The organism is Delftia sp. RIT313 (genome assembly GCF_000632165.1).
Lineage (GTDB): Bacteria > Pseudomonadota > Gammaproteobacteria > Burkholderiales > Burkholderiaceae_C > Comamonas > Comamonas acidovorans.
Genome location: NZ_JFYT01000066.1, coordinates 1 through 53,427 on the forward strand (window position 1 = coordinate 1; position 53,427 = coordinate 53,427).

General features: G+C 67.3%; 50 protein-coding genes. 29 read left to right on the forward strand and 21 right to left on the reverse strand.

From position 1 onward, the window contains the following. From BW39_RS19980 to BW39_RS19990, 3 genes are all read right to left on the reverse strand, one after another. On the reverse strand, positions 1-2,088 hold a 2,088-nt coding region (locus BW39_RS19980; protein ID WP_043823851.1), incomplete at its 3' end, for a transglutaminase family protein. Beyond that, on the reverse strand, positions 2,085-3,119 hold the full coding sequence (locus tag BW39_RS19985; RefSeq protein WP_043823852.1) for a DUF58 domain-containing protein: 1,035 nt from the start codon (positions 3,117-3,119) through the stop codon (positions 2,085-2,087). The genes BW39_RS19985 and BW39_RS19980, both read right to left, overlap by 4 nt. Continuing rightward, positions 3,119-4,039 carry an AAA family ATPase gene (locus BW39_RS19990; RefSeq protein WP_013803463.1) on the reverse strand — a complete coding sequence of 307 codons (921 nt, stop codon included), beginning with the start codon at positions 4,037-4,039 and terminating at the stop codon, positions 3,119-3,121. Before BW39_RS19990 ends, BW39_RS19985 begins: the two co-directional genes overlap by 1 nt. Positions 4,040-4,081: 42 nt before the next feature. On the opposite strand from BW39_RS19990, the gene BW39_RS19995 reads away from it, so the two are divergent. The 13 genes from BW39_RS19995 to cydX all read left to right on the forward strand — a co-directional run bounded on the left by BW39_RS19995 (position 4,082) and on the right by cydX (position 19,941). Continuing rightward, a complete protein-coding gene (locus BW39_RS19995) occupies positions 4,082-5,035 on the forward strand; it encodes a histone deacetylase family protein (RefSeq protein ID WP_012204307.1) in 954 nt (317 codons plus the stop codon). 17 nt (positions 5,036-5,052) lie between these two features. Next, positions 5,053-5,862 carry an enoyl-CoA hydratase gene (locus BW39_RS20000; protein ID WP_043823853.1) on the forward strand — a complete coding sequence of 270 codons (810 nt, stop codon included), beginning with the start codon at positions 5,053-5,055 and terminating at the stop codon, positions 5,860-5,862. A gap of 92 nt (positions 5,863-5,954) precedes the next feature. Beyond that, a complete protein-coding gene (locus tag BW39_RS20005; protein WP_013803461.1) occupies positions 5,955-7,244 on the forward strand; it encodes a mechanosensitive ion channel family protein in 1,290 nt (429 codons plus the stop codon). A 209-nt stretch (positions 7,245-7,453) separates the two neighbouring features. Continuing rightward, complete coding sequence (locus tag BW39_RS20010) at positions 7,454-8,203, forward strand: electron transfer flavoprotein subunit beta/FixA family protein (protein WP_012204310.1); 750 nt, start codon at positions 7,454-7,456, stop codon at positions 8,201-8,203. A 13-nt stretch (positions 8,204-8,216) separates the two neighbouring features. Further along, positions 8,217-9,149 (forward strand): electron transfer flavoprotein subunit alpha/FixB family protein, encoded by a 933-nt coding sequence (locus BW39_RS20015; RefSeq protein ID WP_013803459.1) that lies wholly within the window; start codon positions 8,217-8,219, stop codon positions 9,147-9,149. A 154-nt stretch (positions 9,150-9,303) separates the two neighbouring features. Beyond that, complete coding sequence (locus BW39_RS20020; RefSeq protein WP_013803458.1) at positions 9,304-10,446, forward strand: ABC transporter substrate-binding protein; 1,143 nt, start codon at positions 9,304-9,306, stop codon at positions 10,444-10,446. A gap of 97 nt (positions 10,447-10,543) precedes the next feature. After that, complete coding sequence (locus BW39_RS20025) at positions 10,544-12,334, forward strand: acyl-CoA dehydrogenase (RefSeq protein ID WP_034391468.1); 1,791 nt, start codon at positions 10,544-10,546, stop codon at positions 12,332-12,334. 60 nt (positions 12,335-12,394) lie between these two features. Next, positions 12,395-13,354 (forward strand): NAD(P)H-dependent flavin oxidoreductase, encoded by a 960-nt coding sequence (locus tag BW39_RS20030; RefSeq protein WP_012204314.1) that lies wholly within the window; start codon positions 12,395-12,397, stop codon positions 13,352-13,354. A gap of 291 nt (positions 13,355-13,645) precedes the next feature. Further along, complete coding sequence (cydD, locus tag BW39_RS20035; RefSeq protein ID WP_043823854.1) at positions 13,646-15,286, forward strand: thiol reductant ABC exporter subunit CydD; 1,641 nt, start codon at positions 13,646-13,648, stop codon at positions 15,284-15,286. Next, entirely contained in the window at positions 15,283-16,968 is a 1,686-nt protein-coding gene (locus tag BW39_RS20040) for an amino acid ABC transporter ATP-binding/permease protein (RefSeq protein ID WP_043823855.1), read from the forward strand. The genes cydD and BW39_RS20040 overlap by 4 nt, the downstream gene beginning before the upstream one ends. Before the next feature lie 41 nt (positions 16,969-17,009). After that, on the forward strand, positions 17,010-18,596 hold the full coding sequence (locus BW39_RS20045; RefSeq protein WP_034391473.1) for a cytochrome ubiquinol oxidase subunit I: 1,587 nt from the start codon (positions 17,010-17,012) through the stop codon (positions 18,594-18,596). An 18-nt stretch (positions 18,597-18,614) separates the two neighbouring features. Beyond that, on the forward strand, positions 18,615-19,766 hold the full coding sequence (gene cydB / locus BW39_RS20050) for a cytochrome d ubiquinol oxidase subunit II (RefSeq protein WP_012204318.1): 1,152 nt from the start codon (positions 18,615-18,617) through the stop codon (positions 19,764-19,766). 49 nt (positions 19,767-19,815) lie between these two features. Then, the gene (cydX, locus tag BW39_RS20055; protein WP_012204319.1) at positions 19,816-19,941 is read left to right on the forward strand and encodes a cytochrome bd-I oxidase subunit CydX; all 126 of its coding nucleotides are present in this window, start codon (positions 19,816-19,818) and stop codon (positions 19,939-19,941) included. Between the two features lie 199 nt (positions 19,942-20,140). Here the strand turns inward: cydX and BW39_RS20060 are convergent, their stop codons facing one another. After that, complete coding sequence (locus tag BW39_RS20060; protein ID WP_012204320.1) at positions 20,141-20,737, reverse strand: GbsR/MarR family transcriptional regulator; 597 nt, start codon at positions 20,735-20,737, stop codon at positions 20,141-20,143. Positions 20,738-20,898: 161 nt separating this feature from the next. Between BW39_RS20060 and BW39_RS20065 the strand changes: the two genes are divergently transcribed. Further along, on the forward strand, positions 20,899-22,056 hold the full coding sequence (locus BW39_RS20065) for an acyltransferase family protein (protein WP_013803452.1): 1,158 nt from the start codon (positions 20,899-20,901) through the stop codon (positions 22,054-22,056). 73 nt (positions 22,057-22,129) lie between these two features. Here the strand turns inward: BW39_RS20065 and rnk are convergent, their stop codons facing one another. Together rnk and BW39_RS20075 are read right to left on the reverse strand one after the other, a co-directional pair. Then, positions 22,130-22,534, reverse strand: coding sequence for a nucleoside diphosphate kinase regulator (gene rnk / locus BW39_RS20070; RefSeq protein ID WP_013803451.1), 405 nt, complete (start codon positions 22,532-22,534; stop codon positions 22,130-22,132). Between the two features lie 229 nt (positions 22,535-22,763). Further along, positions 22,764-23,201, reverse strand: a complete 438-nt coding sequence (locus BW39_RS20075; protein WP_052155399.1) for a GNAT family N-acetyltransferase — start codon at positions 23,199-23,201, stop codon at positions 22,764-22,766. A 110-nt stretch (positions 23,202-23,311) separates the two neighbouring features. Here BW39_RS20075 and BW39_RS20080 point away from each other — a divergent pair, with 110 nt between their 5' ends. Then, positions 23,312-24,451 (forward strand): PA0069 family radical SAM protein, encoded by a 1,140-nt coding sequence (locus BW39_RS20080; protein ID WP_043823857.1) that lies wholly within the window; start codon positions 23,312-23,314, stop codon positions 24,449-24,451. 37 nt (positions 24,452-24,488) lie between these two features. Here BW39_RS20080 and BW39_RS20085 read toward each other — a convergent pair whose 3' ends face one another. Further along, positions 24,489-25,355, reverse strand: coding sequence for a LysR family transcriptional regulator (locus tag BW39_RS20085; RefSeq protein WP_043823858.1), 867 nt, complete (start codon positions 25,353-25,355; stop codon positions 24,489-24,491). Between the two features lie 106 nt (positions 25,356-25,461). Here BW39_RS20085 and BW39_RS20090 point away from each other — a divergent pair, with 106 nt between their 5' ends. Together BW39_RS20090 and BW39_RS20095 are read left to right on the forward strand one after the other, a co-directional pair. Then, positions 25,462-26,586 carry a mandelate racemase/muconate lactonizing enzyme family protein gene (locus BW39_RS20090; protein WP_043823859.1) on the forward strand — a complete coding sequence of 375 codons (1,125 nt, stop codon included), beginning with the start codon at positions 25,462-25,464 and terminating at the stop codon, positions 26,584-26,586. A 35-nt stretch (positions 26,587-26,621) separates the two neighbouring features. After that, the gene (locus BW39_RS20095; protein WP_043823860.1) at positions 26,622-27,596 is read left to right on the forward strand and encodes a Bug family tripartite tricarboxylate transporter substrate binding protein; all 975 of its coding nucleotides are present in this window, start codon (positions 26,622-26,624) and stop codon (positions 27,594-27,596) included. A 30-nt stretch (positions 27,597-27,626) separates the two neighbouring features. Here the strand turns inward: BW39_RS20095 and BW39_RS20100 are convergent, their stop codons facing one another. Further along, on the reverse strand, positions 27,627-28,478 hold the full coding sequence (locus tag BW39_RS20100; protein ID WP_043823861.1) for a LysR substrate-binding domain-containing protein: 852 nt from the start codon (positions 28,476-28,478) through the stop codon (positions 27,627-27,629). A 181-nt stretch (positions 28,479-28,659) separates the two neighbouring features. On the opposite strand from BW39_RS20100, the gene phnD reads away from it, so the two are divergent. The 5 genes from phnD to phnX are packed head-to-tail and all read left to right on the forward strand — an operon-like array spanning position 28,660 to position 33,312. Continuing rightward, positions 28,660-29,547 (forward strand): phosphonate ABC transporter substrate-binding protein, encoded by an 888-nt coding sequence (phnD, locus tag BW39_RS20105; protein ID WP_013803445.1) that lies wholly within the window; start codon positions 28,660-28,662, stop codon positions 29,545-29,547. Then, positions 29,544-30,434, forward strand: coding sequence for a phosphonate ABC transporter ATP-binding protein (phnC, locus tag BW39_RS20110; RefSeq protein ID WP_043823862.1), 891 nt, complete (start codon positions 29,544-29,546; stop codon positions 30,432-30,434). The genes phnD and phnC overlap by 4 nt, the downstream gene beginning before the upstream one ends. Next, a complete protein-coding gene (gene phnE / locus BW39_RS20115) occupies positions 30,434-31,279 on the forward strand; it encodes a phosphonate ABC transporter, permease protein PhnE (RefSeq protein ID WP_013803443.1) in 846 nt (281 codons plus the stop codon). Before phnC ends, phnE begins: the two co-directional genes overlap by 1 nt. 47 nt (positions 31,280-31,326) lie before the next feature. Beyond that, a complete protein-coding gene (gene psrA / locus BW39_RS20120; protein ID WP_012204331.1) occupies positions 31,327-32,415 on the forward strand; it encodes an iron-containing alcohol dehydrogenase PsrA in 1,089 nt (362 codons plus the stop codon). Between the two features lie 54 nt (positions 32,416-32,469). Then, positions 32,470-33,312 carry a phosphonoacetaldehyde hydrolase gene (phnX, locus tag BW39_RS20125; protein WP_043823863.1) on the forward strand — a complete coding sequence of 281 codons (843 nt, stop codon included), beginning with the start codon at positions 32,470-32,472 and terminating at the stop codon, positions 33,310-33,312. Between the two features lie 127 nt (positions 33,313-33,439). Here the strand turns inward: phnX and fghA are convergent, their stop codons facing one another. After that, positions 33,440-34,312 carry an S-formylglutathione hydrolase gene (fghA, locus tag BW39_RS20130; RefSeq protein WP_043823870.1) on the reverse strand — a complete coding sequence of 291 codons (873 nt, stop codon included), beginning with the start codon at positions 34,310-34,312 and terminating at the stop codon, positions 33,440-33,442. Positions 34,313-34,454: 142 nt separating this feature from the next. After that, positions 34,455-35,564 (reverse strand): S-(hydroxymethyl)glutathione dehydrogenase/class III alcohol dehydrogenase, encoded by a 1,110-nt coding sequence (locus tag BW39_RS20135; RefSeq protein ID WP_012204334.1) that lies wholly within the window; start codon positions 35,562-35,564, stop codon positions 34,455-34,457. A 238-nt stretch (positions 35,565-35,802) separates the two neighbouring features. Between BW39_RS20135 and BW39_RS20140 the strand changes: the two genes are divergently transcribed. Continuing rightward, on the forward strand, positions 35,803-36,840 hold the full coding sequence (locus tag BW39_RS20140; protein WP_012204335.1) for a GlxA family transcriptional regulator: 1,038 nt from the start codon (positions 35,803-35,805) through the stop codon (positions 36,838-36,840). A gap of 19 nt (positions 36,841-36,859) precedes the next feature. On the opposite strand, the gene BW39_RS20145 is transcribed toward BW39_RS20140, so the two are convergent. From BW39_RS20145 to BW39_RS20190, 10 genes are all read right to left on the reverse strand, one after another. Next, complete coding sequence (locus tag BW39_RS20145; protein WP_442854790.1) at positions 36,860-38,332, reverse strand: DEAD/DEAH box helicase; 1,473 nt, start codon at positions 38,330-38,332, stop codon at positions 36,860-36,862. 96 nt (positions 38,333-38,428) lie between these two features. Continuing rightward, the gene (locus BW39_RS20150; protein WP_043823865.1) at positions 38,429-38,944 is read right to left on the reverse strand and encodes a hypothetical protein; all 516 of its coding nucleotides are present in this window, start codon (positions 38,942-38,944) and stop codon (positions 38,429-38,431) included. Beyond that, positions 38,941-39,594 carry a peptidoglycan recognition protein family protein gene (locus BW39_RS20155; RefSeq protein WP_235264249.1) on the reverse strand — a complete coding sequence of 218 codons (654 nt, stop codon included), beginning with the start codon at positions 39,592-39,594 and terminating at the stop codon, positions 38,941-38,943. The genes BW39_RS20150 and BW39_RS20155 overlap by 4 nt, the downstream gene beginning before the upstream one ends. 227 nt (positions 39,595-39,821) lie before the next feature. Beyond that, complete coding sequence (locus tag BW39_RS20160; protein WP_012204342.1) at positions 39,822-41,132, reverse strand: citrate synthase; 1,311 nt, start codon at positions 41,130-41,132, stop codon at positions 39,822-39,824. Positions 41,133-41,157: 25 nt separating this feature from the next. Continuing rightward, positions 41,158-41,457 (reverse strand): FAD assembly factor SdhE, encoded by a 300-nt coding sequence (locus BW39_RS20165; RefSeq protein WP_012204343.1) that lies wholly within the window; start codon positions 41,455-41,457, stop codon positions 41,158-41,160. After that, the gene (locus BW39_RS20170) at positions 41,457-42,161 is read right to left on the reverse strand and encodes a succinate dehydrogenase iron-sulfur subunit (RefSeq protein WP_012204344.1); all 705 of its coding nucleotides are present in this window, start codon (positions 42,159-42,161) and stop codon (positions 41,457-41,459) included. The genes BW39_RS20165 and BW39_RS20170 overlap by 1 nt, the downstream gene beginning before the upstream one ends. A gap of 27 nt (positions 42,162-42,188) precedes the next feature. Then, positions 42,189-43,994, reverse strand: coding sequence for a succinate dehydrogenase flavoprotein subunit (gene sdhA, locus BW39_RS20175; protein WP_012204345.1), 1,806 nt, complete (start codon positions 43,992-43,994; stop codon positions 42,189-42,191). A gap of 33 nt (positions 43,995-44,027) precedes the next feature. Then, positions 44,028-44,393 (reverse strand): succinate dehydrogenase, hydrophobic membrane anchor protein, encoded by a 366-nt coding sequence (gene sdhD, locus BW39_RS20180; RefSeq protein WP_012204346.1) that lies wholly within the window; start codon positions 44,391-44,393, stop codon positions 44,028-44,030. Between the two features lie 36 nt (positions 44,394-44,429). Continuing rightward, positions 44,430-44,852, reverse strand: coding sequence for a succinate dehydrogenase, cytochrome b556 subunit (sdhC, locus tag BW39_RS20185; protein ID WP_012204347.1), 423 nt, complete (start codon positions 44,850-44,852; stop codon positions 44,430-44,432). A 134-nt stretch (positions 44,853-44,986) separates the two neighbouring features. Next, on the reverse strand, positions 44,987-45,775 hold the full coding sequence (locus BW39_RS20190; RefSeq protein ID WP_012204348.1) for a GntR family transcriptional regulator: 789 nt from the start codon (positions 45,773-45,775) through the stop codon (positions 44,987-44,989). Between the two features lie 218 nt (positions 45,776-45,993). On the opposite strand from BW39_RS20190, the gene BW39_RS20195 reads away from it, so the two are divergent. The 5 genes from BW39_RS20195 to acnB all read left to right on the forward strand — a co-directional run bounded on the left by BW39_RS20195 (position 45,994) and on the right by acnB (position 52,091). Then, on the forward strand, positions 45,994-46,980 hold the full coding sequence (locus BW39_RS20195; protein WP_013803435.1) for a malate dehydrogenase: 987 nt from the start codon (positions 45,994-45,996) through the stop codon (positions 46,978-46,980). 14 nt (positions 46,981-46,994) lie between these two features. Continuing rightward, the gene (tam, locus tag BW39_RS20200; RefSeq protein WP_013803434.1) at positions 46,995-47,801 is read left to right on the forward strand and encodes a trans-aconitate 2-methyltransferase; all 807 of its coding nucleotides are present in this window, start codon (positions 46,995-46,997) and stop codon (positions 47,799-47,801) included. Further along, a complete protein-coding gene (locus BW39_RS20205) occupies positions 47,798-48,817 on the forward strand; it encodes an HpcH/HpaI aldolase/citrate lyase family protein (RefSeq protein WP_043823867.1) in 1,020 nt (339 codons plus the stop codon). Before tam ends, BW39_RS20205 begins: the two co-directional genes overlap by 4 nt. Before the next feature lie 31 nt (positions 48,818-48,848). Beyond that, on the forward strand, positions 48,849-49,436 hold the full coding sequence (locus tag BW39_RS20210; protein ID WP_013803433.1) for a hypothetical protein: 588 nt from the start codon (positions 48,849-48,851) through the stop codon (positions 49,434-49,436). 63 nt (positions 49,437-49,499) lie between these two features. Continuing rightward, positions 49,500-52,091, forward strand: a complete 2,592-nt coding sequence (gene acnB, locus BW39_RS20215) for a bifunctional aconitate hydratase 2/2-methylisocitrate dehydratase (protein ID WP_012204353.1) — start codon at positions 49,500-49,502, stop codon at positions 52,089-52,091. Positions 52,092-52,167: 76 nt separating this feature from the next. Here the strand turns inward: acnB and BW39_RS20220 are convergent, their stop codons facing one another. Further along, positions 52,168-52,986, reverse strand: coding sequence for a helix-turn-helix domain-containing protein (locus BW39_RS20220; RefSeq protein WP_043823868.1), 819 nt, complete (start codon positions 52,984-52,986; stop codon positions 52,168-52,170). 131 nt (positions 52,987-53,117) lie between these two features. On the opposite strand from BW39_RS20220, the gene BW39_RS20225 reads away from it, so the two are divergent. Then, positions 53,118-53,427, forward strand: a 310-nt coding sequence (locus BW39_RS20225; protein WP_043823869.1) for a hypothetical protein, incomplete at its 3' end; no start/stop codon positions are given.

Here is a 53,427-nt window from a genome sequence, read left to right on the forward strand (position 1 = left end):
GGCGGGCAGGCCGGGGGTATCGGGTGCGGAATTGGGTGCGGACTGGGGTGCGGATCGGGGGACGGATTGGGGGGCGCGTGCGTAGCGCTGGCGCTCCATGTCCAAAAGCCAGTCGTGCAGGGCCTTGGCGGCCGTGGCGTCGTCCTGGCCCCAGCGGTCCATGACCTGGGCTGCCAGCGCGCGCGGGGGCAGGCTGGCATCGGCATCCAGGCCGATGCGGCGCAGCCGGGCGCGGGTCTTGTCCATCAGGCGCAGCCATTCATCGCGGCTGTTGCGCTGGGCGCGGGCCATCCAGGCCAGCCAGGCCAGAGCGGCCACGCCGGCCAGCGCGCCCAGCAGGCGCAGCATGTCCACCCACGATGGCGACTGCACGCCCAGGTTCTTGAGCAGGTCCAGTTGGCGGCTTTGCGTGTAGTTGAGCACCCACTGGTTCCAGCCGTTGTTGACGGCCTCCCACACGGCGCGCATCTGCTGCAGCATGCCCACGCCCACGAAGTTGCCCACGGCGCCCGCAATGGCACCCTGGGGCGCGCGCAGGCGCTGGAACTCGCCCACGCGCGACGGGGCCACGGCGCCGGTGGGGTCGATGCGCACCCAGCCCTCGTCCTCCAGCCAGACCTCGGTCCAGGCGTGGGCGTCGGCGTTGCGCACGGTCCAGTAGCCATCGACAGGGTTGCGCTCGCCGCCCTGGTAGCCGGTGACGATGCGGGCAGGCACGCCCATGCCGCGCATCAGCACGGCGAAGGCCGAGGCGATGTGCTCGCAGAATCCCTCTTTGCTGTCGAACCAGAAATCATCGGCCGTGTGCACGCTGTCCACCACGCCGGGCTCCAGCGTGTAGGTGTAGCCGCCCGTGCGCAGGCGCGCCAGCGCGGCCTGTACCCAGGCGCGGGGCGGGGCGTCGGCCAGTTGCGGGTCGGCGCGCATCTGGCGGGCCAGCTCCAGCGTGCGCGGGTTGCTGCCTTCGGGCAGCTGGGTGTAGCGGCGCAGGGCGCGCGTGGGCTGCCGCGGCCCGTAGCTGAACTGCACATGGCTTTGGGCGCTGATGCGCACCACGTCGGTGATGGGGCGCCAGGTCAGCCATTGCAGCTGGGGCGTCATGCGGGCGCTGCCCATGCCCGGGGGCAACTCGGGAGCCCTGGCCGCGGCGTCCAGCAGGGGCAGCCAGGGGCGGCGGCTGGGCTCGATGGTCATCTGGTAGCTCACGCCCTCGCCGGAGACGCGCAACTGCGCGTCCTCCAGAACGGCCTCCGTGTCCATCTGCCATTCCTGCCCGTCAAAGCGCGACAGAACGGGCCCCCGGAAATACAGGGTGTTGGCAGGCGGAGGAGCACCATCGGGCGTATCGAAACGCAGGCGCAGGGCCACGTTTTCGTCCAGCACCAGCGAGGCCATGGAGCCCACGCGCATGTTTTCCGACAGGCCGCTGCGGCCGGCCAGGTCGTTGCTGGGCACACCCCACAGCGGCGCCATGCGCGGGAAGAACAGGAACAGCGCCACCATGACCGGCGTACCCCACAGCGCCAGCAGGGCTGCCGTGCGCAGCGCCTGCGTCAGCGGCGGGCGGCCGGCGGTCATGTGGGCATTGACCAGGGCCGTGAGCAGGCCCAGCAGGCCCAGCACCATGGCCAGGGCCAGCAGCAGGGATTGCGAGTAGAAGAAGTTGGCCAGCAGCGCGAAGAAGCCCAGGAAGAACACCACCATGGCATCGCGCCGGGCGCGCAGCTCCAGCGTCTTGAGCGCCAGCAGCAGCACGATCAGGGTCACGCCCGCATCGCGCCCGATAAAGGTGCCGTGCGAGACCCAGGTGGCGCCCACGGCCAGCAGCAGCAGTCCACCCAGCACCCAGCGGCCGGGCAGGGGCTGGCCGCGCCAGGCCAGCAGGCCGCGCCACAGCAGCAGGCCGGCCACGAAGACCATGGTCCACCAGGGCGTGTGGGCGGCCTGGGGCATCAGCACCCAGGCGACCACGGCCAGCAGGAACAGGGTGTCGCGCGCATCGCGCGGCAGGGCGGCCAGGCGCTGGCGCCAGGGGGCCGCGGGCTGCGCAATGGCTTGGAAGGAGGAGGGCATGGACGTGCGATTCATGGGCAGGCCGCCAGGGCTTCCAGGCAGAGCGTGGCGTGGGCCGCGCCCTGGTCGGGTGCGATCTCGCGGCCGTCGGGCAGGCGCAGGCCCCAGGTCAGGTCCTGCTGGCGCGCGACCAGCACCCAGGCGGTCAGGCGGCTGAGGCGGGCCTCGGGGTCGGCCAGGCCGGTGGCCTTGGCGTCCAGCCACAGGCGGTGCTGCTGGGACAGCGGGCGGTCGCGGCTCACCAGCTGGTCACTGCCCGTGGCAAAGGCCTGGGCAGCCTTTTTCCAGACCACCAGCTTGAGCGCATCACCGCGCCGGTAGGCACGCACACCATCGAACTCGTCGCCGTGGCGCGTGGAGGCCGCGCTGCGTCCGCCGGCATCGGCACTGGCCGCAGGCAGGGGCGGGGGATTGTGTTCGGGCGCCGGGTAGATCCAGGCCTGGGTCTGCGCGCGCCACAGCGCCCAGACGCGGAAGGTGCCCAGCGGGTAGCGTGTGGCCGCCGTGATCGTGGGCAGCGATTGCAGGCCCCGGCGCAGTGGCGTGAAAGCCAGTTGCGCCGTGGTGCTGCCCTGTGCCGGGACATCGATCCAGGTCCAGTCGGTGGCCGCTGCATCGCCCTGCACGGCCAGGCCTATGCCCCAACGCGTGCTGCGGCGCGTGTTGTGCAGCACCACGTCGAAGCGGCAGGGCCGGCCGGCAAAGCTGCCGGCCGGCGGCTGCAGGTGCAGCGCCAGGCCGCGCAGATTGCCGTGGCCGACCACCATGCCCGCTGCCGCGCTGCCGGCCAGCAGGAACGTCAGCAGATAACCCAGGTTGAGCTGGTAGTTGATGGCGGCCACCAGCAGCACGCACAGCGTCAGCGCCAGGGCCCAGCCTGCACGCGACGGCATGATGTAGACATTGCGCTGTGTCAGCTTCAGGCTGTCCGTGCGTGGCAGGCGGGCATGCCACCACTGGCGCACGCGCCGCGCGGGAGACCAGCGCTGGCGCAGCGATGCCCCCGGCTGGGGGGCGCCGGGCGAAGACGCGGGGGCGGCCGGCATCAGCGCAGCGCCACGGCGTCCAGCATGGCGCGCACCTGCTCCACGGCGCCCCGGCCGGAGGAGCCTATGGGCACCAGGCGGTGGGCCGCCGTCTGCGGCAGGATGGCCTGCACATCGTCGGGCGCCACGTAGTCGCGCCCTTCCATCAGAGCCACGGCCCGGGCCGCGCGCAGCAGCGCAATGCCCGCGCGAGGCGACAGGCCCTGCACGAACCACTGGCCCGAGCGCGTGGCTTCCAGCAGGTCCTGCACATAGTCGAGCAGGGCATCGCTGGCATGCACCTGGAGCACGGCAGCCTGCAGGTCCTGCAGCTCCTGCGTGGTCAGCAGCGGTGCCAGCGCGTCGGCCTGGGCGCGCCGGCCATTGCCGGACAGCAGGGATCGCTCGGCCGCGCGGTCGGGATAGCCCAGGCTGATGCGCATCAGAAAGCGGTCCAGCTGGCTTTCGGGCAGCGGGAAGGTGCCCAGCTGTTCCTGCGGGTTCTGGGTAGCGATCACGAAGAAGGGCTCGGGCAGGCGGTGCGTGCGGCCCTCGGCCGAGACCTGTCGTTCCTCCATGGCTTCGAGCAGTGCGCTCTGCGTCTTGGGGCTGGCGCGGTTGATCTCGTCGGCCAGCAGCACCTGGGCGAAAACGGGGCCCGGGTGGAAGACAAAGGTCTCGCTGGCGCGCTCGTAGATGGACACGCCGGTGAGGTCGCTGGGCATGAGGTCGGCCGTGAACTGCACGCGCGAGAACTGCAGCCCGAAGCTGTGTGCCAGCGCATGCGCCAGCGTGGTCTTGCCCACGCCGGGAACGTCTTCCAGCAGCAGGTGTCCCCCGGCCAGCAGGCAGGCCACACTGTCGCGGACCTGAGCCGGTTTCCCTACAACCACCGTGTTAAGCTGATCCAGAAGCGCCTTGATCTTGTGTGTTGCTTGCATGGCGCGACGTTATCCTAAAAAAAACATCGCGGAGACATCACTGTGGGCAAGACGGGTTATTTCACCCATAGGGAGTGCTGGCGGCATGAGATGGGGCCGGGGCACCCGGAATGCCCGGCCCGGCTCGACGCCATCGAGGACCGGCTGCTGGTGACCGGCGTGGCCGATGCGCTGGAGCGGCACGAGGCCCCCCAGGCCTCGCTGGCCGATATCGAACTGGCCCATGACCGCATGCATGTGGCCGCGCTGCAGGGCTTGACACAGCGCCTGGTCGAGGAGCAGCAGGCCGGCGGCCCCGAGTACTCCCAGATCGATACCGACACCTCCATCAACAGCCATACCTTCTCGGCCGCCCTGCATGCGGCCGGCGCCGCGCTGGCGGCCACCGATGCGGTGATGGCCGGCGAGCTGGAGAACGCCTTTTGCGCCGTGCGCCCGCCGGGCCACCATGCCACGCGCCACCAGGCCATGGGCTTTTGCTTCTTCAACAACGTGGCCGTGGGCGTGAAGTACGCGCTCAGCCGCCACCACCTCAAGCGCGTGGCCGTGATCGATTTCGACGTGCACCACGGCAACGGCACGGAGGACATCCTCTCCGGCGACGACCGCGTGCTCATGTGCGGCATCTTCCAGCACCCGTTCTACCCCTTCAGCGGCGACCAGCATCCGGCCGCCAACATGGTCAACGTGCCGGTGGCCGCCTATACCAAGGGCATGGACATCCGCGAGATCGTCGAGATGATGTGGATCCCGCGCCTGGAGGCCTTCAAGCCCGAGCTGATCTTCATCAGCGCCGGCTTCGACGCCCACCGCGAGGACGACATGGGCCAGCTGGGCATGACCGAGCAGGACTTCACCTGGATCACCTCGCGCATCAAGGACATCGCGCGGCGCTTTTCCAAGGGGCGCATCGTCTCCTGCCTGGAAGGCGGCTATGTGATGGGGCCGCTTGCGCGCAGCGTGGAAGCGCACGTGCGCGTGCTGGCCGACCTCTGAACCGGATCTGGAGCACCATGAACGCGAGCACCCATCCTTCTGAAGCCAGCCCCCTGCTCGACATGCAGCGCGACGCGCGCGGCGTCGTGCGGCTCACGCTCAACGACCCGCAGCGCTTCAATGCCCTGGGCGAGCAGATGCTCACGCAGCTGCAGCAGGCGCTGGACGACGTGGCGCGCGACGAGTCCGTGCGCGTGGTCGTGCTGGCTGCGGCCGGAAAGGCTTATTGCGCCGGACACAACCTCAAGGACATGGCGGCCCATCCGCAGCTGGACTACTACCAGAAGCTGTTTGCCCAGTGCAGCCGCATGATGCTGTCCATCCACCGGCTGCCCGTTCCCGTGATTGCGCGCGTGCACGGCATTGCCACGGCGGCGGGCTGCCAGCTCGTGGCCCAGTGCGATCTGGCCGTTGCTGCGCAGGCGGCACGCTTTGCCACCAGCGGCATCCACTATGGCCTGTTCTGCGCCACCCCCAGCGTGCCGCTGGTGCGCAACGTGCCGGCCAAGCAGGCCATGGAGATGCTGCTCACGGGCGACTTCATCGACGCGCAGCAGGCGCTGGACCAAGGCCTGGTCAACCGCGTGGTGGCCGAGGAGGCGCTGGACGATGCCGTCGAGCACTTCGTGCAGTCCATCGTCAGCAAGCCCCGTGCGGCCGTGGCCATGGGCAAGGCGCTGGTCTACCGGCAGCGCGAGATGGGCATCGAGGCGGCCTACCAATTGGCCGGCCAGACCATGGCCGCCAACATGATGGATGCCGACGCCCAGGAGGGCGCCCAGGCCTTCGCCGCCAAGCGCGAACCGGCCTGGAAGACGGGCCGCTGACCGACCTGCATGTAGGTCCCGGTCCGGTCGGCCTGTCCTGGATCTGCGCGATGATGGCGGCCTGCGCCCTTGCGGCGGAACGGCCCTGACCCATGGACATCTTCGACAAGCTCATCAACGACTTCCAAAGCTCCAGCGCCTGGCTGGAGTTCTCCGTGCTCATCGCCTGCCTGCTGCTGGCCTACGGCGCCATGCGCGGCCTGCATGCGCGCTACGGCCATCTGAACGATGGAAAGCCCTCCGTATGGATAGGCCGCCATGCGCTCGATGGCGCCCTGTTCCCGCTGCTGGCGCTGGTGCTGGTCTTCACCAGCCAGGAGATCCTGGCGCGGTTTTCCACGGTGTTCTGGCTGCGCGTGGCCGTGTCGCTGCTGGTGTCCCTGTCGGTGATCCGCTTCGTGGCGCGGGTGCTCAGCCGGACCTTCCCCCACTCCACCGTGGTGCGCCTGATCGAGCGCATCTTCTCCTGGCTGGCCTGGGGCGCGGCCGTGCTGCACAGCATCGGCCTGCTGCCACAGGTCATGGAGGAGCTGGAGGCCCTGCAGTTCAACATCGGCAAGACGCCGGTCAGCCTGCTCAACCTGATCGAGGGCACGCTGTCGGCGGGCCTGATGATGGTGGCCGTGCTGTGGGTGGCAACGCTGTTCGAGCAGAAGGTCATCAACCAGTGGGTCAGCGACCTGTCCATGCGCAAGGTGGCCATGAACATCACGCGCAGCGTGCTGATCCTGGTGGGCCTGCTGGTGTCGCTGTCCATGGTGGGCGTGGACCTGACGGCGCTGTCCGTCATGGGCGGCGCCATCGGCGTGGGCCTGGGTTTCGGCATGCAGAAGATCGCCTCCAACTATGTGAGCGGCTTTCTGGTGCTGATCGAGCGCGCGCTGCGCATCGGCGACAACGTGCGCGTGGATGGCTTCGAGGGCCGCATCACCGACATCCGCACGCGCTACACCATCATCCGCGCGCTCAACGGCCGCGAATCCATCGTGCCCAACGAGACGCTGATCACCCAGCGTGTGGAGAACCTCACCGGATTCGACGTCAAGTTCGGCCTGTCCACCAATATCGTCGTGGGCATGGACAGCGATGTGGAGCAGGTGCGCGGCATCCTGCTCGATGCCGCAGCCGCGCAGCCGCGCGTGCTCAAGACGCCCGCGCCTTCGGTGGCACTGGTCGACTTCGTCGAGCAGGGGCTGCAGTTCAGTCTCAGCTACTACATCAACGACCCGCAAAATGGCCAGGGCAATGTGCGCTCCGAGGTGAACCTCGCCGTGCTGCGCGGCCTGCGTGCCGCGGGCGTGAGCCTGCCGGTCCCCAAGCAGGTGGTACAGATCACCGAACGCGGGGGCGTGGTGGCTCAGGCAGCAGAGAAAAGCAGCTAGGATTATTCCTAGGTGCATACCCTGAGTTCAGGCTGTTCCCCCGCAGTAAATCTCAAGGGTCGTGCTTAAAATGGCACGATCGTTCTTTTTTGTGAGCGCGCATGCGGCCCTCGGTCGTCAGGGAAACCTGCCGCAGCTGCTGCAGCGCCGCATACAATGATTTCGGTTTACGTAAACGTCAATCTATCAATCAATCAGGAGCCGCTGCAATGAAGGTTTTGGTCCCGGTCAAGCGCGTGGTGGACTACAACGTGAAGGTCCGCGTGAAGTCGGACGGCACGGGCGTGGACATCGCCAACGTCAAGATGAGCATGAACCCCTTTGACGAAATCGCCGTCGAAGAAGCCGTTCGCCTCAAGGAAAAGGGCGTGGCCACCGAAGTCATCGCCGTCTCCTGCGGCGTGGCCCAGTGCCAGGAAACCCTGCGCACGGCCATGGCCATCGGTGCCGACCGCGGCATCCTGGTGGAGACCACCGAGGAGCTGCAGCCCCTGGCCGTCGCCAAGCTGCTCAAGGCGCTGGTGGACAAGGAACAACCCGGCCTGATCATCCTGGGCAAGCAGGCCATCGACGACGACGCCAACCAGACCGGCCAGATGCTGGCGGCCCTGGCCGACCTGCCGCAAGCCACCTTCGCCTCCAAGGTCGAAGTCGCTGGCGACAAGGTGAATGTCACGCGTGAAGTGGACGGCGGCCTGGAAACCCTGGCCCTGAGCCTGCCGGCCGTCATCACCACCGACCTGCGCCTGAACGAGCCGCGCTACGTCACGCTGCCCAACATCATGAAGGCCAAGAAAAAGCAGCTGGACACCGTCAAGCCTGAAGAGCTGGGCGTCGATGTGGCCCCGCGCCTGAAGACGCTCAAGGTGGCCGAGCCCGCCAAGCGCGGCGCTGGCGTGAAGGTGCCGGACGTTGCCACGCTGGTGTCCAAGCTCAAGAACGAAGCCAAAGTGATCTAAGGAAGACAGCGACATGACATCCCTCGTTATTGCAGAACACGACAACGCTTCCATCAAGAGCGCCACGCTCAACACCGTCACTGCAGCCCTGGCCTGCGGCGGCGACGTGCATGTGCTGGTGGCGGGCGAGAATGCCGGCGCCGCTGCGCAGGCCGCTGCCCAGATCGCTGGCGTGTCCAAGGTCATCCACGCCGACGGCGCCAGCCTGAAGGACGGCCTGGCCGAGAACATCGCGGCGCAAGTGCTGGCGATTGCTTCGAACTACAGCCACATCCTGTTCCCCGCCACCGCCAGCGGCAAGAACGCCGCGCCGCGCGTGGCCGCCAAGCTGGACGTGGCCCAGATCAGCGACATCACCAAGGTGGACAGCGCCGACACCTTCGAGCGCCCCATCTACGCAGGCAACGCCATTGCCACGGTGCAAAGCAGCGACAAGATCAAGGTCATCACCGTGCGCGGCACGGGCTTTGACGCAGCGGCCACCACGGGCGGCAGCGCCCAGGTGGAGCAGCTGGCAGCCGCTGGCGACAACGGCAAGAGCAGCTTCGTGGGCCGCGAGGTCACCAAGAACGACCGCCCGGAACTGACGGCTGCCAAGATCATCGTCTCCGGCGGCCGCGCGCTGGGCAGCAGCGAGAAGTTCCAGGAAGTCATCACCCCGCTGGCCGACAAGCTGGGTGCCGCCATCGGTGCTTCGCGCGCCGCGGTGGACGCAGGCTATGCGCCCAATGACCTGCAGGTCGGCCAGACCGGCAAGATCGTCGCGCCCCAGCTGTACATCGCCCTGGGCATCTCGGGCGCCATCCAGCATTTGGCCGGCATGAAGGACTCCAAGGTGATCGTGGCGATCAACAAGGACCCCGAGGCACCGATCTTCTCGGTGGCCGACTACGGCCTGGAGGCCGACCTGTTCCAGGCCGTGCCGGAACTGGTGCAGGCGCTGTAAGCGGCTGAAGCTGAAAAATGAGGGGCACAGGCCCCTCTTTTTCCGTCATGGATTCCGGGATGGTCCGCTGGTCACGGCGCGCACCACCGACTACAACAACGGACTTGGCCGCCAGCCGGTGCTGGCGATGGCATGAACCGAGAGGGAGATTGAAATGAAGATGATGCGCTTGCGCCTGGCCCGCACGGCCGTGGCCTTTGTCTGTGGCGCCATGGCGCTGGCCGCCGAGGCCAATGCCTGGGTGGTGGGGCAGGTGGCACCCATGTCGGGAGCCGGTGCGACGCAGGGCCGTGCCTATGCCCAGGGCATGCGCCTGTACTTCGACCAGATCAACAAGGCCGGCGGCGTGCAGGGTCAGCCCGTGCAACTGGTCACCGTGGACGATGTGGGCCACCCCGAGGAAACCGTGGACAAGACCCGCAAGCTGCTGGACGAGTCCAAGCCCGTGGTGCTGGCCGGCTACTTCGGCAACCGCAACATGGCGGCGCTGCTGGACAGCAAGCTGCTCGACCAGTCGCAGATCTCCCTCGTGGGCTACCAGAGCACGGACACGCGGGTGCTGAGCAATCCCCAGATCTTCAGCACGCGCGCCAACCTGCCCGAGGAAATGGCCAAGATCGCCTCGCACCTAGCCACCGTGGGCATTACGCGCCTGGCCCTGCTGCATGACGAACGCCCGGATGCCAAGGCCGTGGCGGAACTCGTGGACAAGGCGATTGCACCTTCCAAGGCCAAGCTGGTGGTCAGCGCCTCGCTGAGCACGGGCAAGGGTGCCATGGACAAGGCCGTGTCCCAGTTGCAAAAGGCCCAGCCTTCGGCGCAGGCCGTGATGGTGGTGGCCTCCAGCCCCGTGACCTCGGCCTTTGTCGAGGCGTACCGCATGGCGGGTGGCACGGCCCAGATCTACGCCACGTCCGAAGCCGATATCGAGCAACTGGCCAAGCGCCTGCCCGTGGAGTTCATGAGCGGCCTGTCCATTGCCCAGGTCGTGCCCAGTCCCTACAAGGTGACCATGCGCCTGAACAAGGAGTTCAGGGACGCGGCTACCGCTGCCGGCAAGTCGCTGACCGTGCCGGTCAGCTACGCCATGATGGAAGGCTATGTGAACGCCCGCGTCATCGTAGAGGCCATGCGCCGCACCCAGCCGCTGACGCGCGACAAGCTGGCCGCTTCGCTGCGCGGCCTGGACGCCTTCGATCTGGGCGGCTACTGGGTTACCTATCGTCCGGGCTCGCAGGCGGGCTCGAAATTCGTGGATTTGTCCATCGTCAACGCATCGGGCCGCGTCACGCAATAACGCAGCAATGCAGTAGTGCCGTAGCGGCGTGCCCGCTGTCCCAGGTCGCCGCGCGCTGCGCGCCGGCGGTCCAGGCTCTGTTCAGGAAGGTTCAACAATGACTTACTCGGCTCCCCTCAAAGACATGCTGTTCGCCATGGAGCATCTGGCGCAGATCGACCAGGTGGCGCAGTTGCCCGGTTTCGAGGAGGCTGGCCTGGAGACGGCCCAGGCCGTGCTGGAGGAATGCGCCAAGCTGTGCGAAGGCGTGGTGGCGCCGCTGAACCTGCCGGGCGACGTGGCGCCTTCCAGCCTCAAGGACGGCGTGGTCACCACCACGGCGGGCTTCAAGCAGGCCTTTCGCCAGTACGCCGAAGGCGGCTGGCAGGGGCTGCAGCATCCGCAGGATTTTGGCGGCCAGGGCCTGCCCAAGACGATTGGCGCGGCCTGTGTGGAGATGCTCAACAGCGCCAACCTGAGCTTTGCGCTGTGCCCGCTGCTGACCGATGGCGCCATCGAGGCCCTGCTCACGGCCGGCAGCGATGAGCTCAAGGCCACCTATCTCGAGAAGCTGGTGACCGGCGAGTGGACCGGCACCATGAACCTGACCGAGCCCCAGGCCGGCTCCGACCTGGCCCTGGTGCGCACCAAGGCCGATCCGCAGCCCGATGGCAGCTACAAGGTCTTCGGCACCAAGATCTTCATCACCTATGGCGAGCACGACATGGCCGAGAACATCGTCCATCTGGTGCTGGCCCGCGTGGCCGGGGCGCCCGAGGGCGTCAAGGGCATCAGCCTGTTCGTGGTGCCCAAGTTCCTGGTCAACAAGGATGGCTCGCTGGGCGCGCGCAACGATGTGCACTGCGTGAGCATCGAGCACAAGATGGGGATCAAGGCCTCGCCCACGGCCGTGCTGCAGTACGGCGACAACGGCGGGGCCATCGGTTACCTGGTGGGCGAGGAAAACCGCGGCCTCGAATACATGTTCATCATGATGAACGCGGCCCGCTACGCCGTGGGCGTGCAGGGCATTGCCGTGGCCGAGCGCGCCTACCAGCATGCCGTGGCCTATGCCCGCGAGCGTGTGCAAAGCCGCCCCGTGGACGGCAGCGTCAAGGCCAGCGCCACCATCATCCACCACCCCGATGTGCGCCGCATGCTCATGACCATGCGTGCCTACACCGAGGGCTGCCGCGCCATGGCGGCCACGGCTGCCGCGGCCTACGACGCATCCCACCACCATGCCGACGCCCAGGTGCGCGAGGCCAATGCGGCCTTCTATGAATTCATGGTGCCCCTGGTCAAGGGCTACAGCACCGAGATGAGCCTGGAGGTCACCAGCCTGGGCGTGCAGGTGCACGGCGGCATGGGCTTCATCGAGGAGACGGGCGCCGCCCAGTACTACCGCGACGCCAAGATCCTGACCATCTACGAAGGCACGACCGCCATCCAGGCCAATGACCTGGTGGGCCGCAAGACGGCGCGCGATGGCGGCCAGACCGCGCTGGCCATTGCGGGCCAGATCGAGAAGACCGAGGCCGAGCTGGCCGCCAGCGGCACGCCCGAGGCACTGGCCGTGGCCCGCCAACTGGCCGCTGCGCGCCAGGCCTTCGTGGAGGCGGTGCACTTCGTCTCGGGCCAGGCCAAGGCCGAGCCCAATGCCGTGTACGCCGGCAGCGTTCCCTATCTGATGCTGGCGGGCAACCTCGTCGCAGGCTGGCAGATGGGCCGCGCCCTGCTGGTGGCCGAGCAGCTGTTGCACAAGGGACAGGACGCGGCCTTCATGCGCGCGAAGATTGCGACGGCGCGCTTTTATGCCGAGCACATCCTCGTCAAGGCGGCGGGCCTGCGCGATGCCATCGTGCACGGCGGCGACAGCGTGATGGCACTGCCCATGGACGCCTTCTGACCCGGCGCTTGCGCACGGCACAACGCAGACAAAGACACCGAGAACCAACGGAGACAACGCATGTCCAAGCTTCCCCCGGCGCTGAAGAAACTGGCCCTGCCAGTGATCGGCTCGCCGCTGTTCATCATCAGCAACCCCAAGCTCGTGATCGCCCAGTGCCAGGCCGGCATCGTGGGCTCCATGCCCGCGCTCAACGCGCGCCCGGCCGAGCAGCTCGAAGACTGGCTGGCCGAGATCACCGAGACCCTGGCCGCCTGGGACAAGGCCCATCCAGACCGGCCCTCGGCGCCGTTCGCCATCAACCAGATCGTGCACAAGAGCAATGACCGGCTCGAGCACGACATGCAGATGTGCGCCAAGTACAAGGTGCCCATCGTCATCACCAGCCTGGGTGCGCGCGAGGACGTGAACCAGGCCGTGCACAGCTGGGGCGGCGTGGTGCTGCACGACATCATCAACAACAAGTTCGCGCACAAGGCCATCGAAAAGGGGGCCGACGGCCTGATCGCCGTGGCGGCGGGCGCGGGCGGCCATGCGGGTGTCAAGAGCCCGTTCGCGCTGATCCAGGAAATCCGCGAATGGTTCGACGGCCCCGTGGCGCTGTCGGGCTCCATCGCCTCGGGCGGTGCCATCCTGGCGGCCCAGGCCATGGGTGCGGACTTCGCCTATATCGGCTCGGCCTTCATTGCCACGCATGAGGCGCGTGCGCACGACGCCTACAAGCAGGCCATCGTGGACGGCACCTCCGACGACATCGTCTACAGCAACCTGTTCACGGGCGTGCACGGCAACTACCTGGCGCCGTCCATCCGTGCGGCAGGCCTGGACCCCGACAACCTGCCCGAGTCGGACCCCAGCAAGATGAACTTCGGCGGCGACGCCAAGAAGGCCTGGAAGGACATCTGGGGCTGCGGCCAGGGCATTGGCGCCATCCGCGAAGTCACGGGTGCGGGCGAGCTGGTGGAGCGTCTCAAGCGCGAATACAACCAGGCGCGCGACCGCCTGCTGTCCACCCCGTAAGGTCGGGGAGCCCAGGACGGGCTCTTCTCCTACCCTGCCAGACGGCGCCTTCGGGCGCCGTTTTCTTTGGGTATTACCCACGCTGTGCGGGTCCGGTTCTCGAAGTTGTTTGCGCAAAACCCCTTGCGCACGCTTGACTGCTTCACTCGGCTTCCCCCTACGAGCGACTTGCCTGGAGCAAGTTTGTTTAGAATTCTTTGCGTAATTTCAGTAAATACTGAAATTACAGAATAAATGAACAAACCTTGTACCCCGTCATTGCCTGAGTTCCACCAGCTGGCGCGTCGTCCGATGGCGGGTACGGGGCGCCTGGTGCTGGCCTCGCTGCTGTGGCTGCCCCAGGCGCTGCTGCTGGCGCTGGCCGTGCAGTCCATGGCCGAGGGCGCGGGCAGGGAGCCGCTGTGGCCACTGTGGCAGCTTGCGGCCGGCGTGGCACTGCTGGGCGGATTGCGCGCCTGGTGCGATGCCAGCGGCACACGCCGCGCCAATCTGCAGGCGCGCAGTCTGGTGAGTGCGCTGCGAATGCAGGTGCTGCGCACGCTGGCGGGCACCTCGCCGCTGGACCGCCAGCGCGCGGCCTCGGGCCAGGCGGCCAGCGCCATGGCCGAGCAGGCCGAGGCCATCGTGCCCTGGCTGTCGCGCTACCAGACCGCCATGTGGCGCGTGCGCACCGTGCCGCTGGTGATTGCGCTGGCCGTGGCCAGCCAGAGCTGGGTGGTGGCGCTGATCCTGGTGGTGGCCGCACCGCTGATCCCGCTGTTCATGGCCATCGTCGGCTGGCGCGCCAAGGCGGCCAGCCAGGCGCAGATGGTGGAGCTGGGCGGCATGAACGCCTTCCTGCTCGACCGCCTGCGCGGGCTGTCCACCCTGCGCGCCCTGGGCGCGGTGGATGCCACGGCGCAGCGGCTGCGCTCCAATGCCGAATCCCTGCGCGAACGCAGCATGCGCGTGCTGCGCATCGCCTTTCTGTCCTCTGCGGTGCTGGAACTGTTCTCGGCCCTGGGCGTGGCCATGGTGGCCGTGTACGTGGGCTTTCACCTGCTGGGCCATCTGCCGTTTGGCAGCTGGGGCCAGACACTGAGCCTGGGCCAGGCGCTGTTCGTGCTGCTGCTGGCGCCCAGCTTCTTCGATCCCCTGCGTGAGCTGTCTGCCGTCTGGCACGACCGCGCCAGCGGCGAGGCTGCGCTGCAGGCCCTGGGCAATCTGGGCCGCGATGCGCAGCCGCTGCCCGGCGCGCTGGCTGCGCCCGGCAGGGCGGCCGGCCAGGCCTGCGCCCTGCACCTGGAGCAGGTGCGGCCCCAGGCGCCAGGCGGCGCGGTCACGCTGCCGGCGCTCACGCTGGACGTGCGGCCTGGCGAGCATGTGGCGCTGTGGAGCCCCAGCGGCAGCGGAAAGTCGCTGCTGCTGGCGCAGATTGCCGGCCTGCTGCCGGTAGCCGAGCCTGGGCGCATCCATATCGACGGCCAGCTGCTCGACGGCGAATCGGCCGGCCGGCTGCGCGCGCGCATGGCCTGGATGGGGCAGAGCCCCCATGTGTTCGCCGGCTCGGTGGCCGAAAACCTCCGGCTGGGCCGCCCGGGATTCACCTTCGGCGAACTGCGCCAGGCCCTGCGGCTGGCCGGGCTGGGCAAGCTGGCCGAGACCCGGCCCGGCGCCACGCTGGGCGAGGGCGGAGCCGGCCTGTCGGGCGGGGAGATCGTGCGCCTGGCACTGGCGCGCCTGGCCTTGTCGCGCGATGCAGGCCTGCTGCTGGTCGATGAACCCACGGCCCACCTGGACCCGGCCACGGCCGCCCAGGTCACCGATGCCCTGCTGCAACTGGCACGCGGGCGCACGCTGATCGTCGCCACCCACGATGCCGGACTGGCGGCCGCCATGCACCGCGTGGTGGAGCTGGCGGGCCATGCCGCCCCGCAGGAGCTGGCCGCATGAAGCCCCGCTCCACCCTCCGGCCCGTGCTTGCTGTCCTGGCGCGCATGGCGCCCCGGCGCCTGTGGCTGGGTGGCGCGCTGCTGGCCCTGCTCACGGTGCTCATGGGCATGGCGCTGCTGGGCCTGTCGGGCTGGTTCATCACGGCCACGTCGCTGGCCGGGCTGCTGCCGGCCACGGCCATCGTCTTCGATGTGTTCATGCCTTCGGCCGGCATCCGCCTGCTGGCCCTGGGCCGCACGGGCACGCGCTATGCCGAAAGGCTGGTCACCCATGACGCCACCCTGGCCGTGCTGGCCGCCCTGCGCGAGCGGCTGCTGCGCAGCTGGGCCACGCCCGCCGCCGCCCTGAGCCTGCGCCTGCGGCCCGCACGCCTGCTGCAGCGGCTGACGGCCGACGTGGATGCGCTGGACAGCCTGTACCTGCGCCTGTTCGTGCCCTTGCTGGCCGCCACGGGTGCCACGCTGGTCGCCGCCCTGGCGCTGGGCCTGATGCGCTGGTGGCTGGGCATGGCCTTGGCTGCGTGGCTGCTGGCCACGGGCCTGGGCAGCGCCCTGTGGCTGGCCCGCGGCGCGCGCCGGCCCGCCGTGCGCCGCGCGCTGGCGCTGGAGTCCCTGCGCGCCCGCACGGCCGACCTGGTGGCCGGGCAGGCAGAGCTGGCCATGGCCGGCACCCTGGCCGCGCATTGCGAACGCATTGCCGCCCTGGACGCACGCGTGGCCGAGGCCGATGCCGAGCTCCACGGCCTGGAGGCCCGAACCTCCTTCGTGCAAGGCCTGTGCGGCGCCCTGGCCCTGGCCGGTGTGCTGCTGGGCGTAGGCTGGCTGGCCGAGGCCGGCCTGCTGGGCGCCCCCGTGGCCGCGCTGGCCCTGTTGCTGGCGCTGACGGCCATGGAGCCCTTTGCCGCATTGCGCCGTGGCGCGCTGGAGGCCGGCCGCAGCTGGCTGGCCGCGCGCCGGCTGGCGCCTGCCCTGCGCGATGGCGCTGCGCAAGTCGCCTGCGAACCGGCTGCGCCCAGGCAAGGCTTGGCGGTTGAGCTGGAGCAGGTCGTGGCACCCCGTGCCGCCGTGCTGGCCCAGGACATCCGTATCGCCGAAGGCGAGCGTGTCGCCCTGCTGGGCGCCAGCGGCGCGGGCAAGACCACGCTGCTGTCCCTGATGGCCGGCGAGCTCCCGCCGCTGGCCGGCGCCGTGCGTGCCCGGCGCTGCACCTGGATGACGCAACGCACCGAACTGTTCGAGGACAGCCTGCGCGACAACCTTTTGCTGGCTTGCCCCGAGGCCGCCGAGGACATGCTGTGGGCGGCGCTGGAAGTCGCCGGGCTGGCCGGCGATGTGCGCGCCATGGCGCAGGGCCTGGACACGCGGCTGGGCGAGGGCGGGCTGGGCCTGTCCGGCGGCCAGGCACGGCGCCTGGCGCTGGCGCGGCTGCTGCTGAGCCCCGCGCGCTGCTGGCTGCTGGACGAAGTGACCGAGGGCCTGGATGCACGCACGGCCGCCGACCTGCTGGTGCGGCTGGACAGTGCAGCCCGGGGCCGCACCCTGGTGCTGGCCACCCACAAGCTGCGGGAGGCGCAACTGGCCGACCGGCTGCTGTGGGTGGAGCAGGGCCGCGTGGTGTCCGAGGCGCTGCGCGGCACACCGCCGTTCGATGCGGCCCTGGCGCGCCTGCGGCAGGACGGCTGATCAAGGATTTCACCAAGTACCCCGAGAGAAAGGATCTCACCATGGACCTCGACATCGTCGATCTATCGCGGCTGCAGTTCGCGGTAACGGCGCTCTACCACTTCCTGTTCGTGCCGCTGACCATCGGCCTGGCCGTGATCATCGCCATCATGGAGACCGTCTACGTGATGACGGGCCGCACCATCTGGCGCGACATGACGAAGTTCTGGGGCACGTTGTTCGGCATCAACTTCGCCATGGGCGTGGCCACGGGCATCGTGATGGAGTTCCAGTTCGGCATGAACTGGAGCTACTACAGCCACTACGTGGGCGACATCTTCGGCGCGCCGCTGGCCATCGAGGGGCTGATGGCCTTCTTCCTGGAAGCCACCTTCGTGGGCCTGTTCTTCTTCGGCTGGGACCGCCTGAGCAAGGTCGGCCACCTGGTGACCACCTGGTGCGTGGCCCTGGGCTCGAACTTCTCGGCGCTGTGGATCCTGATCGCCAACGGCTGGATGCAAAACCCCGTGGGCGCGGCGTTCAACCCGCAGACCATGCGCATGGAGGTCACCGACTTCTTCGCGGTGCTGACCAACCCCGTGGCCCAGGCCAAGTTCGTGCACACGGTCTCGGCCGGCTACGTGACGGCGGCCATCTTCGTGCTGGGCGTCTCGGCCTGGTATCTGCTCAAGGGCCGGCATATCCAGCTGGCGCGCCGCTCCATGACGGTGGCCACCTCGTTCGGCCTGGCCGCCGCGCTGTCGGTGGTGGTGCTGGGCGATGAAAGCGGCTACCTGTCGTCGGAGCACCAGAAGATGAAGCTGGCCGCCATCGAGGCCATGTGGGACACCGAGCCCGCACCGGCCGCCTTCACGGCCTTCGGCTTCCCCGACAAGGCCGCACGCGAGACGCACTATGCCGTGCACATTCCCTGGGTCATGGGCCTGATCGGCACGCGCTCGCTGACCACCGAGATCCCCGGCATCAACGACCTGGTCCAGCGCACCGAGCAGTACATCCGCAACGGCATCGAGGCCTATGGCGCGCTGGAGGCCATCCGCGCCGCCGGCCCCACGGGCCAGGTGCCGGCCGAGGCCAAGGCCGTCTTCGAGGACAAGGGCGGTCAACTGGGCTACGCGCTGCTGCTCAAGCGCTACGTGGACGACCCGCGCCAGGCCACGGACGCGCAGATCGCCCAGGCCGCCTGGGACACCGTGCCGGCCGTGGGGCCGCTGTTCTGGGCCTTCCGCATCATGGTGGGGCTGGGCATGTTCTTCATCGCGCTCACGGCCGCGTTCTTCTGGCTGTCGGTGCGGCGCAGGCTGGACGCCCATCCGTGGATGCTCAAGCTGGCCGTGATCGCCATTCCCCTGCCCTGGATCGCGGCCGAGTGCGGCTGGATAGTGGCCGAGGTGGGCCGCCAGCCCTGGATCATCGAAGGCGTGCTGCCCACGGCGCTGGCCGTGTCCAACCTGGGCGCGGGCACGCTGCTGCTGACGATTGCAGGCTTCATCGCCATCTACTCCGTGCTCTTCGTCATCGAGATGAAGCTCATGGTGAAGGCCATCCGCAAGGGACCGCAGGAGGAAAGCGCACCGCACCTGACCACCTACTTCCCTCTGATGCAAAAACTCGCCCGCGGGCAATGACCAAGGGAGATTGTCACCATGATTCTTCACGAACTGATCAGCTACGACATCCTGCGCCTGCTGTGGTGGGGCCTGCTGGGCGTGCTGCTCATCGCCTTTGCCGTCACCGATGGCTTTGACCTGGGCGCTGCCGCGCTGCTGCCGCTGGCGGCCAGGACCGACGTGGAGCGCCGCGTCGTCATCAACTCGCTGGGCCCGGTCTGGGAAGGCAACCAGGTCTGGCTCATCCTGGGCGGCGGTGCCATCTTTGCGGCCTGGCCGCAGCTGTACGCGGTCTCGTTCTCGGGCTTTTACCTGGCCATGTTCGCGGCCCTGGTGGCGCTGATCCTGCGGCCCGTGGCCTTCAAGTTCCGCAGCAAGCGCGAGGAGCCGGCCTGGCGCGCGCGCTGGGATGCCGTGCTGTGCATGGCCGGCGTGGTGCCTGCGCTGATCTTCGGCGTGGCACTGGGCAATGTGCTGCAGGGCGTGCCCTTCCGCCTGGCACCCGACATGCGCATCTATTACGAGGGCACGTTCTTCGGCCTGCTCAACCCGTTTGCGCTGCTGGCCGGCCTGGTCTCGCTGTGCATGCTGCTCATGCATGGTGCGTCCTGGCTGGTGTTCAAGACCGAGGGCGATGTGGCCGCGCGCGCGCGCCGCTTCGGCATGGTGGCGGCCGTCGCCACCACGGTGCTGTTCGCGGCGGCTGGCGTGTGGCTGGCCGCGCTCAATGGCTACCGCATCACCAGCGAGATCAACACCACCGGACCGTCCAACCCGCTGTTCAAGACGGCTGCGCTGCAGGCGGGCGCCTGGTTCGCCAACTACCAGGCCAGGCCCGTGCTCTGGGCCGTGCCGGCCATCGGCCTGCTGATGCCGCTGCTGGCGGCGCTGGGCCTGTGGCTGCGCCGCGAGTGGCTGGCCCTGCTGTCCAGCGGCCTGGGCATTGCCGGCATCATCGCCAGCGTGGGGGCGTCCATGTTCCCGTTCATCCTGCCCTCGTCGCTGAACCCGCAGCACAGCCTCACGGTCTGGGACTCTTCGTCCAGCCATGTGACGCTGTTCATCATGCTGGTGTGCGCGCTGATCTTCGTGCCCCTCATCGTGGCCTACACCAGCTGGGTCTACAGCGTGCTGCGCGGCAAGGTCGACCCGATGGCCATCATCGAGGGCCGCGGCCACTCGTACTGATCCACCGAATCAAGCAACGACATTCAACGTCAAGAAAGGACACAACACCATGTGGTACTTCGCCTGGTTGCTCGGCCTGCCGCTGGCGGCCGCCTTCGCGGTGCTCAACGCGATGTGGTACGAACTGATGGACGACGAGGCCACGCGCCGCGAACTCCTGGCCCGGGAGAAATAAAGCTCCCCCTGAGGCGCTTCGCGCCTTCCCCCTCTCTCTTCGGGAGGGGGACGACACCCTCGCTGCGGGGGCGGCCCTTGCTCGGTGTCCCTCGCTTTGGGCTACGCCAGTTTTTGCACGCGCTTACCGCCAATGAAGCATTGCTGTAAACACAATGAGCTCCCTCGGGAGCTCATTTTTGTACGCAGGCTTGCCAGGTTCAATCGTCGGTGTCATCCGCCTTGGCGCGGCCCTTGCCGCCCGTGATGCGGTCCTTCAGATCCAGCAGCCGCGTCACGGCCGTGCCCATGCCCATGAGCTGCATGGCGGTCTCGGGCGACAGGCGCTGCACGTCGTCGAACCAGTTCATGAGCCGGTCGATCAGCTCGTACATGTCGCGCATGCGCTGCTGGGCGTAGCGCTCTTCTTCGGTGGTGACTTCCTCCAGCATGGCGGCGCGCAGCATGGACTGGGTGGGCTCGATCTCGCGGCGGCGGCGTTCCTCGGCCAGGCGGCGGAAGATTTCCCAGACATCCTGCGGCGCCTCGAAATACTCGCGCCGGTCGCCGGGCTGGTGGCGCAATTGCACCAGGCGCCAGGCCTGCAATTCCTTGAGCCCCATGCTCACGTTGGAGCGCGAGAACTCCAGCGTCTCGGCGATCTGGTCGGCATTGAGCGGCTCGGGTGAAAGAAACAGCAGTGCGTAGATCTGGCCTACCGTGCGGTTGATGCCCCAGCGGCTGCCCATCTCGCCGAAGTGCGAGACGAACTGCCGGTTCAACGCCGGAAGAGGTTTGGATTGCGTCATGGCATGCATTGTGCCTGCGCGTGCGCGGCACGCTCCGGGCGGCTTGGGAAGCGATGTGTCAGCTTTCTGCAAGTCGCGCCCAAAAGGCGCACAATGGCGCCTTTGCGGGCTTGCGGCCAGGCGGCCCGGGCCCTGCGCCTTCCCGCCCCGTACCGACTACAGATTGCCCCATGTCCCACGCTAGCCGCAGTGCGCTGATCGACTGCACCAAGGGCCTGGCCTGTGCCGCCATCATCTGGCACCACCTGGCCTTCTACGGCCCCATGTCCGATATCGCCCATCCGGCCGCGCCGGACCTCATCGACTGGCTCTATGAATATGCGCGCATGGCCGTGCAGATCTTCCTGGTGCTGGGCGGCTACCTGGCTGCGGCCAGCATGGCGCCGCAAGGCCACGGCCAGCACAGCGATCCGTGGTCGCGCATCGGGCGCCGCTTCGTGCGTCTGGTCGTGCCCTATGCGGTGGCCCTGGTCGTGGCCATCGTGGTCTCGGCGGCCGTGCGGCCCTGGTTCGACCATGCCTCGGTCTCCGGCGAGCCCGATCTCTGGCAACTGGTGGCGCATGCGCTGCTGCTGCAGAACATCGTGGGCGAGGAATCTCTGTCCGCGGGCGTCTGGTATGTGTCCATCGACTTTCAGCTGTTTGCGCTGACTGCGCTGCTGCTGGCCGGCACGCGCTGGGGCGGTGCCTTGCTGCGCCGCCGCTTTGGCGGCGACGCCCTGTCACGCTGCTGGCCCTGGGCGCTGAGCGTGGCGCAGGCGCTGGTGGTGATCGGCGTGGCGGCCTCGCTGCTGGGCTTCAATCTGGATGCGCAATGGGACGTGTGGGCGCCGTACTTCTTTGGCGCCTACGGCCTGGGCATGCTGGCCTACTGGGCCGCGCATGCGGACAAGTCCTCGACGGCCTGGAGCTGGTCCCTGCTGATCGTGGCCCTGGTCGTGGCGGCACTGGCACTGGAGTGGCGCGACCGCATCGCGCTGGCCGGTGCCACGGCGCTGGCCCTGGTCGTGGCCATGCGCAGCCCCGCGTTTGCGCAGGCACAAGGCTGGGCGCCGCTGCGTCGGCTGGGCAAGATTTCGTACTCGGTGTTTCTCGTGCACTTCTCGGTCTGCCTGCTGGTCAATGCCGTGGAAAGCCATTTCTGGCCACATTCCATTCCCGCCGCCCTGCTGGGCATGTGCACGGCCTTCGTGCTGTCGATTGCGGCCGGCCATCTGCTGTACGAGCGCGTGGAGCGCCACGTTCCCAGCTGGCACATGGCGCTGCGCTGGCAGGCGGGCCTGGTGGGCACCGGCCTGATCGCGGCGTTTCTGGCAGGCCTGCGCTGAGGCGCCGTGCGTCAGTCCACAAACAACAAAGGCAGCCGGTTGGCTGCCTTTTTCGCTTCACGCCGGTCGGCGTTCAACGGTGCAGCTCGCCTGCGCTTTCCGGCTGGAACTCGATGGCATCCACGCGCACGGTGACCTGGCCCGAGGGACCGGCCATGCGCGACTGGTCGCCCACGCTCAGGCCCAGCAGGGCAATGCCCACGGGCGCGAAGACCGACACCTTGTCGGAGCTGCCATCCATCTCCTTGGGATAGACCAGGGTCAGCGTATTGGACTTGCCCGACTCCAGCAGCGTGAAGCGCACGGTGGAGTTCATGGTCACCACGTTGGGCGGCATTTCCTTGGGTTCGAGCACGTCGGCGCGGTCCAGCTCGGCCTCGAGCGCGTCGCGGCCGGGGAAGGCGGGTTGCTTGTCCAGCAGGGCCTCGATGCGCTCCAGGTCCAGGGACGAAAGAATGATGTGGGGCTTGCGCTCCATGGTGTTGGCTCCCTTGTGTGCTTGCGCCGTGGCTGCAGTGAAGGGCAGCGGCGCCCAAACGGACAAAAGCCCGGGCAACGCGGTTGTCCGGGCCAAGGCATCTTCAGAAAAGAGAAAAGCACCAAGTTGGTGCGATAGACCCATTGTGCAGGCCCGTGTGGGTTCTGCCAAGCGAACCCGCACGGTGCGGTGCGGATTGGCGTGGGCTTGACGCGGCCTGCTGCGAGCGCTACTGCGCGCGCGTGCTGCCCAGGGCCTTGAAAAAGATCAGCTCGGGGTCGCCGGGGTCCAGGTTGTCCACGCGCCCGCTGGGCACAAAGCCCGCCTGGGCGAACAGCGCCTGCGCGGCCAGGTTCGATGCATTGGTCGAGGTAAAGAGCTTGTCCGTGGTGCAGCGCTGCCGGGCCGCCGCCAGCAGTGCAAGCGCCACGCCGCTGCGCCGCGCTGCATCTGCCACGGCGATGAGGGAGATGAACCCATGGCCGAAGAATCCGGGCTCCAGCACGACAAAACCCGGCACGGAGCCATCCCGCTCGGCCAGCAATACCGCGCCAGCGGCCGTTTTCTCCCGCAGAAAGGCCTGGCGTTCAGCATGGCTGCGGGCATATGGATCGCAGGCCAGCAAGGACGGGAAGTCGCTGTCGATGGCAGGGCGGATGTGGTGCATGGGTCTGGATGGCATGGATCAGGGGCATTGTCATCGTTCTGGATAACGGGCTGCTGCGCAGCTATGATCTGTATGTTTGTACAGTATTCATCGTTGCGGGAGCGAACCCCATGCGCGCCAACCCAGACCTCTCTCCGGAGCCGGCCTTCATTCCCCTGCACGCCATCAAGGGCCGGGGCGCAGCCAGCCAACTGGCCCACCGTTTCACCACCGACCCGCGCGAGGCCTTCGATGACGGTTGGGGCAGCCTTGAGGCGCCGGCCGAAGACGAGGAAGCCGCGCCCCTGCGCACCGAACTGCGCTGGGAGCAGGCCCGCTCGGCGCTGAGCCGCCACCAGTCGCCCGACCTGCCGTTTCACATGGGGCTCAATCCCTACCGGGGGTGCGAGCACGGCTGCATCTATTGCTATGCCCGGCCCACGCACAGCTACCTGGGCTGGTCGCCGGGGCTGGACTTCGAGACCCGGCTCATCGCCAAGCAGAACCTGCCCGAGCTGCTGCGCGCCGAGCTGTCGCGCGCCAGCCATGTGGCCGCGCCCGTGATGCTGGGCTCGGTCACCGACTGCTACCAGCCCGTGGAGCGCGAACTGGGGCTGACGCGCCGCCTGATCGAAGTGCTGGCCGAGGCGCGCCACCCGTTTTCCATCGTCACCAAGGGCAGCGGGGTGGAGCGTGACCTGGACCTGCTGGCCCCGCTGGCGCGCCAGGGCCTGGCCTCGGTGCACATCACGCTGACCACGCTGGATGCCGACCTGGCACGCCACCTGGAGCCGCGCGCCGCCGCGCCGCACCGCCGGCTGCGCAGCATCCGCGCGCTGACCGAGGCGGGCGTGCCCGTGGGCGTGAGCCTGGCACCGCAGATTCCCTTCATCAACGAAGACCTGGAGAAGGTGCTGGAGGCGGCCGCCGACGCAGGCGCGCGCCACGCCTTCTATGCCGTGCTGCGCCTGCCCTGGGAAGTGGCGCCGCTGTTCGAGCAATGGCTGCAGGTGCACTACCCCGACCGCGCCCGCCGCGTGATGGAGCGCGTGCGCGACCTGCACGGCATCCAGGGCGAGCAGCGCGAGGCCGGCCGCGTGTACAACGCCGAGTTCGGCCAGCGCATGAAAGGTACCGGCCACTGGGCCGAGCTGCTGCGCCAGCGCTTTGCCCTGGCCTGCCGTCGGCATGGGTTCAACCGCGAGCCGCTGCGGCTCGATTGCAGCCTCTACCACCCGTCGCTTTTGCTGCCGCAGCGCAGCCTGTTCTGAGAGCCTGCGTGCCAGGCACAGGCCAGGGCATGGTCCGCTAGCGGTAGTCGACCAGCTCGGACAAGGCGGCTGCCAGCGGGGAGCGCACCGACGATCGCAGCCACACCATGCCCACTTCGCGGGACGGGCTCGGAGGGGGCAGCGGCCATCGGCGCGTTCTGGCATCCGGCGGTCCCAGCACGGGCCAGTCCGGCAGGATGGAGACACCGAAGCCTTCCGCAACCAGCTGTGCGATCTGCTCGATGCCGTCCAGCTCGAAGCGAACTTTCGGCTTGATGCCGTGGCCCCGCAGGTATTCATCCGCCATTTTTCCTGCCACCACCTTGCGGTCGTACTGGATGAAGGGCTCGCGTGCGGCCGTGAGCAGCGGATCGCGCACCTTCATGTCCCGGGGCGCGAGAAGAATCAGCGCCTCGCTGCGCATCAGCCGCCATTCGCAGGTCTTGGGCATGGCGAAGGCCGGGTGCACAAGGATGGCCGCATCCAGATGGCCGGCCTGCACCTGGTCCAGCAGCAGTGAGGAAGTGCCGGGTTCGATGTAGACGCGCACGGCCGGATGGGCGCTCATCCACCGGCGCAGCAGCGGGGGCACGAGGCCCATCAGCGCCGTGGGCGTTGCCCCCAGCCTCAATGGGCCTGCGGGAAGCTCGGTGGCCGATGCGGCCGACCTCAGGTTCTCCACGGATTTGAGCACCTCCCGCGCATGCTCCACGATCCGGGCGCCAACGACGGTGGGCCGTACCGTCCGGCCCACCCGCGTGAGCAGTGCGCAGCCCACGTCGGCCTCCAGCGCACGCATCTGCTGGGCCACGGTGGTGGGCGGCAGGTCCAGCCTGCGCGCGGCGTCGGCCATCGAGCCGCAGTCCACGACGGCAATGAAGCTCTGGAGAAAGCGCGAATCCATGCGACGCATTTTGCGTCATCTGAACCATGGGACACCATCTTTGTTGCAGATCTCCTGAAGCGCAAAGTTCGCTCGTTCCCGCTTCCAAACCATGTCAGGAGAGCTCATGCCCCTCATCGAATCCATTGAAGTCTGCGTTGCCCGCGTGCCGCTGGACAAGGTCACCTATCTGTCGAACCGCACCGTGGTCGACCGCCACTACGGACTGGTCAAGGTCCGCAGCAGCGACGGCGTCGAAGGCATCGGCTTTTGCTATGTCGGCAATGCGGCGGGCGAGCTGTTCCGTGTCGCGGTCGAGCAGCTGCTCGGTCCTGTGCTGCTGGGCCGCGAGTCCCTGGCCGTCGAAGGGCTGTGGAAGGAGATGTACCAGGAGGCGCTGCTGCAAGGCCGCATGGGCACCGTGATGCGCGCACTCAGCGCTCTCGACATTGCGCTGTGGGACCTCAATGCCCGCACCGCCCAGTTGCCTTTGCACAAGTACCTGGGCGCGGTGGAGCTGGACACGGTGCCGGCCTATGCCAGCGGCGGCTACTACGTGGACGGCAAGACCGCCGGCCATGTCGGCGAGGAGATGGCCGGCTATGTCGAGCTGGGTTTCAAGGCGGTCAAGATGAAGACCGGCCGCTGGTCGCCCCAGGGCGAGGAGTCGCGCGTGAAGGCGGCGCGCGAAGCCATCGGCCCGGACGTGGAGCTCATGCTGGACTGCAACAACGGCTGGGTGGACACCGTGCAGGCCATGCAGTACCTGCGCCGCATGGAGGCGTACGACCCCTATTTCATCGAGGAGCCGTTCAGCCCCGACGATGTCGAAAGCCACGCCCGCCTGGCAAAGCTCACCCGCATTCCCGTGGCCACCGCGGAAATCGGCTATGGCCGCTGGTACCACAAGCATCTGCTCGACATGGGCGCCGCATCCATCCTGCAGACCGACGCCGCAGTCTGCGGGGGCATTACCGAGTGGAAGCGCATTGCCGCCATGGCGGCGGGCTATGGGCTGCAGATGTGTCCGCACTGGTTCCACGATGTGCACGCGCCGCTGGTGGCCGCGACCCCCAATGCGCGCTATGTCGAGTTCTTCTGGGATGACCAGGTGCTGAACTTCCGCCGCCTGCTGGACCGCCAGCTGGCGCAGGAAAAGGGCCGTGTCGTGCTGCACCAGACGCCGGGGCTCGGCTTCAATTTCGACGAGGCGCAGGTGTCCCGGTTCGGCCGCTGGACCTCGGTGGCGTAAGACCGCCGCCAGCCCATCATCCAAGGAGACAAGCCATGCAACGCAGACAGTTCCTGACCTCGGCCGCCGCAGCCGCCGCCCTGCATGCCCATCCGGGCTTTGCACAGGCCAGGCCGCCAGCGGGCCCGGTCAAAATCCTCGTCGGCTTCTCGGCAGGCGGCGGCACGGACATCCTGGCGCGGATCATCGCCAACCGGCTCAACCAGCTGTGGGCCATTCCCGTCATCGTCGAGAACCGGCCAGGGGCGGCGGGGCTGATCGCCGCTGCCGAGGCCGCCAGGGCCGCGCCCGATGGGCAGACGCTCATGATGGGCCACATCAATGCCCTGGGCATTGCCCCTGCGCTCAACCCGAGGCTCGGCTTCTCGCCGGAGCGGGACTTCTCCGCCATCGCCCTGGTGGGCCAGACCCCGCAGGTCCTGGTTGCCAGCCCCAAGGCTTCCGCCACCATGCAGGGCCTGCTGGCCGCATTGAAGCAAAAGCCGGGGGAGGTCAGCTTCGGCTCCTCGGGCACGGGGTCGGCCCAGCACCTTGCGCTGGCGCTGTTCGAGCAGACTGCGGCGGTGTCCGCGCTCCATATCCCGTACAAGGGCGCGTCGAACGTGATGACGGATCTGCTGGGCGGCCAGATCGACTACGCGTTCGAGGGGATGACCACGGCGGCGCCCTTCATCAAGGGCGGAAAAGTCCATGCAGTGGCTCAGACGGGCGTGAAGCGCGCCAAGGCCTTCGCGGAGATTCCCACGGTGGCGGAGCAGGGCTATTCCGGGTTCAACGCGAGCATCTGGTTCGGCCTGGTGGGCCCCGCAAAAATGCCCGCCGATCTGGTGGCCCGCATCAATGCGGACGTCAACCGCATCCTGGCCATGCCCGAAGTGGTGGCCAAGCTCGAAGAGTTCGGCGCAGAGGATGGAGGGGGGACGCCGCAGCGCTTTGACGCCTTCATGCGCGATGAACGGGCGAAGTGGACCCGGCTGATCCAGGCGCGCGGAATCAGGGTGGAGGGCTGAGGCGGGGGCCGAGGTGGCCCGGCGCGGTCCTCAAATCGCCTCCAGAAAAGACCTCACCAGCAGGCTGTCGCTGCGCTCGCGCATGCAATAGACATAGGTGGTGGTGCTGGCCGGGTCGCCCGCGATGCGCAGCGGGCGAAAGCGCGGGTCGGGGATGAATTCGGCTTCGGACACGGCGCCCAGTCCCAGGCCGCGCGCCACGGCTTCGCGTATGGCTTCGCGGCTGCCGATCTCCAGTTCGGTGCGCGGCTGCACGCCGGCGGCCTGCAGCACCGATTCCAGCGCGGTGCGCGTGGTCGAGCCGTGCTCGCGCAGCAGCAAAGGCTGGCCCTGCAGTTCGGACAGCGCGATTTCGCTGCGCCGCGCGAAGGGATGGGCCACATGGGCGAACAGCACGATGGCGTGGCGCGCGTACTCGCGTGCCAGCAGCTCCGGGCGGTCGTAGAGGCCGGCGAGCACGGCCACGTCGGTGTCGTAGCGTTCCAGGTCGGCCAGCACCTGCTGCGAGTTGCCCATGCGGATGGACAGCTGCATGCCCGGGTGCCGTGCGCGGTAGGCGGCCACCATTTCGATCACATGGAAGGGCCCCACGGCGCCGATCTTGAGCTCGCCCTGGTGCAACTGCCCCGAGTCGCGCAGGAAGAATTCGGCCTCGGCCTCCAGCGCCATGATTTTCTGCGCCATGGGCAGCAGTCTGGCGCCTGCGCCAGTGAGCGTCATGCGGTAGCCGCGGCGGTGGAACAGCTCGATCTGGCTTTGGCGCTCCAGCGTGGCGATCTGCGTGGAGATGGTGGGCTGGCTCACGCCCAGTGCGCGGGCGGCGGCGCTGAGGCTGCCGTGGTGGGCGACGGCGATGAAGGCGCGGTAGCGGGCGTTGCTCACGAAAGTCGGTATCTCAAGGTTTTGTCTATGGATGCTGTCAAAACCGATTCTGAAACTTTCACATGGCAGAAATATGTCGCTCCTAGCATTCAGCCATCCCCACCCGCCTGGCGATTTGGCCGGCGATTCACGGATCCACCGATCTGCCGATGTGCCTGACCTGATGCAAAGGAACGCTCCCATGAAGATGAACCGCAAGACCTGGCTGCGCCATGCCGGCGCCGTGCTGGCCCTGGCCGCCACCGCCGCCACCGCTACCACTGCCGCCTTTGCCCAGAGCGCCGAGCTGCGCGTGGGCCTGATCCCTTCGGAGGACGCGCAGGCCATGATCCGCGCCAGCCAGCAGGTCATGGACCAGCTGGCCACCCGCACCGGCATGAAGGTGCGGCCCTTCGTGGCCAATGACTACAACGGCGTGATCGAGGCGCTGCGCTCCAACAAGATCGACATCGCCTTCCTCGGCCCGTTCTCGTACGTGCTGGCCAGCCAGGTGGCAGGCGCCGAGGCCTTTGCCGTGGCCGTGACCAAGAAGACGGGCAAGAGCGCGTACCACAGCATGGTGATCTCCCGCAAGGACAAGGGCCCGGCCAGCGTGGCCGATCTCAAGGGCCGCAGCTTTGCCTTTGTGGACCCGACCTCGGCGTCGGGCCACCTGTTTCCCAAGGCCGGGTTGATGGCCGAGGGCTTCGATGCGGACAAGGGCTTTTCGCGCGTGATCTTCTCGGGCTCGCACGACGCCAGCATCATGGCCGTGGCCAACGGCAAGGTGGATGCGGCGGCCGTGGCCGACCGCATCTTCGACTCGGCCGTGAGCAAGGGCCTGGTCAAGCGCGAGGACTTCCAGATCGTCTGGCGCTCCCAGCCCATCCCCGAGTCGCCCATGACCTGGCGCAAGAACCTGGACGCAGGCACCAAGCAGAAGGTGGCTGCGGCCCTGGCCGAGGTCAAGGACCTGCCCTGGGGCGACCAGGGCGTGCTCGACGGCTTCGCGGCCACGGATGACAAGGCCTATGACGTGGTACGCCAGACGGCCAAGGCGCTCAAGCTCGACCTCGGGAGCATGAAATGATCCGCATCCGCCAATTGCGCAAGAGCTATGGCAGCAACCACGTGCTGCATGGTATCGACCTGGATGTGCAGCCCGGCGAGTTCGTCGTCATGCTGGGCCTGTCGGGGGCCGGCAAGTCCACGCTGCTGCGCTGCATGAACGGCCTGGCCCGCGCCGACAGCGGCACGCTGGAGGTGGGCGGCATGGACCTGATGCTGGGCGGCGGCAGGCACAGCCGGCGCGAGCTGGCTCGCCACGTGGCCATGGTCTTCCAGCACCACAACCTGGTGCCGCGCCTGTCGGTGCGCAAGAACGTGCTGACCGGGCGCCTGGGCCAGACCGGCACCCTGGCCTCGGTGCTGCAGCTGTTCCGCGAAAGCGATATCCGCCTGGCCGACCAGTGCCTGGAGCGCGTGGGCCTGGCCCACAAGGCACTGGAGCGCACCGAGGCGCTGTCGGGCGGGCAGATGCAGCGCGTGGGCATTGCCCGCGCGCTGGCCCAGCAGCCCCAGGTCATCCTGGCCGACGAGCCCGTGGCCAGCCTGGACCCCAAGACCGCGCGCAGCGTGCTGCAGTACCTGCGCGATGCCACGCGCGAGCTGGGCATTGCCGTGGTCTGCAACCTGCACCAGGTGGACTACGCGCGGGAGTTCGGCGACCGCGTGCTGGGCCTGGCCCAGGGCCGCATGGTCTTTGACGGATCGCCGCAGGCGCTGGACGAGGCCGCGCTGCAGGCCATCTACCATGCGCAGCCCACTGCAGGGCAAGGCGCAGGGCAAGGCGCAGGGCAGGGCGCAGAACCGGACACACCTCCGGGCACGGCGGCCATAGGGCCTGCCGGCCTGCATGCGCAGGCGCCGGTGCCTGCCTCGTGGATGCGGGCCAGCGCGCCCGCAGGAGGACTGTGATGACCAGCGCCAATTCCTGGAGCCCTGAGCCGCGCGACCGCTGGCAATGGACCGCGCCGCGCCCCCATGGCGCCCTGGGCTGGACCGGCTATGCGGCTGCGGCCCTGGCCATCGCCTGGGTGCTGCACTGGAGCGCGGGCGGCGCGCAGATGAGCTGGGGTGAACTGGCGGCAGGCATGCCCCAGATCGCGGATTTCGTGGCGCGCTCCGTGCCGCCGGACTGGAGCATGCTGCCGCGCCTGATGGCGCCTGCGCTGGAGACGGTGCAGATCGCCATCTGGGGCACGCTGCTGTCCGTGGTGCTTGCGCTGCCGCTGTCCTTCATCGCCGCCAGCAACCTGCATGGCTGGCACTGGCTGCGGCGCATCACGCGGCAGTTCCTGAACGTGGTGCGCAGCATCAACGAGCTGATCCTGGCGCTGGTCTTTGTCTCGGCCGTGGGCCTGGGGCCGTTTCCCGGCGTGCTGGCCTTGGCCCTGCATGGCATGGGCATGCTGGGCAAGTTCTTCGCCGAGAGCATCGAAGAGATCGACGACGGCCCGCTGCAGGCCCTGCGCAGCGCAGGCGCCACGCAATTGCAGCTCATCGTCTTCGGCGTGATACCGCAGGCCATCACGGCCTGGATCGCGGTCGTGCTCTACCGCTTCGAGGTCAACCTGCGCTCGGCCACGGTGCTGGGCATGGTGGGCGCGGGCGGGCTGGGGTTCGAGCTGGTCGGCAGCCTCAAGCTGTTCCGCTACCAGGAGACGGCCACCTGCATCGTGGTCATCACCGTGATGGTGATCGCCGCCGATCTCGTCTCCCACTGGCTGCGCCGCCGCATCCAGCAGGGCACCCGCCATTGAGGGCTGCGCCTTTCCCGGCGCCCCCGTTTCATTCAAAGGACCGATTTGTGTGGACCTATCACAACCCCGTTGCCATCCATGCCGGCCCCGGCCGCCTGGACCGCCTGCCCGAGCTGCTTGCCGGGCGCGACTGCCTGCTGGTGACGTTTCCCGAGGCCGAATCCCTGGGCCTGGTGCAGCAGCTGCGCCAACGGCTGGGCAGCCAGCTGCGCGGCGTGGTGGACGGCATTGCGCCCAACCCCGATGTGCAGTGGCTGGCCCCGCTGTATGACCGCGTGCACCGCGAATACGCCGAGGTCCCGTGCATCGTGGCCCTGGGCGGCGGCAGCGCCATCGACTCGGCCAAGGCGCTGATGTGCGCTACGCCCACGCGGCGTTTCGGCGAACTGCTGCAGGCCCTGGAGCAGGGGCTGGCCCTGCCGGCTGCAGGCCACAAGGCGCTGATCGCCATTCCCACCACGGCCGGCACGGGCAGCGAGGTCACGCCCTGGGCCACGATCTGGGACCAGGCCGCTGGCCGCAAGCACTCGCTGCACCAGCACTGGACCTGGCCCGAGGCCGCCATCATCGACGCGCAGCTCATGCAAAGCCTGCCGGCCGGCGCCACGCTGGCCTCGGGGCTGGATGCGCTGTCGCATGCGCTGGAGTCCATCTGGAACCGGCACCGCAATCCCGTCTCCACCACCTTGGCCGTGGGCGCCGCGCGGCGCACCCTGGCCACGCTGCCCGCGCTGATGCAGGACCTGGGCAGCCTGCCGCTGCGAAGCCGCATGGCCGAGGCAGCCCTGATGGCCGGCCTGGCCTTCTCCAACACCCGCACGGCGCTGGCGCATTCGCTGTCCTACGACATCACGCTGCGCCATGGCGTGGCCCACGGCATTGCCTGCTCGTTCAGCCTGCCGCTGGTGCTGGAGATGGCCCTGGGCGCCGACGACCAGGCCGATGCGGCCCTGCTGTCCATCTTCGATGCCGCCACGGGCGAGCTGGCCGTGCAGCGCCTGCGCAACTTCCTCGAAGGCCTGGGCGTGGCCACCGATCCCGCCCACTACGGCGTGCCTGGGGATGAGTGGCAGCAGCTGCTGCAGTCGGCCGCATCCGGCCCGCGCGGGCGCAATTTCATCCGCACGCTGGAATGAACAGGCGCGTGCGGCCCTCTTCTGTTTGAACCTCTTTCCTAGTCAAAAAGCACCATGAACCACACCACCGTCTCCACCGCCGCCGATCTGTCGCCGCTGCAGGCCGTCATCTTCGACTGGGCCGGCACCCTGGTCGATTTCGGCTCGCTGGCGCCCACGCAGATCTTTGTCGAGGCCTTTGCCAGCTTCGGCATCACCATCACCCTGGCCCAGGCGCGCGGTCCCATGGGACTGTCCAAGTGGCAGCACATCCACGAGTTGCTGCAGGACGAAGGCATCCGCGCGCAATGGCACAAGGCCTTCGGCCAGCAGCCTGGCGACGCCGACGTGGACGCCATCTACGCCCGCTTCATGCCCATGCAGATCGCCAAGGTCGGTGAGTTCTCGGCACCCATCGAAGGCGCGCCCGAGCTGCTGGGCTGGCTGCGCGCGCAGGGCCTGAAGGTGGGCTCGTGCTCGGGCTATCCGCGTGAAGTCTTGAATCAGTTGCTGCCGCAGGCCGCCGCCAACGGCCTGGCTCCCGACCATGTGGTGGCCGGCGATGAAATGGCTGCAGGCGGCCGCCCCGGCCCCTTCATGGCGCTGGCCAATGTGCTGGCGCTGGGCATCGGCGACGTGCGCGCCTGCGTGAAGGTGGACGACACCGTGCCCGGCATCGAGGAAGGCCGCAACGCCGGCATGTGGACCGTGGGCCTGACCCTGTCCGGCAACGAAGTCGGCTACTCCCCCACCGAACTGGCCGCCGCCCCCGCCGAAGAAGTGCGCGAGCGCGTGGCCCGCGCCGAAGCCAAGCTGCGCGCAGCCGGCGCCCACCACGTGATCGCCAGCGTGAAGGACCTGCCGCAGGTACTGGAGCGTATTGCGCAGGACATGCGCGCGGGGCGCATGCCTGGGTGAGACGCGCCCGTTCTATGGTCTTGTGCCCAATCTTGGAAACTGGCGCGCTCCAACCCAGGGACAGCAAGCAAGGGCCGCCCCGCAGCGAGGCTGTCGTCCCCCTTTCAGGGGGAAGGCGCGAAGCGCCTCAGGGGGTACTCAACTGCTCTGCATGATGGTGCAGATGGTCATCAATGAAGCTCTGGATGAAGTAGTAGCCGTGGTCGTAGCCGCCGTGGCGGCGCAGCGTCAGCGGCTGGCCGGCCTGGGCGCAGGCGGCCTCGAAGGCTTCGGGCAGCAGCTGCTTTTCGATCAGGAACTTGTCGGCCAGGCCCTGGTCCACGAGGATGCCGGCCGGGTAGGGCGCCTCGGTCTGGGCGGCCATCAGGCAGCTTGCGTCATGCGCTTCCCAGGCCTTGCGGTCATCGCCCAGATAGCCTGAGAAGGCTTTCTGGCCCCAGGGGCAGTTGACGGGGTTGGCAATGGGCGCGAAGGCCGACAGGCTCTTGAAGCGGCCCGGATGGCGCAGCGCCAGCGTGAGCGCGCCGTGGCCGCCCATGGAGTGGCCGAAGATGCCCAGCCGCTGCGCGTCGATGGGCAGGCGTGCGGCGATCAGCGGCAGCAGCTCGCCCAGCAGATAGCTTTCCATGCGCCAGTGCAGCGCCCAGGGCTTGGTGGTGGCGTCCAGGTAGAAGCCCGCGCCCACGCCGAAGTCCCAGGCATCGGCCTCGCCGGGCAGGCCTGCGCCGCGCGGGCTGGTGTCGGGCGCGATCAGGGCGATGCCCAGCTCGGCGGCCAGGCGCTGGGCGCCGGCCTTGGTCATGAAGGTCTCTTCGGTGCAGGTCAGCCCGGCCAGGTAGAGCACGGCGGGCACCTTCTCGCCGGCCACGGCCTTGGGCGGCAGGAAGACCGAGAACTTCATGTTCAGGCCGATCTCGGCGGAGAAATGCTCGTAGAAACGCTGTGCGCCGCCGAAGCAGGCATGGGCGTTCTTGAGTTCCAGGGGCGGCAGTGCGGACATGGTGTTCCTCAAAAAGAAAAATGCTACGGGCACCTTGGCAAGCGGTGCGTGCAGCATTCAAAGATGGGAGTTGATACGCTATACACGGTCAACGGCCCATGAAACTGGCGCTGCCCAGGCGCGCAGCGCCTCAGGGGGAGCTTCAGTACACGACGACGGAGCGGATGGACTTGCCTTCGTGCATCAGGTCAAAAGCCTCGTTGATCTCCGGCAGGCCCATGGTGTGCGTGACGAAGGGGGCCAGCTGGATCTCGCCGCTCATGGCCTGCTCGACCATGCCGGGCAGCTCGCTGCGGCCCTTGACGCCGCCGAAGGCCGTGCCCAGCCACTTGCGGCCCGTCACCAGCTGGAAAGGGCGTGTGGAGATTTCCTGGCCCGCGCCGGCCACGCCGATGATGACCGACTGGCCCCAGCCGCGGTGCGCGCATTCCAGGGCGGCACGCATCACGTTGACGTTGCCGATGCACTCGAAGCTGTGGTCCACGCCCCAGCCCGTCATCTCGACGATGACCTGCTGGATGGGCTTGTCGAAATCCTTGGGATTCACGCAGTCGGTGGCGCCGAAGGTGCGGGCCAGGTCGAACTTGGAGGGGTTGGTGTCCACGGCGATGATGCGGCCGGCCTTGGCCAGCTTGGCGCCCTGGATCACGGCCAGGCCGATGCCGCCCAGGCCGAACACGGCCACGGTGTCGCCTTCCTGGACCTTGGCGGTGTTCTTGACGGCACCCAGGCCCGTGGTCACGCCGCAGCCCAGCAGGCAGACCTGCTCGGGGTTGGCATCGGGGTGGATCTTGGCCAGCGAGACTTCGGCGACCACGGTGTATTCGCTGAAGGTGGAGCAGCCCATGTAGTGGTAGATGGGCTCGCCGTTGTACGAAAAGCGCGTGGTGCCGTCGGGCATCACGCCCTTGCCCTGGGTGGCGCGCACGGAAACGCACAGGTTGGTCTTGCCGCTCTTGCAGAACAGGCATTCGCCGCATTCGGCTGTGTACAGCGGGATGACGTGGTCGCCGGGCTTGACGCTGGTCACGCCTTCGCCGACCTCGACGACGATGCCCGCGCCTTCATGGCCGAGCACGGCGGGGAAGATGCCTTCCGGATCGTCGCCCGACAGCGTGAACGCGTCGGTGTGGCAGACGCCGGTGTGGGTGATCTTGATCAGGACCTCGCCCTTCTTCGGGGGGGCCACGTCGATCTCGACGATCTGCAGGGGTTCTCCAGCCTTGAAGGCGACGGCGGCTTTGGATTTCATGGGCGTGTCTTTCTGTCGGGGTGGCTCAGGAACGGCAGTGCGCGCGCTCCGCGAAGCCTTGAATGTAGGCCATGGCCGGGCGGCCCGGCCGTATCATGGCCGCAGCCCCAGGTGATATGTCCGAATCTGAGGGGTGTGGCCGGCGTCGGCCGGGCCTGCTGGCCGTGGGTGCTTGCGTCTTTTCGTATAGTCCGCCCCATTCTTTCCACCCTGACCGCCTCCGAGCCCGCCGTTTCCCATGGACCACCGCCACGCCAGCGCCCACCGCATCGATCTTGTCGTCTACCCAGGCTTCAAGGCGCTGGAGGCCATAGGGCCCATGTCGGTGTTCGACTATGCCAACGTGCACCTGCGCGCGCGCGGCCAGAGCGACGGCTACGAGGTGCGCGTGGTCTCGCAGCGGCAAGGGCCCGTGCGCTCGGACACGCTGATGTCGCTGGAGGCCACGCATACGCTGGCCGGGCTGGAGGCTGCAGGCATGGGCTGCACCGTGGTCGTCGTGGGCTCGCGCCATATCGAGCAGGTGCTGGGCGGCTCGGCCGAGCTGGTCGCCTGGCTGGGCCGCGTGGCGCCGCGCGTGCAGCGGCTGATTGCGCTGTGCTCGGGCAGCTTCTTCCTGGCCGAGGCGGGTTTGCTGGACGGCCGGCGCGCGGCCACGCACTGGAGCGTGACGGCGCAACTGGCCCAGCGCCATCCGCGCGTGCAGGTCGATGCCGATGCCATCTACCTGCGCGAGGAAATCCGCGATGGCGCAGGCAGCCGCCAGCTGTGGACCTCGGCCGGCGTGACGGCCGGCATCGACCTGGCCCTGGCCGTGGTGGAGGAGGATTTCGGCCACGCGCTGGCGCTGGAGGTGGCGCGTGACCTGGTCATGTACCTCAAGCGTCCCGGTGGCCAGTCGCAGTTCAGCGTGCCGCTGGCGGCCCAGGCCGCGCAGCACGGCGGCGTGCAGGCCGTGCAGCAGTGGGTGATGGCCCACCTGGCCGAGCCCCTGACCCTTGCGCAGATGGCCGAGCAGGCGCACATGAGTGAGCGGCACCTGCGCCGCGTGTTCCAGCAGGAAACCGGGCAAAGCCCCACGGCCTTTGTGGAGAGCGCGCGGCTGGAGGCCGCCAAGCAACTGCTGGAAAGCCAGGCCCATCTGCCTCTCAAGACCGTGGCCGCGCGCGTGGGCCTGGGCTCGGAGCAGGCGCTGCGCCACCTGTTCGTGCGCCACCTGGGCATTACCCCGGTGGCGTACCGAGATCGCTTTGGCGGGCGCGGCGGCGCGGGCTGAGCGGATCGGCCTGGAGAGCTCAACCTCTTTTGGCTGCTGCCTCGGCAGCCTGCGCTGCGCGCAGCTTGTCTTTTTTGCTGGGGCGGCGGCCCTTGATGCCGCCATTGCCGTCCTGCGCCACCGGAGGCGGCGGCACGGGCTCGGTGGGCTCGAAGCCCGGCAACTGCTCCAGTTCAAGGTCCAGCTGGTTGCGCTTGCAGATCAGCGCCCAGTGCGCCTGGTCGGCCGGCGTGACAAAGCTGATGGCCGTGCCGACCTCGCCCGCGCGGCCCGTGCGGCCGATGCGGTGCACATAGTCGGTGGCCGAGCGCGGCAGGTCGTAGTTGACGACCAGGGGCAGCTGGGTGATGTCGATGCCGCGCGCCGCCAGATCGGTGGTGATCATCACCTGCCAGCGCTTGGCCTTGAAGTCGGCCAGCGCTTCCTTGCGTGCGCCCTGGCTCAGGTCGCCATGGAAGGCCGTGGCGAAGATGCCGGCCTTGTAGAGCTTTTCAGCCACCAGTTCGGCCGTGTGCCGCGTGGCCACGAAGACCAGGGCACGTTCGAGCGTGACAGGGTCGGTGCCCGCAGCGGTGTCGCCCTGCACCAGCTGGCGCAGCAATTGCGTGCGGCGTGCGCGGTCCACGGCAATGGCGCGCTGGGTGATGCTTTGCGGGCTGGCGGCATCCTGGCCTTCGGCGGCATCGACGCGGGCCTGAACGGGATCGTGCAGCAGGCCCGTGGCCAGCGATTGCACGGCATCGGGATAGGTGGCCGAGAACAGCAGGGTCTGGCGTTGCTTCGGCAGCAGGGCCAGCACGCGCTGCAGCTCGTCCTGAAAGCCCAGGTCCAGCAGGCGGTCGGCCTCGTCCAGCACCAGGTGGCGCACGGCGGACAGGCGCACGGCGTTGTGCTCCACCAGGTCCAGCAGGCGGCCCGGCGTGGCCACCAGGAAGTCGGCACTGCCGCGCAGCATCATCATCTGCGGGTTGATGGACACGCCGCCATAGACCACGCCGATGCGCGGCGGCTGCTTGAGCGCGCGACCCAGGTCGGACAGCGTCTCGCCGACCTGCTGGGCCAGCTCGCGCGTGGGCACCACGATCAGCGTGGTCAGGGTTCGCACAAAGCCGCCCTGGGCACCCTGGGCCTTGCCGCCATCCATCCAGCGCTGCAGCAGCGGCAGCAGGTAGGCGGCCGTCTTGCCCGAGCCCGTGGGCGCACAGGCCCAGAGGTCGCGGCCCGCAAGCACGGGGGCGATGGACTGGGTCTGTATGGGCGTGGGATCGACCAGGCCCAGGTCTTGGAGGCTGGAGACCAGCGCCGGGCTCAGGCCGAGGGAGGCAAAGTTCATGGTGTGCAGGGAGTGGCTGGGGCCGGAACCCCGGCGCAAGAAAGGGCCGGCCACGAGGGCCGGGGGGGCATTGTCGGCGAAACCGCGCCGCTGCGTGAAGCAGGGGGCTTGGCCCCGGCGCTCAGGCCAGGCGGCGCAGCCGGCCAGCAGGTCGTTCACCAGGCCGCCAGCCGTTGCAGCCGGGTCGGTGGAGCGTGCCTGAGCGGGGATCAGGCACCGCCGAAATGAGTGCCCAGAAAGTCGAATGGAAGCGGCTCATGGAGGAAGTCGTCCCTGCCTCTTCAGCTCCTTGAGCCGTCGTTCGGTTGCGCGATCCAGGGCGTCCTGCAGCAGGTCCATCTTGCGTTTGTTGCAGGGTGGGCAGTCGTAGAAGCTCTCAGAAATGCTCTTGGGCTTGAGCGTTTCGGTGGCTTCGAAGATGTTGATGAATCCGGTCGGTTCAACTCCGATGACGATGAGCTTGCCGTTGTGGAACCTGACCGATGCACTCCCTGCGCAGCCTGTTCTTTCCCTGTCCTCGCTGAAGAATGCCTTCCTCGAGATCCTGCGTATGTGCTGCAACGCATATCGCACGTCTTCCTCGGTCAGGACCACATCGTCGCAATCGAGCCAGTTCTTGCTCGCCCAGGAGGAACTTTCAGATGGCGAGATGATGTCGATTTTCTGGATGGTCTTGACGGGGTATCTGGCATCGCCCGCATACAGCGAGGAAACCATGGTCATGGCCATCGCGGAGATGGCAATCCGAGAACGCATGCGAATGGGATTCATGGTGTCATTTTCCAGTTCGCACCTTCCGCTTCGGTCAGGTTTTTTCGGCTCACTTCTGGATGCTTGAAGATCTCGCTGGGCGACAGCTGCATGGAATCTTGAAGCGCTCCAACAAGCCATGTCAGAGCTCTGTTCTGTGCCTCAGTCGGCGTGGGATAGATACCAAACCATCCGCGTAACTCTTCAGGAGTCCAGCCCCTTGGTCTGGGTGGCGGTGTGAATCCCTTCGGCAGCTCCGCTCGGCCGACCATCTCGATACCTATGGCCTCCATATTGCTCGGATAGCGTTCACCAGGAGCCTTCAGCATCTCGATGCGGTGTACCCCTTTTGCCTTCAGTCCTTCATAGTCCCTGGCCTTGCATTTCCCCACAAGCAGGCACCTCGCCTTCAGCGGGCCCACATGGTTGGCACGCTGATAGATGGCGGCAGTCTGGTAGATGGTGCCGTCCTTGTCGATCAGGAAGTGCGCCCCATTGGCCTTCGGGTTCCTGTAGCTATTGAGCGAAGACTGGGCCGTGTTGGCATCGGTCTGGTGCACGACGATGCCGGTGATGGCGGCGGTCCGCTTTCCTCTCTCGATGGCGGGGCTGCGCGCATTCCTGACGCGCGCATGGATGAGCATTCCGTCCTTGTTGATTTCGACAAGCATGTGAGTCCCGGGGTTGCGTTGAACGGCAGCGGGCATTGCGCTGCGCCTCCATCCCGTTTCAGGGAGGGTCAACGGTCACCTTAGGGTAGATGCGCTCAATCAATGGGCATGTCACGATAGCGAAAATGGTGTTCCTAGGACTGGGGCGGTGGGCTCGCAAATGAAAAAAGCCCCATGCAAAGGCATGGGGCTTTTGGGGGCCGGGCCGCTGAGGCCCGGACCTGCGATCAGCGCTGGCCGATCGGCTTGACGTCGCGGGACACGGAGCCCGTGAACAGCTGGCGGGGACGGCCGATCTTGTACTCGGGGTCGGCCATCTGCTCGTTGAGCTGGGCGATCCAGCCCACGGTGCGGGCCAGGGCGAAGATGCCGGTGAACAGGTTCACGGGCACGCCGATGGCGCGCTGCACGATGCCGGAGTAAAAGTCCACGTTCGGGTAGAGCTTGCGCTGCACGAAGTAGTCGTCTTCCAGGGCGATCTTCTCGACTTCCTTGGCCAGGGCGAACAGGGGGTCCTTTTCCAGGCCCAGTTCGGCCAGCACTTCATTGCAGGTTTCCTGCATGAGCTTGGCGCGGGGGTCGTAGTTCTTGTAGACGCGGTGGCCGAAGCCCATCAGCTTGACGCCGCTGTTCTTGTCCTTGACCTGTTCCATGAACTCGCCGACCTTGGCAACGCCGCCGTTGGCCTGCAGGTATTCCAGCATGTTCAGGCAGGCTTCGTTGGCGCCGCCGTGGGCAGGGCCCCACAGGCAGGCCACGCCGGCCGAGATGGCGGCGAAGGGGTTGGTGCCCGACGAGCCGCACAGGCGCACGGTGGAGGTGGAGGCGTTTTGCTCGTGGTCTGCGTGCAGGATGAAGATGCGGTCCAGCGCGCGCTCGACCACGGGGTTCACCTTGAACTCCTCGCAGGGGTTGCCGAACATCATGCGCATGAAGTTGCCGGCGTAGCTCAGGTCGTTCTTGGGGTACATGTACGGCGCACCGATGCCGTACTTGTAGGCCATGGAGACCAGCGTGGGCATCTTGGCGATCAGGCGGATCGCGGCGATGTCGCGGTGCTCGGCGTTGTTGATGTCCATGTTGTCGTGGTAGAAGGCCGACATGCCGCCGACCAGACCCGTCAGGACGGCCATGGGGTGGGCGTCACGGCGGAAACCACGCAGGAAGAACTGCATCTGCTCGTTGACCATGGTGTGCTTGGTCACGCGCTCGACGAAGTCGGCCTTCTCGGACTCGTTGGGCAGCTCGCCGTACAGCAGCAGGTAACAGGTCTCGAGGTAGTCGCAGTTCTTGGCCAGCTGCTCGATGGGGTAGCCGCGGTACAGCAGCTCGCCCTTGTCGCCATCGATGTAGGTGATGGCGGACTGGCACGAGGCGGTAGAGAGGAAGCCCGGGTCATAGGTGAACATGCCGGTCTGCGCGTACAGCTTGCGGATGTCCACCACGTCGGGACCGACGTTGCCCTGGTAGACGGGCAGCTCGACGCTGGGAGCGCCGTTGCTGAATGACAGCGTTGCTTTGTTGTCTGCGAGTTTCATTTCCAAACTTCCTTCTCTAGATTGCCTAGCCTACTAGCGGGAGAGAACCGGGCTTGCGCTTGCGCACCAGTTCCAGAACTTCCCTGATTTCTTGGGTATCGAGTTCACCTTCAGGCTCCTTGCGGCGCAAGAAGAGGTCCATCAGGTCGTTGTCTGCCAGGTCCATCAAGGCAGACAGACCGCTCGCGTGTCTCCGCGTGAGCTGGTCTCCGTAGGTGGCGAAGAACTGCGCGATGAACAGGTCGTTCTCGACCAGGCCACGCCGGCAGCGCCAGCGCAGCAGGTCTCGCTCGCGTTCGTCGAGCAGAGTATTCGTCATGGTCATCAGATGGCCCGGCGGACCATCAGTTCCTTGATCTTGCCAATGGCCTGCGTGGGGTTCAGGTGCTTGGGGCACACGTCCACGCAGTTCATGATGGTGTGGCAACGGAAGAGGCGGTACGGATCTTCCAGGTTGTCAAGGCGGTCACCCGTGGCCTCGTCGCGGCTGTCCGCGATGAAGCGGTAGGCCTGCAGCAGGCCGGCCGGGCCCACGAACTTGTCGGGGTTCCACCAGAAGCTGGGGCAGCTGGTGGAGCAGCTGGCGCACAGAATGCACTCGTACAGGCCGTTGAGCTCTTCGCGCTCTTCAGGCGACTGCAGGCGTTCCTTGGTGGGAGACGCGAAGCTGTCGTTCTGCAGGTACGGCTTGATCGAGTGGTACTGCTTGAAGAACTGCGTCATGTCCACGATCAGGTCGCGGATCACGGGCAGGCCGGGCAGGGGCTTGAGAACGATGTCGCCCTGCAGGGTCTTCATGTTCGTCAGGCAGGCCAGGCCGTTCTTGCCATTGATGTTCATCGCGTCCGAGCCGCACACGCCTTCGCGGCAGGAGCGGCGGAACGAGATGGAGGGGTCCATCTCCTTGAGCTTGACCAGGGCGTCCAGCAGCATGCGCTCGTGGCCGTCCAGCTCGACCTCGACGGTCTGCATGTAGGGCTTGGCATCCTTGTCCGGGTCGTAGCGGTAGATCTTGAAAGTGCGCTTCATTTGTCTGTTCTCTCGTGGGCTGCTGGATTAGAACGTGCGGACCTTGGGCGGCACGCTGTCCACCGTGAGGGGCTTCAGGTTCACGGGCTTGTAGTCCAGGCTGTTGGTGGCGCTGTACCACAGGGTGTGCTTGAGCCATTCCTTGTCATTGCGGCCCAGCGGGAACTCGGCGTGGTCGGCAGGATGCTCGTAGTCGTACACGGTGTGGGCGCCGCGGCATTCGTGGCGGGCAGCGGCCGAGATCATGGTGGCCTGGGCCACTTCGATCAGGTTGTCCACTTCCAGCGCTTCCATGCGGGCGGTGTTCCAGACCTTGGACTTGTCCTTGAGGGTCACGGAGCCCACGCGTTCGCGGATGGCGTTGATCTTGACTTCGCCTTCGTCCATGCTCTTTTGCGTGCGGAACACGCCGGCATGCTGCTGCATGGTGGCGCGGATGTCGCCAGCCAGGTCCTGGGCGTAGGTGCCTTCCTTGGAGTCGTCGAGCTGGTTCAGGCGCGTGAGCGTGCGCTCGGAGCCATCGGCCGGCACGGCCTTGTGGTCGCCGAAGCCGTTGACGAACTGCACGATGTGCTTGCCGGCCGACTTGCCGAAGACCAGCAGGTCCAGCAGCGAGTTCGTGCCCAGGCGGTTGGCGCCGTGCACCGACACGCAGGAGCATTCGCCCACGGCATAGAGGCCATTGACCACGTTGTTCTGCTGGCCGTCCCACACCACGACCTGGCCGTTGATGTTGGTGGGAATGCCGCCCATCTGGTAGTGGATGGTGGGCACCACGGGAATCGGTTCCTTGGTGATGTCCACGTTGGCGAAGTTGTGGCCGATCTCCTCCACCGAAGGCAGGCGCTTGCGGATGGTGTCTGCACCCAGGTGGTCCAGCTTCATCAGGATGTAGTCCTTGTTGGGACCACAGCCACGGCCTTCCTTGATTTCCTGGTCCATGGAGCGGGACACGAAGTCGCGCGGTGCCAGATCCTTCAGCGTGGGAGCGTAGCGCTCCATGAAGCGTTCGCCTTCGCTGTTGAGCAGGATGGCGCCTTCGCCACGGCAGCCTTCGGTCAGCAGCACGCCCGCGCCGGCCACGCCGGTGGGGTGGAACTGCCAGAACTCCATGTCCTGCAGCGGGATGCCTGCGCGTGCAGCCATGCCCAGGCCGTCGCCGGTGTTGATGAAGGCATTGGTCGATGCCTGGAAGATGCGGCCTGCGCCACCCGTGGCCAGCAGCACGGCCTTGGCGTGCAGCTCGTACAGGTCGCCGGTTTCCAGTTCGATGGCGGTCACGCCGACCACGTCGCCCTGGGTGTTGCGGATCAGGTCCAGCGCCATCCACTCCACGAAGAAGTTGGTCTTGGACTTGACGTTCTGCTGGTACAGCGTGTGCAGCATGGCGTGGCCGGTACGGTCGGCCGCGGCGCAGGCGCGCTGCACGGGCTTTTCACCGTAGTTGGCCGTGTGGCCGCCGAAGGGGCGCTGGTAGATGGTGCCGTCGGGGTTGCGGTCGAACGGCATGCCGAAGTGTTCCAGCTCGATCACGACGTTGGGCGCTTCGCGGCACATGAACTCGATCGCATCCTGGTCGCCGAGCCAGTCGGAGCCCTTGATGGTGTCGTAGAAGTGGTAGTGCCAGTTGTCTTCGCTCATGTTGCCCAGCGAAGCGGACACGCCGCCCTGCGCAGCCACGGTGTGCGAGCGCGTGGGGAAGACCTTGGACAGCGAGGCCACGGACAGGCCGGCGCGCGACAGTTCCAGCGCGGCACGCAGGCCGGAGCCGCCAGCGCCGACGATGACGACGTCAAACTTGCGCTTGGTGATGTTTGCTTTGGAGTAGCTCATTCTTAACCTTCAATCGTGGAGACCGCGTCTCTATCAGATACGCCACAGGATCTGGATGCCCCAGCCGGCGCAGCCGACGAGCCAGACCAGGGTGAAAACGTTCAGCACCAGGCGCAGGCCCACGGGCTTGACGTAGTCCATCCAGATGTCGCGCACGCCGACCCAGACGTGCCAGGCCAGCGAGACGATCACGGCGAAGGTCAGGAACTTCATCCACTGCGGGGCAAAGATGCCGGCCCACAGGTCATAGCCGACGGAGCCGGTGCTGAAGATCAGCTTGGCCAGCAGCACGATGGTGAACAGTGCCATCAGCACGCCGGTGACGCGCTGCACCATCCAGTCGCGGATGCCGTAGTGCGCACCGACCACGGTGCGCTTGGAGCCGTAATTCACGGACATGGTTCTTTTTCCTTATCGTGAGGGAGAGATCGTGAATCAGTACAGGCCGAACAGCTTGGCACCCAGGATCAGGGTCAGGCCAACGCTCAGGACCAGCACCACCAGGGCCGAGGACTTGCCGAACTGCTTGTTGACGGCGTGGTGGTTCACATCCATGAACAGGTGGCGGACGCCGGCGCAAAAGTGGTGCAGGTAGGCCCAGATCAATGCCAGGCACACGAGCTTGAGGAACCATCCGAAGGGACCCGCGAAAACCGAGGTGAAGCCGTCGAAGGAGATCTCCGAAGTCAGCGACATGTCCATCATCCACAGGATGAAAGGCAGCAGGATGAACATCAGCAGGCCGCTGATGCGGTGCAGGATGGACACGATGCCGGCCGGCGGCAACCGGTAGGTGGGGAGGTCCTTGAAGAAGTTGATGTTGCGGAACTCTGGCCGCTTTTTGGCTTGCTCAGTCATGGCAGGGTACTTTCGTGGATGTAACTGCTTCGTAATCGCTCAGGGGCGGCGATGCAAAATTCTATTGCAATGCAATAAAAACAGCTTTGCTGGGAATTGCGTATTTTCGCCCGCTTCTCTGGGGAACGGATCGTTCAGCTCAGCGCGTTGCGGTAGTGATGGGTGTCGGTGCGGTACAGGCCACGGCGTAACTCCATGGGAACATCGTTGTATGTGTAAGCGGTGCGCTCCACGCTCAGCAGGGGCGTGGTGCTGGGGACATCCAGCAGCAGGGCCTGTTCTGCCTCGGGCAGGACGGCGCGGATCTTTTCGTCGGCGCGCACCATGCGCACGCCGTAGTCCAGCTCGAACATGGCGTAGGTGGGGCCCTGGTAGGCGGACATCTGCTCGGCGGTCAGGCCCTTGAAGGCGTGGCCCGGCAGCCAGATGTCTTCCAAAATGGTCGGGATTGCGGAGAACGACAGTACGCGGCGCACATGCATCACGGCATCGCCGCTGCGCAGCGCCAGGCCGCGCGCCACGTCCGCCGATGCGCGCAGGCGCCGGCAGTCGATGATGCGGCGCTCGGCACGGCCCTCGCCCTGCTGGTCGCCGCCGTCGGGCTGCAGCTTGAGAAAGCGGTACTGCACATGCTGGGCCGCGTGGGTGGCCACGAAGGTGCCCTTGCCCTGGCGGCGCATCACCAGGTTCTCTGCCGCCAGCTCGTCGATGGCCTTGCGCACCGTGCCCTGGCTCACGCGAAAGCGCGCGGCCAGCTCCATCTCGCTGGGAATCAGTTCGCCGGGCCGCCACTCGCCTGCTTCAAGGCTTTGCAGTATCAGTCCCTTGATCTGCTGATACAAAGGGCTGAAGGCCGGGGTCGATGCGCCCGCGCCGATGGTGGGAGCGGCGTTGTCTGAGGCGAGGGGAGGCAGGACTGGCATGGAAAAGTTCGGGGTGGGGAGGCTCCCGGCGACGCAGATGAAAGACTTGGAAACAGACGTCGATCATATCTTATATAAGACATAAGACAAATTGACCGGGCTTCGAAATCGGGAGTACACTTTCGCGTTGTTTGCGGAGCACGGGCTGCTGGTTTCTGACGCTGGTGCGACCTGGCGCCGATAACACCTGATTTTTTCCCCATCCCTGGAGTTTCATCATGAGCAAGAAGCCCGTTCGTGTCGCCGTCACCGGTGCCGCCGGTCAAATTGGTTACGCCCTGCTGTTCCGCATCGCCTCCGGCGAAATGCTGGGTAAGGACCAGCCCGTCATTCTGCAACTGCTGGAGATTCCCGACGAGAAGGCCCAGAACGCGCTCAAGGGCGTGATCATGGAACTCGAGGACTGCGCCTTCCCCCTGCTGGCCGGCATCGAAGCCCACTCCGACCCCCTGCAAGCCTTCAAGGACACCGACTACGCCCTGCTGGTCGGCGCGCGTCCCCGCGGCCCCGGCATGGAGCGTGCCGACCTGCTGGCTGCCAACGCACAGATCTTCACGGCCCAGGGCAAGGCGCTGAACGCCGCTGCCTCGCGCAACGTGAAGGTGCTGGTCGTCGGCAACCCCGCCAACACCAACGCCTACATCGCCATGAAGTCGGCTCCGGACCTGCCGGCCAAGAACTTCACCGCCATGCTGCGCCTGGACCACAACCGCGCTGCATCGCAGCTGGCTGCCAAGGCCGGCTTCAAGGTGGGCGACATCCGCAAGCTGACCGTCTGGGGCAACCACTCGCCCACGATGTACGCCGACTACCGCTTCGCCACCGTCAACGGTGAAAGCGTCAAGGCCAAGATCAACGACCAGGCCTGGAACAAGGACGTGTTCCTGCCCACCGTCGGCAAGCGTGGCGCCGCCATCATTGCCGCTCGTGGCCTGTCCTCGGCTGCCTCGGCTGCCAACGCTGCCATCGACCACATGCGCGACTGGGCCCTGGGCTCGGGCGGCGAATGGGTCACCATGGGCGTGCCCTCCAACGGCGAATACGGCATCCCCGCCGGCATCGTCTTCGGCTTCCCGGTCACCACCGAGAACGGCGAGTACAAGATCGTCGAAGGCCTGGAAATCGACGCCTTCTCGCAAGAGTGCATCGACAAGACCCTGGCCGAGCTGCAAGGCGAACAGGACGGCGTCAAGCACCTGCTGTAAGCCGCCGGCAAGCCATGCTCGACTGGAATCCCGCGCTTTACCTGCGTTTCGCCAATGAGCGTACGCGCCCCGCAGCCGAGCTGCTGGCGCGTGTGCCCTTGGCCCAGGCCCGCCATGTGGTGGACCTGGGATGCGGGCCGGGCAATTCCACCGAGCTGCTTGCACAGCGCTATGCCGGTGCCACGATCACCGGCATAGACAACTCCCAGGCGATGCTGGCCACCGCGCGCCAGCATCTGCCTGAGGCCCGCTTCGCGCTGGCCGACATTGCTTCCTGGACGCCCGCCCCCGGCGAGAGCGCTCCCGACCTGATTTATGCCAATGCCTCCCTCCAGTGGGTGGGGGAGCATGAAACGCTGATACCCCGCCTGTTCGCCCAACTGGCGCCAGGGGGCGTGCTGGCGATACAGATGCCCGACAACCGGCAGGAAGCCACGCACCGCGTGATGCGCGAGATCGCCAGCCTGCCCAAGTTTGCCGCCTACATCGGCGACGCCGCCAAGGTGCGTGCCGACATCCTGCCCATCCGCAGCTACTACGACCTGTTGGCCGGCCCGCAGGAGCAGGCCGGCGTCGAGGCCGGCGCCGTCGATGTCTGGCACACCGTCTACCAGCATCCGATGGACTCGGCCGGCGCCATCGTCCAGTGGCTGCGCGGCACCGGCCTCAAGCCCTTCGTCGAAGGGCTGCCCGAAGCCCTGCAGGCCGACTTCCTCACCGAATACGAAAACCGCGTGGACGCCGCCTACGGCGTGCGCGCCGACGGCCGGCGCCTGCTGGCCTTTCCCCGCCTGTTCATCGTCGCCCAGCGCAAGCCATGACCGCCGCCACGTCCACACCCTCTCGCGCACACCCCGCCCAGGTGCTGCTCGATGCGCAGGGCGGTGCCCTGCACCTGCCCGTCTGTGACCACTACAGCGGCGTGGAAGTGCGCATGCGCAAGAGCCTGCAGCTGCAGGCCGAGATGATGGCCGAGTTCGGCACCTGCGTCTTTGACGTCACGCTGGACTGCGAAGATGGCGCCCCCGTGGGCCAGGAGGCGGCCCATGCGCGCCTGGTGGCCTCGCTGGCGCGCGATGCCGCGCCCGGTACCCGCGTGGCTGCGCGCGTGCATGCCGTGGACCACGCCAGCTTCGCGCAGGACCTGGACATCATCGTCGGCGAGGCCGGCGACCGCCTGTGCCACCTCATGCTGCCCAAGGTGGAAAGCGTGGACGACGTGCTGCTGGCCGAGCGGCATCTGGGTCGCCTGGGCTGCCGCGAACTGCCGCTGCATGTGCTCATCGAGTCGCCCGCCGCCGTGCACCGTGCCTTCGACATCGCGGCACACCCGCGCGTGCAGAGCATTTCCTTCGGCTTGATGGACTTCGTCTCGGCCCATGGCGGTGCGATTCCTGCCTCGGCCATGGGCTCGGCCGGCCAGTTCGACCATCCGCTGGTCGTGCGTGCCAAGCTGGAGATCGCAGCTGCCTGCCACGCGCACGGCAAGGTGCCTTCGCACTGCGTGGTCACCGAATTCAGGAATCCACAGGCGCTGCAGGCCGCTGCCACACAGGCGTCACGGCGGCTCGGCTATACCCGCATGTGGAGCATCCACCCGGACCAGATCCGCCCCATCCTCGCCGCCTTCGCGCCCCAGGCCGACGAAGTGGCGCAGGCCGCACAAATACTTACCGCCGCCGAGGCCGCCGATTGGGCGCCCGTCAGCGTGGATGGTGTATTACATGACCGGGCGAGCTACCGCTATTTCTGGCAGTTGCTCACACGTGCCCACCAGACCGGCCAGGCGCTGCCCCCACAGGTGCAGCCCTGGTTTGCATCAGAATCACTTGCTTAGCCCACACCGGGAATTTGCAGGAGCCCAACGTATGAAGACAGCTATCGCCTCCATCCTGATCGCAGCCCCCTTGCTGGCCATGGGCCTGGGTGCCAGCGCCGCCGAGCCCGCCACCGCAAAGAAGGCGCCGGCCAAGGCCGCTGCCAAGCCTGCGGCCAAGAAGGCCCCCGCCAAGAAGGCCACCACGGCCAAGGCCGCTGCCGGCGCTGCCGCCGTCGGCGGTGCGGCCGCCGTCGCAACTGCTGCCCAACAGCCGCTGTCCGCCGAAGACCTGGCCATTTCCGAGCGCGTGCACACCGGCCGCATCCCCTGCGAGCTGGGCGCCTTCGTCAATGTGACGGCCGACCAGGCCAACCCGGGTTACTTCAACATCGACGGCAAGGGCTTCAAGTACCACATGTCGCCCGTCAAGACCTCGACCGGCACCGTGCGCCTGGAAGACAAGCATGCCGGCGCCGTCTGGCTGCAGATCGCCAACAAATCGATGCTCATGAACCAGAAGGTCGGCCAGCGCCTGGCCGACGAATGCATGAGCCCCGATCAGCTTCAGGTGGCCGAGGCCATCAAGAAGAACCCGCCTCCCAGCCTGCTGGAAGCACCCAAGCCCGCCGGCCAGTAATCCAGGCCCGGACCTGAGCGTCCCGCAAGCAGCCCCACTTTAGAAAACCATGGAGAGAGAATCATGTTGAAAGCCTACCGTGACCACGTGGCCGAACGCGCCGCGCTCGGTATCCCCCCGCTGCCGCTGGAAGCCAAGCAGGTTGCCGAACTGATCGAGCTGATCAAGAACCCGCCCGCTGGCGAGGACGCCTTCCTGCTCGACCTGCTCACGCACCGCGTTCCTCCGGGCGTGGACGATGCCGCCAAGGTCAAGGCCAGCTTCCTGGCAGCCGTGGCCCACGGTGACATCCAGGTGGCTCTCATCTCCAAGGCCAAGGCCACCGAGCTGCTGGGCACCATGGTGGGTGGCTACAACGTGCATCCCCTGATCGAGCTGCTGGACGACGCCGAAGTCGCCGGTGTGGCCGCCGATGCGCTGAAGAAGACGCTGCTGATGTTCGACTTCTTCAACGACGTGGCCACCAAGGCCAAGGCCGGCAACGCCAAGGCCCAGGAAGTCATGAAGAGCTGGGCTGACGCCGAGTGGTTCACCTCGCGCCCCGAAGTGGACAAGAAGATCACCGTCACCGTCTTCAAGGTGCCCGGCGAGACCAACACCGACGATCTGTCGCCCGCGCCCGATGCCTGGAGCCGTCCGGACATCCCGCTGCACTACCTGGCCATGCTCAAGAACACCCGTCCCGACGCGGCCTTCAAGCCCGAGGAAGACGGCAAGCGCGGCCCGATGCAGTTCATCGACGACCTCAAGAAGAAGGGCCACCTGGTCGCCTACGTGGGCGACGTGGTCGGCACCGGCTCCTCGCGCAAGTCGGCCACCAACTCCATCGTCTGGGCCACGGGCCAGGACATCCCCTTCGTGCCCAACAAGCGCTTCGGTGGCGTGACCCTGGGCGGCAAGATCGCTCCCATCTTCTTCAACACGCAGGAAGATTCGGGCTCGCTGCCCATCGAAGTCGATGTCACCAAGCTGGAGATGGGCGACGTCATCGACGTGCTGCCCTATGACGGCAAGCTGGTCAAGAACGGCGAAACCGTCGCCGAGTTCCAGCTCAAGAGCGACGTGCTGTTCGACGAAGTGCGCGCCGGCGGCCGCATCAACCTGATCATCGGCCGCTCGCTGACCGCCAAGGCCCGCGAATTCCTGGGCCTGTCCGCATCCACCGTGTTCCGCCTGCCCCAGGCGCCCGCTGCTTCGAACGCCGGCTTCACGCTGGCCCAGAAGATGGTCGGCCGCGCCGTCGGCCTGCCGGAAGGCCAGGGCGTGCGCCCCGGTACCTACTGCGAGCCGCGCATGACCACCGTGGGTTCGCAGGACACCACCGGCCCCATGACCCGCGACGAGCTCAAGGACCTGGCCTGCCTGGGCTTCTCGGCCGACATGGTCATGCAGTCCTTCTGCCACACGGCCGCCTACCCCAAGCCCGTGGACGTCAAGACCCACCGCGAGCTGCCTGCCTTCATCAGCAACCGCGGCGGCGTGGCCCTGCGTCCCGGTGACGGCGTGATCCACTCCTGGCTCAACCGCCTGCTGCTGCCCGACACCGTGGGCACGGGCGGCGACTCGCACACGCGCTTCCCCATCGGCATCTCCTTCCCCGCAGGTTCCGGCCTGGTGGCCTTCGGCGCCGCCACGGGCGTGATGCCCCTGGACATGCCCGAGTCCGTGCTCGTGCGCTTCAAGGGCGAAATGCAGCCCGGCGTCACCCTGCGTGACCTCGTGCATGCCATTCCCCTGTACGCCATCAAGGCAGGCGCGCTGACCGTGGCCAAGGCTGGCAAGAAGAACATCTTCTCGGGCCGCATCCTGGAAATCGAAGGTCTGCCCGACCTCAAGGTGGAACAGGCCTTCGAGCTGTCCGACGCCTCGGCCGAGCGCTCGGCTGCCGGCTGCACGATCAAGCTCAACCCCGAGCCGATCAAGGAGTACCTGACCTCGAACATCGTTCTGATGAAGAACATGATCGCCGACGGCTACGCCGACGCCAAGACGCTGCAGCGCCGCATCGAGAAGGTCGAAGCCTGGCTGGCCAAGCCCGACCTGCTCGAAGCCGACAAGGACGCCGAATACGCTGCCGTGTTCGAGATCGACCTGGCCGACATCAAGGAACCCATCGTCTGCTGCCCCAACGATCCCGATGACGCCAAGTTCCTGTCCGAAGTGGCCGGCACCAAGATCGATGAAGCCTTCATCGGTTCGTGCATGACCAACATCGGCCACTTCCGCGCAGCAGCCAAGCTGCTGGGCGGCCAGCGCGACATCCCCGTCAAGCTGTGGGTGGCTCCGCCCACCAAGATGGACCAGAACGAGCTGATCAAGGAAGGCCACTACGCCGCCTTCGGCACGGCCGGTGCCCGAACCGAAATGCCGGGCTGCTCGCTGTGCATGGGCAACCAGGCCCAGGTCCGCGAAGGCGCGACGGTGATCTCCACCTCGACCCGCAACTTCCCCAACCGCCTGGGCAAGAACACCAACGTGTTCCTGGGCTCGGCCGAGCTGGCCGCCATCGCATCGCGCCTGGGCAAGCTGCCCACCAAGGAGGAATACCTCAAGGAAATGGGCGTGATCGATGCCGACAAGTCCAGCGTCTACCGCTACATGAACTTCGACCAGATCGAAGAGTACGCGGACGTGGCCAGGGGCGTGAGCGCCTGAGTCCGGCCTGATCCGGCTCCATGAGCAAAGCCCGCTTCGGCGGGCTTTGCTGCTTTCTGGCTCTGTACTTTCCGGTTTACGCAGTCTGCCTCAACCGCCCCAGCACCTCCTGCGTCTGCGCATCCGCCGGAAAGAACGACTCCACGGCCAGCTCCTGCAGGGTCACATCCACCGGCGTGCCGAAGATGGTGATGGTGCTGATGAAGTTCAGGCGGCCATGGTCGGTGTCCAGCGCGAAGGGCACGGCGATGTGGCTGGCAGGTGTTGCGCCATGTGAGTCCGCTTCATCTTCCTTGAACGGGTAGGCGGCAATCTCGTCGTGCAGCGCCTGCAGCTGCGCATCCGACGTGGCGGCAATCTGCTGCTGCAGGCGGTGCAGCAGATGTGCGCGCCAATGGGCTGCGTTGGCCAGGCGCGGGCCCAGGCCTTCGGGGTGCAGGCTCAGGCGCAGCACATTGACGGGTGGCTCCAGCAGCCAGGGCGCCACGCCGGCCAGCAGCAGCGGCACGATGGCGTTGGCGGCCACCAGGTTCCAGTGCCGGTCCACGGCCAGGGCCGGATTGGGTTCGTGGCCCTTGAGCACCAGGTCCACGGCCTGGCGCGCGGCGGCCAGGTCCGGGTGGTCCAGCGGCCTGGCCTGGTACATGGGCGCATAGCCTGCGGCCACCAGCAGCGCGTTGCGCTCGCGCAGCGGCACGCCCAGGCGCTCGACCAGGCGCAGCACCATCTCGCGGCTGGGTTGGGCGCGGCCGGTTTCCACATAGCTCAGGTGGCGCGTGGAGATCTCGGCCTCCAGCGCCAGGCCCTGCTGGCTCAGGCGGCGGTGCTGGCGCCAGTGGCGCAGATGGTCGCCGAAGGGCGAGCGCGCGGACGGGGGATGGGCGGTGGAGGTCATGGTCCGCATCGTAGCGGCGGGGCCGGCGTGGCGGCCATGACCTGCGAGGTTATCGACCCTGTGCAGCCTGCGGCGGACCATGCAGTCCATGGCATGCACGGTGTGTGCCTGTTGCTCTCAAGGAGTTCGCCATGTCGATGTTTGCTTCCCCCCGTTTCCTGCCCCGCGTGATGTGGGCCGATGCTGCTTCCTGCGCCGCCTCGGGCGCCTTGCAACTGGTGGCGGGGCAGCCGCTGTCGGATGTGACGGGGTTGCCTCTGGCGCTGCTGCGGTCCACAGGCTGGTTTTTGCTGGGCTATGCGCTGCTGGCTGCGTGGATGGCGGCGCGCTCGCCTGTGCCGCGGCGGTTGATCGGGCTGGTGGTTGTGGGGAATTTGGGGTGGGCTGTGGGCTGTGTTGCGCTGTTGGCGTTTGGTGGGTTGGGGTTGTCTGCCTGGGGGG

What these genes read in the sequence shown, in the direction of transcription:
- acnB (WP_012204353.1), top strand. Translation starts at nt 49,500, where the DNA reads ATGTTGAAAGCCTACCGTGACCACGTGGCCGAACGCGCCGCGCTCGGT.
- BW39_RS20005 (WP_013803461.1), top strand. Translation starts at nt 5,955, where the DNA reads ATGGACATCTTCGACAAGCTCATCAACGACTTCCAAAGCTCCAGCGCC.
- BW39_RS20060 (WP_012204320.1), bottom strand. Translation starts at nt 20,737, where the DNA reads ATGCATGCCATGACGCAATCCAAACCTCTTCCGGCGTTGAACCGGCAG.
- BW39_RS20085 (WP_043823858.1), bottom strand. Translation starts at nt 25,355, where the DNA reads ATGGATTCGCGCTTTCTCCAGAGCTTCATTGCCGTCGTGGACTGCGGC.
- phnD (WP_013803445.1), top strand. Translation starts at nt 28,660, where the DNA reads ATGAAGATGAACCGCAAGACCTGGCTGCGCCATGCCGGCGCCGTGCTG.
- cydD (WP_043823854.1), top strand. Translation starts at nt 13,646, where the DNA reads ATGGCGGGTACGGGGCGCCTGGTGCTGGCCTCGCTGCTGTGGCTGCCC.
- BW39_RS19990 (WP_013803463.1), bottom strand. Translation starts at nt 4,039, where the DNA reads ATGCAAGCAACACACAAGATCAAGGCGCTTCTGGATCAGCTTAACACG.
- BW39_RS20140 (WP_012204335.1), top strand. Translation starts at nt 35,803, where the DNA reads ATGGACCACCGCCACGCCAGCGCCCACCGCATCGATCTTGTCGTCTAC.
- BW39_RS20135 (WP_012204334.1), bottom strand. Translation starts at nt 35,564, where the DNA reads ATGAAATCCAAAGCCGCCGTCGCCTTCAAGGCTGGAGAACCCCTGCAG.
- rnk (WP_013803451.1), bottom strand. Translation starts at nt 22,534, where the DNA reads ATGGAGCGCAAGCCCCACATCATTCTTTCGTCCCTGGACCTGGAGCGC.
- BW39_RS20080 (WP_043823857.1), top strand. Translation starts at nt 23,312, where the DNA reads ATGCGCGCCAACCCAGACCTCTCTCCGGAGCCGGCCTTCATTCCCCTG.
- BW39_RS19985 (WP_043823852.1), bottom strand. Translation starts at nt 3,119, where the DNA reads ATGCCGGCCGCCCCCGCGTCTTCGCCCGGCGCCCCCCAGCCGGGGGCA.
- BW39_RS20220 (WP_043823868.1), bottom strand. Translation starts at nt 52,986, where the DNA reads ATGACCTCCACCGCCCATCCCCCGTCCGCGCGCTCGCCCTTCGGCGAC.
- BW39_RS20170 (WP_012204344.1), bottom strand. Translation starts at nt 42,161, where the DNA reads ATGAAGCGCACTTTCAAGATCTACCGCTACGACCCGGACAAGGATGCC.
- BW39_RS20195 (WP_013803435.1), top strand. Translation starts at nt 45,994, where the DNA reads ATGAGCAAGAAGCCCGTTCGTGTCGCCGTCACCGGTGCCGCCGGTCAA.
- BW39_RS20155 (WP_235264249.1), bottom strand. Translation starts at nt 39,594, where the DNA reads ATGCTTGTCGAAATCAACAAGGACGGAATGCTCATCCATGCGCGCGTC.
- cydX (WP_012204319.1), top strand. Translation starts at nt 19,816, where the DNA reads ATGTGGTACTTCGCCTGGTTGCTCGGCCTGCCGCTGGCGGCCGCCTTC.
- fghA (WP_043823870.1), bottom strand. Translation starts at nt 34,312, where the DNA reads ATGTCCGCACTGCCGCCCCTGGAACTCAAGAACGCCCATGCCTGCTTC.
- BW39_RS20040 (WP_043823855.1), top strand. Translation starts at nt 15,283, where the DNA reads ATGAAGCCCCGCTCCACCCTCCGGCCCGTGCTTGCTGTCCTGGCGCGC.
- BW39_RS20190 (WP_012204348.1), bottom strand. Translation starts at nt 45,775, where the DNA reads ATGCCAGTCCTGCCTCCCCTCGCCTCAGACAACGCCGCTCCCACCATC.
- cydB (WP_012204318.1), top strand. Translation starts at nt 18,615, where the DNA reads ATGATTCTTCACGAACTGATCAGCTACGACATCCTGCGCCTGCTGTGG.
- BW39_RS20095 (WP_043823860.1), top strand. Translation starts at nt 26,622, where the DNA reads ATGCAACGCAGACAGTTCCTGACCTCGGCCGCCGCAGCCGCCGCCCTG.
- BW39_RS20065 (WP_013803452.1), top strand. Translation starts at nt 20,899, where the DNA reads ATGTCCCACGCTAGCCGCAGTGCGCTGATCGACTGCACCAAGGGCCTG.
- BW39_RS20025 (WP_034391468.1), top strand. Translation starts at nt 10,544, where the DNA reads ATGACTTACTCGGCTCCCCTCAAAGACATGCTGTTCGCCATGGAGCAT.
- phnX (WP_043823863.1), top strand. Translation starts at nt 32,470, where the DNA reads ATGAACCACACCACCGTCTCCACCGCCGCCGATCTGTCGCCGCTGCAG.
- BW39_RS20210 (WP_013803433.1), top strand. Translation starts at nt 48,849, where the DNA reads ATGAAGACAGCTATCGCCTCCATCCTGATCGCAGCCCCCTTGCTGGCC.
- BW39_RS20010 (WP_012204310.1), top strand. Translation starts at nt 7,454, where the DNA reads ATGAAGGTTTTGGTCCCGGTCAAGCGCGTGGTGGACTACAACGTGAAG.
- phnC (WP_043823862.1), top strand. Translation starts at nt 29,544, where the DNA reads ATGATCCGCATCCGCCAATTGCGCAAGAGCTATGGCAGCAACCACGTG.
- phnE (WP_013803443.1), top strand. Translation starts at nt 30,434, where the DNA reads ATGACCAGCGCCAATTCCTGGAGCCCTGAGCCGCGCGACCGCTGGCAA.
- BW39_RS20075 (WP_052155399.1), bottom strand. Translation starts at nt 23,201, where the DNA reads ATGCACCACATCCGCCCTGCCATCGACAGCGACTTCCCGTCCTTGCTG.
- BW39_RS20020 (WP_013803458.1), top strand. Translation starts at nt 9,304, where the DNA reads ATGAAGATGATGCGCTTGCGCCTGGCCCGCACGGCCGTGGCCTTTGTC.
- BW39_RS20045 (WP_034391473.1), top strand. Translation starts at nt 17,010, where the DNA reads ATGGACCTCGACATCGTCGATCTATCGCGGCTGCAGTTCGCGGTAACG.
- sdhA (WP_012204345.1), bottom strand. Translation starts at nt 43,994, where the DNA reads ATGAGCTACTCCAAAGCAAACATCACCAAGCGCAAGTTTGACGTCGTC.
- BW39_RS20165 (WP_012204343.1), bottom strand. Translation starts at nt 41,457, where the DNA reads ATGACCATGACGAATACTCTGCTCGACGAACGCGAGCGAGACCTGCTG.
- BW39_RS20030 (WP_012204314.1), top strand. Translation starts at nt 12,395, where the DNA reads ATGTCCAAGCTTCCCCCGGCGCTGAAGAAACTGGCCCTGCCAGTGATC.
- sdhC (WP_012204347.1), bottom strand. Translation starts at nt 44,852, where the DNA reads ATGACTGAGCAAGCCAAAAAGCGGCCAGAGTTCCGCAACATCAACTTC.
- BW39_RS20000 (WP_043823853.1), top strand. Translation starts at nt 5,053, where the DNA reads ATGAACGCGAGCACCCATCCTTCTGAAGCCAGCCCCCTGCTCGACATG.
- BW39_RS20205 (WP_043823867.1), top strand. Translation starts at nt 47,798, where the DNA reads ATGACCGCCGCCACGTCCACACCCTCTCGCGCACACCCCGCCCAGGTG.
- BW39_RS20015 (WP_013803459.1), top strand. Translation starts at nt 8,217, where the DNA reads ATGACATCCCTCGTTATTGCAGAACACGACAACGCTTCCATCAAGAGC.
- sdhD (WP_012204346.1), bottom strand. Translation starts at nt 44,393, where the DNA reads ATGTCCGTGAATTACGGCTCCAAGCGCACCGTGGTCGGTGCGCACTAC.
- BW39_RS20150 (WP_043823865.1), bottom strand. Translation starts at nt 38,944, where the DNA reads ATGAATCCCATTCGCATGCGTTCTCGGATTGCCATCTCCGCGATGGCC.
- tam (WP_013803434.1), top strand. Translation starts at nt 46,995, where the DNA reads ATGCTCGACTGGAATCCCGCGCTTTACCTGCGTTTCGCCAATGAGCGT.
- BW39_RS20160 (WP_012204342.1), bottom strand. Translation starts at nt 41,132, where the DNA reads ATGAAACTCGCAGACAACAAAGCAACGCTGTCATTCAGCAACGGCGCT.
- BW39_RS20090 (WP_043823859.1), top strand. Translation starts at nt 25,462, where the DNA reads ATGCCCCTCATCGAATCCATTGAAGTCTGCGTTGCCCGCGTGCCGCTG.